This window comes from Rhizobium oryzicola (assembly GCF_030504645.1).
Taxonomy (GTDB): domain Bacteria; phylum Pseudomonadota; class Alphaproteobacteria; order Rhizobiales; family Rhizobiaceae; genus Neorhizobium; species Neorhizobium oryzicola.
The window spans coordinates 1-54,979 of the sequence record NZ_JAUKWQ010000006.1; the positions used below are offsets into that span (position 1 = coordinate 1).

The window sequence follows — 54,979 nt, forward strand, 5'->3', positions numbered from 1 at the left end:
CCTTTCAAGCCGGTTTTGCGCAGATCCTGTCCATGGCATCTCGGGCAATCCATCCGCGACCCTCCTCTCCAAATCACCTGCCGGAACCAAATAGAATCCCGAAAGCTGATTCTGTAAACACTGCCCCTTGTGGGGGAGATGGCGGCAGCCAGAGGGGGAGTTAACTCTTCTTCGCAGGGCTCCAAACCCTTGCCCTTCACCTGCAAAACAGCCTAAACCTCGCATCCTACAGCGAGGTTTCCCATGACATTCTCCATCAGCACCTGGAACATCAATTCCGTGCGGCTCAGGCTGCCGATCGTCCAGCAGTTCCTGGTCCGTGAGCAGCCGGATATTCTGTGCCTGCAGGAGATCAAGTGCCGGGCGGAGGAGTTTCCGCTCGAGCCGCTGAAGGCCATGGGTTACGAACACATCATCCTGCACGGCCAGAAGGGTTATCACGGCGTTGCCATCGTCTCGAAGCTGCCGCTGACGGAAGAGCATCGTCAAAACTACTGCGGCATGGGCGACGCCCGCCACATCTCCGCACTCTTCGAGCGCGGACCGCACCGTATCCGCCTGCATAATTTCTATGTCCCCGCCGGCGGCGACGAGCCGGACCGCAGCATCAATCCCAAGTTCGGACACAAGCTCGATTTCGTGGAAGAGATGAAGGCGCTGAAAGCCTCTTCCCCCGGAATATCATCCATCCTCGTCGGCGATCTCAACATCGCGCCACTGGAGCATGATGTCTGGTCGCACAAGCAGCTGTTGAAGATCGTCAGCCATACGCCTGTTGAAACCGAGCGACTGACCGAGGTGATGCAGAAGGGCGGCTGGCTGGACCTGATGCGCCAGCATATCCCCGCGTCCGAAAAGCTCTATACTTGGTGGAGCTACCGCGCCAAGGACTGGGAGGCCGCCGATCGTGGCCGCCGTCTCGACCATATCTGGTCCTCGCCGGATCTTGGCCCCTTCCTGGATAAGATCGAGGTGCTCAAGGAAGCGCGCGGCTGGAATCAGCCATCGGACCATGTGCCCGTCACGGCGACGTTCAAATTTTAAACTCGTGCCGCATTCGTGCGCATAATCTGCATTCTATCGGCAACAGAGCCAAGCGAGGTTCGACATGACTGATGCTGAACAGGGGCTCAGACGGGCGGTGTTGCTTGTGGCGCTTGCCAACCTCGCCTATTTCGTCGTTGAGTTCATCGTTTCGCTCAGAATCGGCTCGGCGTCTCTGCTGGCAGACAGCGCGGACTTTTTGGAAGATGCGTCGGTCAATCTGCTGATCTTTTTCGCGCTCGGCTGGACGCCGAAGCTTCGCGCAAGGGCAGGCATGCTGATGGCGCTGATCCTGCTCGCGCCGGCGCTCGCCTTTCTCTGGACGGCCTGGCAGAAGATCATCGCACCCGTGCCGCCGGACGCGGTTGCACTCACGTTGACGGGTCTTGGCGCGCTCCTTGTCAATGTCAGCTGTGCGTTTCTGCTGGCGAAATATCGCCATCACAGCGGCTCGTTGACCCGCGCAGCGTTTCTCTCCGCGCGCAACGATGCCTTTGCCAATATAGCCATCATCCTTGCCGGATGCGTCACGGCCTATCTCTGGTCGTCTGCCTGGCCTGATCTCATCGTCGGCCTCGGCATTGCCTATATGAACCTGGATGCCGCGAAGGAAGTCTGGGAAGCGGCGCGTGAAGAGCATGAGGCTGCGGCGTAGCGCCTCACTCTCACCCGAACCGGCCCGCCATAGCCGCCGCCGCATTTGCGAGATCGACCAGGTTCTGGCGGATGCGGTCTTCGAGGATGCGGGCAACAGCCGGATATTCTTCCAGCAGGCGATGGAAGAGCGAGCGGGGGATGCGCACCACCTCGCCATCTTCTGCCGCGACAGCGGTGAACTTGCGCTCCACCATCGTCACCAGCGCGAGTTCCGAGAGCAGCGTTCCCGGCGTGGCCGTGCCCTGTCGCTCCGCCATGCCGTCGCGGCTCTCGGTGTAGAGATCGAAGCGCCCGCGCGCGACGACGAAGGCGCATTCCGCGGGAGAGTGCTCGCGAAAAAGTGCCTGCCCCTTTTGAATGCTGCGCCTCTCCGCCCCGAAGGCGATCAGCCGCAACTGGTCGCCATCGAGACCCTGAAACAGGGGCACCTGTGAGAGAAGCTGGATGTCGTCGCTGAGCGCCATCTGGTCTTCCGCTTACGGAACGATCTTGTAGCCACCGTTTTCGGTGACGAGGATTTCCGCGTTGGAGGGATCGCGCTCGATCTTCTGGCGCAGGCGGTAGACATGGGTTTCCAGCGTATGGGTGGTGACGCCGGAATTGTAGCCCCAGACCTCTTCCAGCAGGACGTCGCGCGTCACGACCTTCTGGCCGGCACGGTAGAGATACCGGATGATGGCTGCTTCCTTTTCCGTCAGGCGAATCTTCTTGCCGTCATCTGTGGTCAGCAGCTTCTGGCTCGGTTTGAACAGGTAGGGACCAACGGTGAAGGTTGCGTCTTCGCTCTGCTCATACTGGCGCAGCTGTGCACGGATGCGGGCAAGCAGCACAGCGAAACGGAAAGGCTTCGTCACGTAATCATTGGCGCCCGCTTCGAGACCGAGGATGGTATCGGAATCGGTATCGTGGCCGGTCAGCATGATGATGGGCGCCTTGAAGCCGCCCTTGCGCAGCAGCTTCACCGCCTCGCGCCCGTCCATGTCGGGCAGGCCCACATCCATGATCAGCAGGTCGATCTGGCGGGATTTGGCGGTTGCCATGGCCTTTGTGGCGTTCGCCTCCTGCAGCAGGCTGAATTCCTCATAGAGAGACAGCTGCTCGATCAGCGTCTCGCGCAGGTCTTCATCGTCATCCACCAGCAATACGGTGCGAGCTGCCATGCAGTGTTTGCCTTTCCTTTTTCCGTCAGCCCTCTGCTCACCATGAGCAGGAGACTGCGGTCGGGTCTGTAGGATCTCGAAATCATCGTGCTATGAAAGCATACCAAATCATATTCAAAGCAAAATCATGTGAGAAAAATGGCAGGTTCCCACAGGCAAATAGGGCGTGTGCCGTCCATTGTCACCGTTCGGCCCGCACCGGGGGCAAAAAGTCGTGCCCTGGTTCAGTGTGGCGGCATCACGGTGCCGGCTGCCATTGGCCGTTCAGGACGCACCGCATTGAAGCGGGAAGGGGATGGCGGAACGCCGATTGCGCCGATGAAACTGCTTTACGGCTTCATTCGCGGAGAGCGGCCGCAGGGCATCCGCACGCCGCTTGTTCTGAAGCGCATCCGCGCTGATATGCTGTGGTGTGACGAACCGAAGCATCCCACCTATAACCGACTGGTGCGCCAGCCCCTGAAGGCAAGCCATGAAGAGATGCGCCGCAAGGACGGTCTTTACGACATCTGCCTCGTGCTCGACTGGAACATCTGCTCGCGCAAGCGCTACGGAGGCTCAGCCATCTTCTTCCACCTGATCAAGCCGGGTTATGAACCGACGGCTGGATGCATCGCCGTCAGCCGCAGGGATATGCTGAGGCTGCTTCCCTATCTTCGCCGAGGGACGGTGGTCAGGGTTGCCTGAACTATCGGCCGATCGTGATCGCACCAGCCGCCACGATCAGGCAGGCGATGACGCGGCGTGGGGTTAGCCTTTCCCCAAGAAAAATCCAGCCAATCACGGCAGCGAACACCACGCTTGTTTCTCGGATGGCCGAAACAGGCCCCGCTGGCCCGAGCGAATAGGCGCCAATAATGGCGGCATAGGAGAGAAGGGCGAGAATACCGCCCGCAACAGCCTTCCAGCTTTCGGCAGATCGGACTTCAAAGCGCAGCCGCCCTCGCATGACCGTGTAGACGCAAAGCTGCAGAACGCCGTAGAGAAAGATGACCCAGGCCGCATAGACACCCGGCGTCTCAACATGCTTGACCCCGATGGAATCGATCGTCGCATAGGTCGCGATCAGTGTTCCGCTGAACAGGGCGAGCAAGATCGACGAGGTCGGTGCGCGGCTCTTTCCCAAAGCCAGGCTCATGATGCCGGCTGCGATCAGCACCACGCCGGCCATTTGCGTCCAAGCCAGATGGATGCCTGAAAAAAGATAGCCACCGAGGCTAACCATCAGGGGCACCGTGCCGCGGATGACGGGATAGATCTGCCCTAAGTCCCCGTAACGATAGGCGGCAATGAGAAAGACGGTGTAGATGATCTGCAGTGCGCAGGAGATCAGAATATAGGCAAAGCCCGTTGCCGAGGGCAGCGGGAAGATGAAGAGAAAGGGTATCGCCACAACGGTGCCGGCGATGCTCATGATCGTGACCGACCAAAGGCGGTCCGCCCCGGAACGGAGAAAAGCGTTCCAGCTGGCATGCAGCGCGGCTGCAAACAGAGCAAGACCAATGAGGGCAGGATTCACGCGACGCTCCCGGTTGCGGCCAGGAGGTGACGAAGGGCGGTAGGATCAGGGAACATCAGACAGACCATTTGTTGACGTGACCGTATCCGAGTTGCACTGGCCGTCAAATTGAAATTTGTCATCCTGCTGTCCCATAAATTCAAAGAAAAACCGCCGGACCTTTCGATCCGGCGGCCAATCATTGAGTCTGAAGCGAAAAGCTTACTTCCACTCGCGGATGTCGACGAAGTGGCCAGCAACCGCAGCAGCGGCAGCCATGGCGGGCGATACGAGGTGCGTGCGGCCCTTGTAGCCCTGACGTCCTTCGAAGTTCCGGTTGGAGGTGGATGCGCAACGCTCACCTGGCTTCAGGCGGTCGTCGTTCATGGCCAGGCACATGGAGCAACCCGGCTCGCGCCATTCAAAACCGGCTTCCTTGAAAATCTTGTCGAGGCCTTCGGCTTCCGCCTGTTCCTTCACGATGCCGGAGCCCGGAACGATCATGGCGGAAACGGTGGATGCAACCTTCTTGCCTTCGACAACCTTGGCAGCGGCGCGCAGGTCTTCGATGCGGCCGTTGGTGCAGGAGCCGATGAAGACGCGGTCAACCGCGATATCGGTGATCTTGGTGCCCGGCTTCAGGCCCATATAATCCAGCGCGCGCCACTTGGAGGTGCGCTTGGTCTCGTCCTGAATATCATCCGGGTTCGGCACAATGCCCTGAACCGAAATCACGTCTTCCGGCGAAGAGCCCCAGGAGACGATCGGCGGCAAGTTGGCGGCATCGAGAACGACGACGCGGTCGTAATGCGCGCCTTCGTCGGAATGCAGCGTCTTCCAGTAGTCAAGCGCCATGTCCCAGGCCTTGCCCTTTGGAGCGCGCGGCTTGTCCTTGATGTATTCGAAGGTGGTTTCATCCGGCGCGATGAGACCGGCGCGGGCACCGCCTTCGATCGTCATGTTGCAGACGGTCATGCGACCTTCCATCGAGAGCGAGCGAATGGCTTCGCCCGCGAACTCGATGACGTGGCCGGTGCCGCCTGCGGTGCCGATTTCACCGATGATGGCGAGGATGATATCCTTGGCGGTGACGCCCGGAGGCAATTGACCATCCACACGCACCAGCATGTTCTTGGCCTTCTTCTGCACCAGCGTCTGGGTGGCGAGAACATGCTCGACCTCGGACGTGCCGATACCATGCGCGAGAGCGCCGAAAGCGCCATGCGTGGAGGTGTGGCTGTCGCCGCAGACGATGGTCATGCCCGGCAGGGTGAAGCCCTGTTCCGGACCGACGATGTGCACGATGCCCTGACGCTTGTCCTTTTCCGAGTAGTACTCGACGCCGAAGTCATGCGCATTCTGGGCCAGCGCTTCCACCTGGATGCGGCTTTCCTCGTTCTTGATGCCGGTGTGGCGGTCCGGAGTCGTCGGCACGTTGTGGTCCACGACGGCCAGCGTCTTTTCCGGGGCGCGAACCTTGCGGCCTGCCAGACGCAGGCCTTCGAAGGCCTGCGGGCTCGTCACCTCATGCACGAGGTGACGGTCGATGTAGAGAAGACAGGTGCCGGTTTCGTCGGTCGAGACGACGTGGTCATCCCAGATCTTGTCATAGAGAGTACGCGGTGCGCTCATGGCTGCCATCCATTTGATATCGGAAAACAAGGGATTTGAATTCGGCAGCATCGGCTGCCGCACGTCATGCAATCAGGCGTGACGAAGTCGGCTGTTCAGAGCACCGGAAATGCGCGCGAAAAACCGTGCCGGCAGACGCTTGTGGTCCTGCAGCACAATGTAGTGGTTCGCGAGGCATCCGAATTTTGATCCCATGCCGTTGGACTTAGCAGTTTTTTGCGTGGGCGGCAATCGCTGTGGGCTCGGTCTGATGGTCTGAAGTTGTCGTGAGATTGTCACACAGCTTTCGCCATTTCATGCTTCATCTTCTTCCCAATAGAGGAGATGTTCCATGACCCCACCGATGCACGATGACGTCAACCGTTTGAAAGAAGAGATCATCGACAGCTTCGATGAAGAACTGGAGCTACAGCTCGAGGAAGAGCGCATCGAAGATCTGGTGCGGGAAGGGCTTTCTGAGCCGACGCTGGATCGCAAGATCTATTTCCGCGAACTCTTCCGTCTTCAGCATGAACTGGTGCGTCTGCAGGATTGGGTGCAGTATAAGAAGCTGAAGGTCGTGATTCTGTTCGAAGGCCGCGACTCCGCCGGCAAGGGCGGTGCCATCAAGCGCGTCACGCAGCGGCTCAACCCGCGTGTTGCCCGCGTCGTGGCTCTGCCAGCACCGACCGAGCGCGAGCGCAGCCAGTGGTATTTCCAGCGTTATGTTCCGCATCTGCCGTCAGCCGGCGAAATGGTGCTGTTCGACCGTTCCTGGTACAACCGTGCCGGCGTCGAACGCGTGATGGGTTTCTGCACGCCTGACCAGGTGGAGGAATTCTTCCGCGACGTGCCGGAATTCGAGCGCATGCTGGTTCGCTCCGGGATCATTCTTCTGAAGTACTGGTTCTCGATCACGGATGAGGAGCAGGAATTCCGCTTCCGCATGCGCATCAACGATCCGTTGAAGCAGTGGAAGTTGTCACCCATGGACCTGCAGAGCCGTGTTCACTGGGAAGACTATACGCGCGCCAAGGAAGAGATGCTGGAACGCACGCATATTCCAGAAGCTCCGTGGTGGGTCGTGCAGGCGGTCGACAAGAAGAAGGCGCGCCTCAACATGATCGCACATCTTCTGGCGCAGATCCCCTATGAGCATGTGCCGAAGGAACATGTGGAGCTTCCAGCTCGCGTTCGTCATGCGGATTACATTCGCCATCCGGTACCGCCGGAAATGTATGTACCGGAACTTTACTGATCCTATCATATTCGTACCGGTCGGTGACTCGCACACTGGCCGGCCACTTGCCACCAAAGTCTTTTTCTCTAAATCAATCTCCTTCGAGTTGCGCTTCAGGCGTGGCGTAAAGCGTTAAGGAGAATACCCCGTGGTTTCAGAAAAAGACTTGATCACGAAGATCACCTGGCGGCTCATGCCGTTTCTCGGGCTTCTCTACCTGATCGCCTATATCGACCGTCAGAATGTCAGTTTTGCAAAGCTACAGATGGTGGGCGATCTCGGCATGAGCGAGTATGCCTATGGTCTTGGCGCTTCGCTCTTCTTCATCGGTTATTTTCTGTTCGAAGTTCCGAGCAACCTGTTTTTGAACAGGTTCGGAGCCAGCGTATGGTTTGCCCGCATCATGATCAGCTGGGGTGCGGTCACCATCGCGTTGGCCTATACGCAGAACGCGACGATGTTCTACATCCTGCGTTTCTTGCTGGGCGTGGCCGAAGCCGGCTTCTTCCCCGGTGTGCTGTTTCTTCTGACGCTCTGGTTCCCCAAGGATTACCGCGGCCGGATGGTTGGCCTCTTCATGATCTTCAGCGCCATTGCCAATGCGGTCGGCGCGCCGCTGGGCGGCATGCTGCTCGATCTCGATGGCCTCTGGGGTTATGCAGGCTGGGAGTGGGTCTTCCTCGCCACGGGTGTTCCGGCTGTTCTCGCGGGTATCGTAACCCTGTTCTATCTGGATGATACGCCTGACAAAGCCAAGTTCCTGGATGAGGACGAGAAGCGCTGGCTGCAGGATCGTCTCGCGCAGGAAAATGCCGGCATGGACCAGCATTCCGAAAATGGATTCAAGGCACTGACCAATCCGCGCGTGCTGTTGATGGCGCTCTGCTATGTCGGCTTTCCGCTGGCGGCCTACGGCCTGAGCTACTGGCTGCCGACGATCGTCAAGGGATTTGGCGTGTCGAACACCATGAATGGTGTCATCAATATCATTCCCTGGGTGGTGGTCGCGATTGCGCTTTGGGCTGTACCGGCGGCTGCGGATAAGACGGAAAACAAGACGCCCTATATTGTGGGGCCCGCCTTCGTCGGGGCTCTCTGCCTTGCGCTATCCGTGGTCGTGACCTCTCCCATCCTGCAGTTTGCCTTCCTCTGCATCGCGGCAGCGGGCATTTTTGCCGGTCAGCCGGTGTTCTGGAGCCTGCCGGGACGCTTCCTGAAAGGTGCAGGCGCCGCAGCTGGCATTGCCGCCATCAATTCGGTCGGCAATCTCGGCGGCTTCGTTGCGCAGAACGTCGTGCCCTGGATCAAAGATGCGTACGGCAGCACGATCCTGCCTATGTTCTTCCTGGCTGCATGTCTTGCGATTGCGGGTCTCCTGGTGATTATGGTGGGACGCATGGCAGCCCGGCGCGCGACTGGGGCGCATTGAGCCTCGGCACGAGCGAGTATGGGAGGTTACGTTTTCCTGCCTAGAGGCAGAAAAACTGCCTCCTTTCGTTCGGCGGTCTCTTGGTTATGGTCTACTCGCCTGATGCGTTTGTGGCGATGGCATAATGGAGACCAAAGATGCAATCACCAAAGACGAAAGCCGCGCTTTGCGCGCTCGGAATCCTCATGGCTGGTTCCTCGACCAGCTTCGCCCAGGAGGCCGTTGTCGCTGCAAGCGACAAGGAAGCCCTGTTCACCAGCCCCGACCCGAAACTCAATGCTAACAAGCAGGTGGCATACAAGATCTTCCGTGATCTGCTGGAGGCGAACCACTGGGACAAGGCCAGTGACTATCTGACGGAGCGCTATCTTCAGCATAACCCAAACGCTGCGTCTGGCCGTGACGGCGTCGTGGCTTTCTTCACCAAGGTTTTGAAGCGCGAGAAGACGCCGATCCCGGACAAGATCAAGTCACCTGTCGTGTTTGTTACGGCGGAAGGCGACTTCGTAACTGTGGCAACGGTGCGGACGGAAAAGGATCCGAAAGATCCGTCCAAGACCTATACGACGACATGGTACGACACATGGCGCTTCGTGGACGGCAAGGCCGACGAGCACTGGGATTCATCGCCGAAGTTCTGACTTAGGCTTCATTCCTACGGCGCATGGATTTCTCGATGCGCCGCAGGATCAGCGACAGGCCAAGTGTCAGCATCAGGTAGATATAGGCGACGATGGAATAGGTCTCGAAAAAGCGGAAGGAGCCTGCCGCATAGACCTTTCCCAATTGCGTAATATCCGCCACGCCCAGCACCGAAACCAGCGAACTGTCCTTGGTCATGGCAACGAAATCGTTCGAGAGCGGCGGAAAGACGGTGCGAAGCGCCTGCGGCAGGACGACCAGCCGGAACCGCTGAAACGAACTGAGGCCAAGAGCCTTGGCCGCTTCGATCTGCCCCTTGTCGACCGCTTCGATGCCCGCTCGAAAGATCTCTGCGATAAAGGCGCCGTAGCACAATGTCAGCGCCATGATGGCTCGCCAGGTAAGCGAGAAGTCGCGAACCAGAATTGCGTCCATCCACCCATTGCGGATGAGCGGTACACGGAGCCAGTTGAATGCATCAACAATGGCAGGCGCGCCCACGAAAGCGATGTAGAACAGCACGACGAGAACTGGAATGCCGCGCATCAACTCGATGTAGAAGCGGCACAGATTGCGCAGAACGATATTATCCGCCATGCCGGCCACCGCAATGAGAAGGCCCCAGAGGCAAGCCAGCGCGAAGGCCGTGATAGTGACTGAGACAGTGACCCAGAGCCCGTTGATGACCGTCAGGAAGACTTGGGCGAAGATGCCGCTGAGCGCAATCACTGCCGCCAGAATGAGGCCCAGCAGCAAAAAGCCCATCAACCACCAGGGAAAATCCTGGGCGGTTCTCCAGCGTTGCAATCTGCGTGAGGGCTGCTGGCCTTCAGAAGGAGATACGGGCAAGGGTCATTCGCCCAGCTTGTAATCCAGGAACCACTTCTTATCGAGCGCGGCCAACGTTCCATCCGCCTTCAAGGCGGCGATCGCTGCATTGATGGGGGCAACCAGATCGGAGCCCTTCTTGAAAATGAAGCCGAAATCATCGCCGCCCAGTGGGCCGCCGATAAGTTTCAGGGTGCCGTTGGAGGCTTCCACATACCCCTTGCCGGCAACACCGTCCGTCAGGACCAGATCCACGTCACCGGCCTTCAGCGTCTGCACGGTAGCACCGAAGGTTTCAAGCAGTTTCACACGCGGGTTCTGCTCGTTGCCATCCAGAATGTCGTAGATCGCGGTGTAGAAGGATGTGGTCCCCGCCTGGGCCCCAACCAGTGTCTTCGGGTTGGCGGCAAAGCTCTTTGCATCTGTGAAGCGCTTCTCGTCGGCGCGCACCAGCATGAACATTTCGGAACGCATATAGGGGTCGGAGAAATCCACCTTCTCCTTACGCTCCGGCTTGATGCTGATGCCGGTCATGCCGATGTCATACTGGCCTTGAGATACCGCGGGTATCATGGCGTCCCAGGAGGTGTTGCGATATTCCACCTTCGCGTTCAGCCGCTTGGCGATCTCGTTCATCGCATCATATTCCCAGCCGATGGCCTTGCCGGACTTGGGGTCGACGAACTGCAGCGGCGGGTATGCGTTTTCCGTGACCACCACGATGCTGCGCGCTTTGAGGTCCGGCAGACCATCAGCAATCGCAAGGGCTGGCGACAGAAGGGCAAGCGCGAAACCTGCAAGCAGCGAGCGTCTGGACGGCATGGCAATCTCCTCAAATGATGAAGGAAAATGCCCCGTCAGGCGTCCTGAGGCAAGCGAAACGCATCAAAGCAAAAAGGCGATCCGAAGACCGCCTTTTCGTGAAAACCGGATTTCCGGAATTCTTATTCTGCAGCGGCTTCTGCAGCCTTTGCAGCTTCAGCGGCTTCTGCTGCTGCCTTTTCGGCGGCGAGAGCCTGTGCTGCTGCAACCTTTTCAGCTTCCAGACGTGCCTTTTCGTCGGCAGCGGCGGAACGCTCGGCGTCGTTGAGCTTGCGAGCGCGGATGTTGGTTGCTTCGACGATACGGGCAGACTTACCGCGACGGTCGCGCAGGTAGTAGAGCTTCGCACGACGGACCTTACCGCGGCGAACGACTTCAACGCTGTCGATCATCGGGGAGTAGATCGGGAATACGCGCTCGACGCCTTCGCCGTAGGAGATCTTGCGAACGGTGAAGCTTTCGTTGATGCCGCCGCCGGAGCGGGCAATGCAAACGCCTTCATAGGCCTGAACGCGGGTACGGTTACCTTCCGTAACCTTTACGTTCACGCGCAGCGTATCACCGGGGGAGAATTCTGGGAGCTTGCGGATGGCTTCGATCTTGGCAGCCTGTTCGGCTTCCAGCTGAGCGATAATGTTGGTCATGTTAACCTCTAGGTTCTTCTGAAACGACCAGAGCGTTCTCAGCGCATTCCTCGGATCTTCCTTGGAAGCGTGTCAAAAGGCCAATGCCTTCAAACAGGAGCGGGTTCGTCATTCTTTGTTGCGGTCAACGGGAGCTACTCCCATTTCCGCGTGGGCCATTACACCAAACTGTCATGCTTGTCACCCCTGTCTCTGGTGGAATGCTGCGGGCGGGGCCGAAAAGTTCGTCCTTCAGTGCCCTTGTCGTCCGTCTGGTCCCTTTGTATTCCAGATGCCTGAAATGGGAGGACATCATGACCGTGGTCACAATTGCGCTGCTACTTGCGGCGGGCTTTCTGTCGGGCGCGGTCAATGCGATTGCGGGCGGCGGCACCTTTCTTACATTCGGTGCGCTGACGCTGGCCGGCATTGCGCCGATTTCCGCCAACGCCACATCCTCCATCGTGCAGTTTCCGGGCTATGTGACCTCGACGCTCGCCTATGTACAGGAGCTGAAACGCAGCGGGAAGACGGTGATCATCCTCTCCATTGTGTCCATTGCGGGCGGTATTGCGGGCGCGTTGATCCTGCTGTCGCTCAGCAACCCGTCCTTCCGGGCGCTCGTACCCTGGCTTCTGGCAGGGGCCACGGCCATCTTTGCGGCAGGTCCCTGGTTGAAGCCATCGGCCTCCACCGAACATCCCTCGACGACACCTTCCAGCCTGATCGCCCAGTTCCTGACGGCAATTTATGGCGGCTTCTTCGGCGCAGGAATGGGCATCATGATGCTGGCCATGCTGGGGCTGACGGCCGGCGGCAGCTATCATCATCTCAATGCGCTGAAGAACCTGCTCGCCATGATGATTGCCGGCGTCGCCATCATTATCTTCGTGGGCGGCGGTGTCGTTGCCTGGATGCAGGCCTTGGTGATGCTGCCGGCATCCGCAGCCGGAGGCTATGCTGGCGTGTGGCTGGCAAAGCGCGTGCCGCAGAATGTCATGCGCATGATTGTCGTGGCGGTTGGGATCGCCCTGACGATCTATTACTTCGTCACGGGTTGAGGTTTTGCAGGCAACAGGTCCGGACGCCGTTCCCTGGTCAGCGCCAGCGCCTGCTCATGCCGCCATTTGTCGATCGCCGCATGATTGCCCGAGGTGAGAACAGCCGGGATCTCGCGGCCTTCAAAGACCTGCGGGCGGGTGTAATGCGGATGCTCCAGAAGGCCGGTCTCGAAACTTTCATGCGTGCCGGAATGCACATTGCCCATGACACCCGGCAGGATACGCACCACGGCATCGAGTAGCGTCAGTGCTGCTGGCTCGCCGCCGGAGAGGATGTAATCGCCGATCGAGACTTCCTCGAGCTGGCGCGCATCAATCACGCGCTGGTCGACGCCTTCGAACCGGCCGCAGACGATCACGACACCTTCGGCTTCTGCCAGTTCCCGCACCCGTTCCTGCGTTAGCGGCTTGCCGCGCGGGCTCATCAATAGGCGGGGGCGCGTATCCGATGCGACCGAGTCGATTGCTTTGGCCAGAATGTCCGGCTTCAGCACCATGCCGGCGCCGCCGCCTGCGGGAGTATCGTCCACAGTGCGGTGCTTGTCCTCGGCAAAGTCGCGGGTCTGCACAGTTTCCAGCGACCACTGGCCGCGTTCCATGGCTTTGCCTGCCAGGGAGTGGCCGAGATGACCCGGAAACATTTCAGGATAAAGGGTGAGGATCGTTGCGCGAAACGGCATCGGGAAACTATTCGTCATCCTCGTGCTCGCCGGGCTTCGGTTCGTCATCGTCAGGGTTGTCGATGAGACCGGCGGCGAGTGGGTCGATCAGAAGGCGCCCGGCTTCCAGATCGATTTCCAGAACGGCAGCTTCCGAAAACGGAATGAGCGTCGGGCGGCGGCCCGGACCCTTCAGCTCCAAGAGATCGCCGGCGCCGAAATCATAGACGGCACTCACGCGTCCATAGCTTTTGCCATCCGCATCCAGCGCTTCCAGCCCTTCGAGGTCCGCGTAGAAGAACTCGTCTTCCTCCAGTTCCTCATCCGGCAAATTGTCCCGCTCGATGAAAAGCTCCAGCCCGTTCAGGGCTTCGGCGGCGTTGCGATCATTGATGCCGCGAAAGCGAACGATCACCACATTCTTGGCTTCACGGATTTCCAGGATCTCGAAGGTGCGGCCGTCTTCGCTGTGCAGATTGCCGTAATCGCCGAGCGCCAGCGGATCTTCGGTAAAGGCGCGCACGCGCACATCACCGCGCAAGCCCTGGGCTGCGCCGATTGTCGCCATCAGAATCGGGTTTCGAAGCTTTGCCATGCCACCTTCGTTTCCTGTTTGGCGAGCGTATTAAAGTTTTTTTGCCCGTTTGAAAACAGAAGACGGGCGGCATGTTGCCATGCCACCCGTCTAAAAACACTTGGAAGCCCGAAATTATTCGGCAGCAGCGGCGGCGTCAGCAGCCTTCTGTGCCTTTTCGGCAGCGCGCTCCTGAGCCTTCTTGCCCGGCTTTGCCTTTTCCGGGTTGCTGCGAGCGGCGCGCTCGACAATGCCGGCTTCAGCGAGGAAACGCAGAACGCGGTCGGTCGGCTGGGCGCCCTTGGCAACCCATTCCTTGACGCGCTCGACGTTCAGCGTCACGCGGTTTTCGGAATCCTTGCCGAGCATCGGGTTCCAGGCGCCAACCGTTTCGATGAAACGGCCATCGCGCGGCGAACGGGCGTCAGCGATAACGATGTGGTAGTACGGGCGCTTCTTGGAACCACCACGGGCGAGACGGATCTTCAGGGACATTTCAAACTCCTTCAGGTTCGGTTTGGGCCGCCATCCACGGCGGGCCTTAGTTTCTTGAGGCTGCCCTCAGGCAGTCTTTTCGGTGACACCGCCATGTTCGGCGGCAATGGCTTCATGATGCCGGATGACTTCCTTGATGATGAAGTTCAGGAACTTCTCGGCGAAATCCGGATCCAGCTGCGCATCCTTGGCAAGCCGCCGCAGACGTTCAATCTGGTATTCTTCGCGCGCCGGGTCTGCCGGCGGCAAATCGTGCAGGGCCTTCAGGATGCCCACTTCCTTGGTGCAGCGAAAACGCTCCGCCAGCATATGAACGAGGGCCGCATCGATATTGTCGATGGACTGGCGATACTTGCCCAGCTGTTCCTTGATTTTGGGATCGACCATGGCGCGCACCACTCACTTCTTCTTCGGGAAACCGGGAAGGCCCGGCATGCCGCCGAGACCTGGAAGCTTCGCGCCGCCCAGACCCGGCATACCGGGAAGGCCACCTGGCAGACCGCCCGGAAGGCCGGGCATGGAGCCCGGCTTGATGCCTGCTGCTTCCGCCTGCTTGGCCAGCGCCTCCAGCTGCTTCGGGTCCATGCTGGACAGATCCGGCATGCCCATGCCGCCGCCGAGGCCCATCTTGCCGGCAAGACCGCCCATCAGCTGCTTCATCATGCCGCCGCCCTTCTTGCCGCCCATCATTTTCATCATGTCGGCCATCTGGCGATGCATTTTCAGAAGCTTGTTGATTTCGGCGGCATCCGTGCCGGAGCCCGCGGCAATGCGCTTCTTGCGGCTGTGCTTCAGAATATCGGGGTTGGCGCGCTCGGCCTTGGTCATGGAGGAGATGATCGCCAGCTGGCGATCGAACATCTTGTCGTTCATGCCGGATGCGGCGAGCTTGTCCTTCATGCCGGCCATGCCGGGCATCATGCCCATGATGCCGCCCATGCCGCCAAGCGACTTCATCTGCTTCAGCTGTTCGGCCAGATCGTTCAGGTCGAACTTGCCCTTGGCCATCTTTTCGGCCATGGCGCGCGCCTTTTCGGCGTCGATATTTTCCGCGGCCTTTTCGACCAGCGAAACGATATCGCCCATGCCGAGAATGCGGTCGGCGATGCGGCGCGGGTGGAACTCATCGAGCTCCGACATCTTTTCGCCGACACCGATCAGCTTGATCGGCTTGCCGGTCACGGCGCGCATGGAAAGAGCAGCACCACCACGGCCATCGCCGTCCATGCGGGTCAGCACGAGACCGGTGATGCCGACGCGCTCATCGAAATTGCGGGCGAGGTTGACGGCGTCCTGACCGGTCAGCGAATCCGCGACCAGCAGAATTTCATGCGGCTTGGAGCGGGCCTTGATCTCGGCCATCTCCGCCATCAGCGGCTCGTCGATATGCGTGCGGCCGGCGGTGTCGAGGATGACGACGTCATGACCACCAAGCTTGGCCGCCTGCACGGCGCGGGACGCGATATCGGTCGGCGACTGGCCGGCGATGATCGGAAGCGTGTCGACACCCGTCTGGATGCCGAGCTGGCGGAGCTGCTCCTGCGCGGCCGGACGGCGCGTATCGAGCGAGGCCATCAGGACCTTCTTGCGGTCGCGATCCGTCAGGCGCTTGGCAATCTTGCCGGTCGTGGTGGTCTTACCCGAACCCTGAAGACCGACCATCATGATGACGACGGGGGCCGGGGCGTTGAGGTCAATGGACACACCTTCGGTGCCCAGCATCTCGATCAGTTCGTCATGAACGATCTTGACCACCATCTGGCCAGGCTTGATCGACTTCAGAACGGCGGCGCCGACGGCCTTCTCACGGACGCGATCGGTGAAGGAGCGAACGACTTCCAGTGCCACGTCCGCTTCCAAAAGCGCACGGCGAACCTCGCGCATGGCTGCCGAGACATCCGCCTCGGAGAGCGCGCCACGGCCGGTCAGTCCACTCAAGATGGAACCAAGACGGTCCTGGAGGTTATCGAACATCGTTTCATCCTTCTTGACGTTACCAGGCAAACCGGAACGTCGGTTCTTCACCACCGAAAAACAAGACGCATAGCCAAAAAGCACCCGAGGGCGCATCGCGCTGTCGGGTGTTGACCTCCGGGATCTCTTTATACCTTTACGGGTCCCGGTCGGCGGCTAAAGTCTCATCAACTTCGGCAGATTGCGGTGCTTAAACAGGAAGAGGTCGGGAAAGTCAAGGCTTGGCGCTGATGGTACCTGCCGCTGAGCCGTTTGCATCCATGTTGGACACACCCTATTTCGACTATATCATGTCTCGGGGATCGTCAGGGAGCATTCATGGCCGGCAGAGCATCTGGAAATCGCTACTACACCGGCCCCATCTCCGACCACTTCGACGGCATCCGTTTTTTCAATCCTGGCGGGGAAGAGCCGAAGGGCCTGGGCGGCTTGTTGAAGTGGCGCTTCAACGGCAAAAGCGTCGCCTGGCCGAAATCCTATCCGAGCCCTTTCGAACCGGCTGTGCCGGAAAGGCGGATATCCGGTCCGCAACTGGTGGTGACGGCGGTCGGCCATGCCTCGTTCCTCATCCAGGCGGCGGGCCTGAATATTCTGACCGATCCCGTCTGGTCCGAGCGGACGAGCCCGTTTTCCTCCGTGGGTCCGAAGCGGGTCAATGCGCCCGGCATCAGGTTCCAGGATCTGCCTGTCATCGACATCGTGATCGTGACCCACAATCACTACGATCACATGGACCTCGCCACGCTGAAGCGCCTGCAGGAGGCGCATCGGCCGCACTTCGCGACGCCGCTCGGCAATGACGCCATCCTGCGGCCGGCTCTGGGCGATGCCAATATCACTGTGGTGGATTGGGGTGATGCCGTCTATGCGGGAAAGGGCGTCACGCTTCATTGCGAACCTTGCCATCACTGGTCGGCACGTGGAATGCGTGATCGACGCATGGCGCTCTGGGCCGCGTTCGTCATCGAAACGCCTGTAGGCAAGATCTACCACATCGGCGACACGGGCTTTCATGGCGGCATCAATTATGCGGCAGCGGCCGAAAAGCACGGGTCTTTCCGGCTCGCGATCCTGCCGATCGGCGCCTATGAGCCGCAATGGTTCATGAAGGCGCAGCACCAAAACCCGGCGGAAGCGGTGCAAGGCATGCAGCTTTGCCGCGCCGCCACGGCGATTGCCCATCACTGGGGCACGTTCAAGCTGACGGATGAGGGGATCGAGGAGCCTCTAGCGGCATTGAGTGTTGCGCTGACGGAAGCCGGTATCCGGCCGGAGCGGTTTCGCCCGCTTCGACCCGGCGAGGTGTTCGAGGTGCCGGACCTGTGATCGTCATCACGTCCAAGACTGTCATGGAACATTGACAAGCCGGATCGATTGCCGGAAGATTTGAACATTCACCAGGGGTGTCCCGCAAGGGGCTGAGATTCCGCTAGGCTTAAAGCAGCGCGGTGACCCGTTGAACCTGATCCAGTTCATACTGGCGTAGGGACGGTGCGAGCGCTGCGTTACCATGCCAGTATTGGGCGGGTAAAATGCGTCTTTCCATCATTCCGGCTGTCATGACTGGGTCTCCAACCTGAACACTTGGAGCCTCAAAAATGAATATCGCCCCGCAATTTCCGACCCCTGAAGTCACCACGGGTCCGCTTCCCGCCTCGACCAAGATCCATATTCCCGGCGAACTGCATCCACAGATCCGCGTGCCCCTGCGCCAGATCGCGCTGCATCCGACCTCCGGCGAACCGCCGGTCAATGTCTATGATTCGTCCGGCCCCTATACCGATCCGGCAGCATCCATCTCCATCGATGCCGGTCTGCCGAAGCTGCGCCGCGACTGGATCATCGCGCGTGGCGATGTGGAAGCCTATGCGGGTCGCGTGGTAAAGCCAGAGGACAATGGCTTCGTCAGCGGGGACAAGCTGACGCCGGAATTTCCAGTGCGCGCCGAGCCCCTGCGCGCCAAACCGGGCAAGGCGGTGACGCAGCTGGCCTATGCGCGCGCCGGGATCATCACGCCTGAGATGGAATTCATCGCCATCCGCGAAAACCTGGGCCGTAAAGCCGCCAAGGAAAAGCTAGAGCGCGATGGCGAAAGCTTCGGCGCGCATATCCCGGACTACGTCACGCCGGAATTCGTGCGACAGGAAGTGGCCGCAGGCCGCGCCATCATTCCCGCCAACATCAATCACCCGGAAAGCGAGCCGATGATCATCGGCCGGAATTTTCTGGTGAAGATCAACGCCAATATTGGCAACTCCGCCGTCACCTCCTCCATGGCGGAAGAGGTGGAGAAGATGGTCTGGGCGATCCGCTGGGGTGCGGATACTGTCATGGACCTCTCCACCGGCCGCAACATTCACAATATCCGTGACTGGATCATCCGCAATTCGCCGGTGCCGATCGGCACGGTGCCGCTCTATCAGGCGCTGGAAAAGGTGGGTGGCATTGCCGAAAACCTGACCTGGGAAGTGTTCCGCGACACGCTGATCGAGCAGGCGGAGCAGGGCGTGGATTACTTCACCATCCATGCCGGCGTGCGGCTTGCCTATATTCCGCTGACCGTCAACCGCGTCACCGGCATCGTCTCGCGCGGCGGCTCGATCATGGCCAAGTGGTGTCTGCATCACCACAAGGAGAGCTTCCTCTACGAGCACTTCGAAGAGATCTGCGATATCTGCCGCGCCTACGACGTCTCCTTCTCGCTGGGTGACGGTCTTCGCCCCGGTTCGATTGCCGATGCCAATGATGCTGCCCAGTTCGCCGAACTGGAAACGCTCGGCGAGCTTACCCAGATTGCCTGGGCGAAGGATTGCCAGGTGATGATCGAAGGTCCCGGCCATGTTCCCATGCACAAGATCAAGGAGAACATGGACAAGCAGTTGAAGACCTGCGGCGAAGCGCCGTTCTATACGCTCGGACCCCTGACGACGGATATCGCGCCGGGCTATGATCACATCACCTCGGGCATCGGTGCGGCCATGATCGGCTGGTTCGGCACGGCCATGCTCTGCTATGTCACGCCGAAGGAACATCTCGGTCTGCCGGATCGCAACGACGTGAAGGTCGGTGTCATCACCTACAAGATCGCCGCCCACGCCGCCGATCTCGCCAAAGGCCATCCGGCAGCACAGGTGCGCGATGATGCGCTGTCGCGTGCCCGCTTCGAGTTCCGTTGGGAAGATCAGTTCAACCTGTCGCTCGACCCGGATACGGCGCGCTCCTTCCACGATGAAACCCTGCCGAAGGAAGCGCACAAGGTCGCGCATTTCTGCTCCATGTGCGGTCCGAAATTCTGCTCCATGCGCATTTCCCACGACATCCGTGCCGAGGCGCAGAAGGAAGGGCTGGAGGCCATGGCGGCGAAGTATCGCGAGGGCGGCGATCTCTACATGCCGGTGGAGTCTGTAAAGTGATCATTCCGAGGCTAGACCCCTCCCCAACCCCTCCCCACAAGGGGGAGGGGCTTAATCAGTCGAGCCGTCTCAAACTCTTTTGGGGCAAGGCGGTGCCTCGGGTGTTCTCCCCCCTCGTGGGGGAGATGGCGGCAGCCAGAGGGGGAATTTCTTTCCTATGTCACGCCAGCACGGCAAATGGATTGGAGAAGCTTCCACCATGTCCATTCTGATCAAGGGGGCCGGCGTTGCCGGCCTCACCGCCGCCTTTGAGCTCGCATCCCGCGGCTTTGAGGTGGAGGTTTATGAACGATCAACCGAGACGGGGCACGGTGCCTCCCATTATGCGGGAGGCATGCTGGCGCCCTGGTGCGAGCGGGAGGCGGCGGAAGAGGTCGTGTTGACGCTGGGCCTCGCTGCCGCAGACTGGTGGGAAAAGGCGCTTCCCGGTCAGGTGACGCGCAAGGGAACGCTGGTGCTGTCCACCGAGCGCGACCAGAGCGATCTCAAGCGCTTTGCCAGTCGCACCAGCGGATATGAGTGGCTTGATGGGGATGGAATTGCCGCGCTTGAACCGGCTCTCTCGGGACGATTCCGTCCCGGTCTGTTCTTTGCCGGTGAGGCGCATCTGGACCCGCGCAAGGCCTTGCAGGGGCTGCATCAGGCTCTTGTGGCGAAGGGCGTACGCTTCCATTTTGGAGCCGAACCGGAGGGCCACTATGCCCAGGTGATCGATTGCACCGGCTCTGCTGCTATCGAAACCCTGTCCGGTCTTCGCGGCGTCCGTGGCGAAATGATCTACCTGGAAACGCCCGAGGTGACGCTGTCGCGACCTATCCGCCTGCTGCATCCGCGCCATCCGATCTATATCGTTCCGCGGGACGGCCATCGCTTCATGGTAGGCGCGACGATGATCGAGGCTGACGATGATGGCCCGATCAGTGCGCGTTCGCTGATGGAATTTCTCAATGCCGCCTATGCCCTGCATCCCACTTTCGGGGAGGCGCGGCTTATCGAAACCGGCGTCGGCATCCGTCCCGCCTTTGCCGACAACCTGCCGCGTGTGGTGGAAACGGCAGACGGCTTTGCCATTGCGGGCATGCATCGCCACGGTTTTCTGCTGGCGCCCGCCATGGCGCGGCAGTTGACCGAAAAGCTTAACGTCAACGACCGGAGGAAAAGCGCATGATCCGCGTGATCGTCAATGGTGAGGCGCAGGAATGCGCCGCCCGAACTCTCTCCGATCTGCTGACCGCGCTGGACTACGAGGGCGATTGGCTTGCCACTGCCGTCAACGGCAATCTCGTACAACGCGAGGAGCGGGCCGAGTGGCCGCTGAAGGAGGGAGACCGGGTGGAAATCCTCGCTCCCATGCAGGGAGGCTGACATGCTCACACTTTATGATCGCACCGTTTCATCCCGCCTGCTGCTCGGCACGGCGCGTTATCCGTCCCCCGCCAAGCTCGCCGATGCCGTTCGGCGCTCGGGCACCGAGATCGTCACGGTGTCGCTCAGGCGGGAAACCGCAGGTGGCAAGGCGGGCGGGGCCTTCTTCGAGCTGATCCGCGACCTCGGCGTTCATGTCCTGCCCAATACCGCCGGATGCCACAGCGTGTCCGAAGCCGTGTTGACGGCGAAAATGGCGCGTGAGGTTTTCCGCACCAACTGGATCAAGCTGGAACTGATCGGCCATCACGACACACTGCAGCCGGATGTGTTCCAGCTGGTCGAGGCAGCAAAAATTCTCAGCGATGACGGGTTTGAGGTGTTTCCCTATACCACCGACGATCTTGTCGTGGGCGAGCGACTGTTGCAGGCCGGTTGCAAGCTGTTGATGCCCTGGTGCGCGCCGATCGGCTCAGCCATGGGACCGCAAAATGTTTCGGCGCTCAAATCCATGCGGGCCGAATTTCCCGATATTCCGCTAATCGTCGATGCCGGGATCGGCAGACCTTCGCATGCGGCGCAAGTGATGGAACTTGGTTACGATGCCGTGCTGCTCAACACCGCCGTGGCCGGTGCCGGCAATCCCGCGCTGATGGCGGAAGCCTTCGCCAAAGCCATCGATGCCGGTCATCTCGCTTATCAGGCCGGTCCGCTGGAGCCGCGCGACATGGCCGTTCCCTCCACCCCCGTTATCGGCAAGGGCGTATTTGCATGAAGCTTGATCCCTTTTATCTCATCGTCGACAGCGCCGACTGGATCGAGCGTCTGGTGCCGCTCGGCGTCAAACTCGTGCAACTGCGCATGAAGGATGTGTCGGACGAGGTTCTGCGCGCCCATGTCAGGCGTTCCAAAGCCGCCTGCGCCGCCCATGGCTGTCAGTTGATCATCAATGACTTCTGGCAGGTGGCCATCGAAGAGGGTTGCGATTTCATCCATCTGGGGCAGGAGGATCTGGGCTTGGCCGATCTTGCGGCCATCCGCGCTGCCGGATTGAAGCTCGGCCTCTCCACCCATGACGAGGCGGAACTTGAAACGGCGCTGGCGGCGAAGCCGGATTACGTCGCGCTCGGTCCCGTCTGGCCGACGATCCTCAAGCAGATGAAGTGGGCGCCGCAGGGTCTGCCGCGGCTCAAGGACTGGAAGCACAAGGTGGGTCACCTGCCGCTCGTCGCCATTGGCGGTGTCACGGTGGAGCGGCTGGCGGATGTCTTCGCGCATGGTGCGGACAGTGCCGCTGTCGTGACTGACATTACCCGGAATGCCGACCCGGAGGGCCGCACGCGCGCATGGATCGAGGCCACCCGGCGCTTCTCTTGAGCATGCTTTCTTGTCATACTGGTAATCGGCAGGCTTTTCGGCCATATACGCTGCAAAAGAAGCAATTGAGGCCAAGATGACGGACGCAACGGTCGAATTCGCGAAGATGAACGGGCTTGGCAACAAGATCCTTGTTGTCGACATGCGCGGCCGTTCTGACCGTGTCACACCGGAAGCGGCCATTGCGCTGGCCGCTGATCCGCTGACCAACTTCGACCAGATCATGGCGATCCATGATCCGAAGCTGTCGGGCACGGACGCCTACATCGATATCGTCAACTGCGATGGCACGCGCGCACAAGCCTGCGGCAATGGTACGCGCTGCGTGGTGCAGGCGCTTTCAGCGGAAACCGGTCGCAAGGCCTTCACCTTCCAGACGCTGGCCGGTGTCCTCAATGCAGAAGAGCATCAGGACGGCACGATCTCCGTCGACATGGGCAAGCCGGTTTTCCAGTGGGACAAGATTCCGCTCTCGGAAGAATTCTACGATACCAGCCGCATCGAGCTGCAGATCGGCCCGATCGATAATCCCGTTCTGCATTCGCCCTCCGTCATGTCCATGGGCAATCCGCACGCCATCTTCTGGGTGGACCGTGACCCCATGTCCTTTGAGCTGGAGCGTTTCGGACCGCTGCTCGAAAACCATCCGATGTTTCCGGAGCGGGCAAATATCACGCTTGCGCAGGTGATCTCACCAACGGAAATGGTGACGCGCACCTGGGAGCGTGGTGCTGGCCTGACGCTCGCCTGTGGTTCCGCTGCCTGTTCCGCCGGCGTGTCGGGCGCGCGCACGGGCCGCACGGAACGCAAGGTGGATATCATCGTCTCCTCCAGCCCGGGCCGGGGCAAGCTCTCCATCGAATGGCGCGATGATGATCATGTCATCATGACAGGCCCTGCGGAATGGGAATGGTCCGGCCGCCTCGATCCCACTTCCGGCAACTTCGAGCGTGATCAAGAGCCTGAGGTGCAGGCGAAGTGAGTGGCGTCGAGGTCATTACCTTCGGCTGCCGTCTCAATACCTACGAATCCGAAGTCATGCGTTCTGAGGCGGAAAAGGCTGGCTTGAACAATGCCATCCTCGTCAACACCTGCGCCGTGACGGGCGAGGCGGTGCGGCAGGCGCGCCAGGCCATCCGCCGCGCCCGCCGGGAAAATCCGCATGCCCGCATCATCGTCACCGGCTGCGCGGCGCAGACGGAGGCAGCGACCTTTGGTGACATGCCGGAAGTTGACGCCGTGCTCGGCAATGAGGAAAAGCTGAAAAGCGCTTCCTATCGGGCGCTGCCGGATTTCGGCGTGTCGGCGGAAGAGAAGCTGCGCGTCAACGACATCATGAGCGTGAAGGCGACCGCGCCGCAAATGGTCAAGCACATCAACGGACATGTGCGCGCCTTCATTCAGGTGCAGAACGGCTGCGATCACCGCTGCACCTTCTGCATCATTCCTTATGGTCGCGGCAATTCGCGTTCGGTGCCGATGGGCGCTGTCGTCGATCAGGCGCGCAAGCTGGTGGCGGAAGGTTATCGCGAAGTGGTGCTGACGGGGGTCGATGCCACGAGCTATGGCGCCGACCTCCCAGGCACGCCGACGCTCGGTCTTTTGGCGAAGATGCTGCTGAAACAGGTGCCTGATATCGAGCGGCTGCGGCTGTCTTCCATCGACAGTATCGAGGCGGACAGTCATCTGTTCGACCTTTTGGCCGACGAGCCGCGCTTTATGCCGCATCTGCATCTGTCGCTTCAGCATGGGGACGACATGATCCTGAAGCGGATGAAGCGACGGCATTCCAGCGCGGATGCCCTTGCCTTTGTCGAGCAGGTGCGCAGCCTTCGGCCCGACGTCAGTTTCGGCGCGGACATGATCGCGGGCTTTCCCACCGAAACGGAAGACATGTTCGCCAATGCGGTTGGGCACGCCGAGGAATGCGGCATTTCCTTCCTGCATGTCTTCCCCTATAGCCCGCGACCGGGCACACCTGCGGCGCGCATGCCGCAGTTCGACCGGGCGCTGGTGAAGGAACGGGCGGCAAGGCTTCGCGTTACGGGTGAGGCGCTGTTGGCTGCACATCTCGATCGCATGGTCGGCACGCGCCAGACCATTCTCGTGGAAATGACCGGCTTTGGGCATACGGAAAACTTTTCGCTTGTTGCGGCTCCCGGTTTGGTGCCGCGCGATATGGTTTCGGTCACCATCACCGGCCATAACGGCAAACATCTGACAATGCAGGTCGACGCTGCTCAAGCCGCGTGACGGAACGGATCATTTCATGGCGCTGGGGTTCATCAAAAAGGTCTTCTCTTTCGGCAAGGACAAGCCGGCGGAGGAGCAGCAGGCACCGGAAGGCCTGACGGCCGACGACAAGGCCTCGATCTCCACCGAGCTCGAGCCGCGCTCGCGTGAAGAAGATCTTCCCGTTTCGCCGGTCGATCCGGTCTCGGATGTCGAGATGGAAACGGCCGGCGGCCCTGCGGATGATCCGGTGGATGCTGAGGAGCCCGTGCTGCTTGCGCCGGCGGACATGCCGGGCGAGTTGGGGCTGGTTCCCTTGTCTCTGTTGCAGGCTGAGGCTGAGGAAGAGGAGGCTGTTGAAGCTTCCTCTGAGGTTTCCGATATACCCCCCTCTGTCCTGCCGGACATCTCCCCCACACGGGGGGAGATTGATTCGCCGAGGTCGAGCCATTCCACAACTTCCGCCGCAACCGTGGAAAACGTCTCTTTAGGCTCCTTGGGTTCTGATAGTTTGAGCGAGCAAGCCCAGCTGATCTCCCCCCTTGTGGGGGAGATGTCCGGCAGGATAGAGGGGGGTGATGCCACCATACCCTCCAACGTCTCGGAACCCGCTCTCCCCAAGGGCTTTGCCACCCGCAAGGCCGAAACCCCGGTGGTCGAAGCTGTTCCAGCGGTAAAGCTCTCCTGGTTCCAGCGGCTGCGGCAGGGCCTGTCGCGCACATCCGCGCAACTGACTGGCCAGATCACGGCGCTATTTACCAAGCGTAAGCTGGACGAAGACACGCTGGAGGAACTGGAGGACCTGCTGATCCAGGCGGATTTGGGCGTCGAAACCGCCATGCGCATTACCGATACGCTGTCATCGGAGCGTTACGGCAAGGATGTGACGGGTGAGGATGTCACGCGCATCATGGCTTCGGAAATCACCAAGGTGCTGAAGCCGGTCGCGAAGCCGTTGGAGCTCGACCTTTCCCACAAGCCGCACGTCATTCTCGTTGTTGGCGTCAACGGCACAGGCAAGACGACCACCATCGGCAAGCTGGCAGCCAAGCTGTCCGGCTCAGGTCTCAAGGTCATGCTGGCGGCAGGCGACACCTTCCGTGCCGCGGCCATCGAGCAGCTGAAGATCTGGGCGGACAGGACCAATTCGGAATTCATCGGCACCAAGCTCGGTGCCGATGCTGCCGGTCTTGCCTATGACGCCTTTGAACAGGCAAAGGCGAAGAGGTGCGACGTACTGATCATCGACACCGCCGGTCGCTTGCAGAACAAGGCGGAGCTGATGGCGGAACTGGAAAAGATCGTGCGCGTGCTTGGCAAGCTCGATCCGGATGCGCCGCACACGGTGCTCCAGACGCTAGATGCGACGACCGGCCAGAACGCCATGAACCAGGTGGAAATCTTCCGCAATGTCGCCGGCGTCGGCGGGCTCATCATGACCAAGCTGGATGGAACGGCGCGCGGCGGCATTCTGGTGGCCATTGCCGCCAAGCACAAGCTGCCGGTCTATTTCATCGGGGTCGGCGAGGGCATTGACGACCTCGAACCCTTTGAAGCGGATGATTTTGCCCGTGCCATTGCGGGCGTGACGCATTGATGCCACAGAAGGCGGGTTTGCAGATGCAAGCCCCTTAACAAAGATAAGACGAGCACATGCAGAGCTTTGAAAGCGATACGACGCCGACCCAGCAGGAGAAGGCAAATCCTGGGCTGAAGCTTGCGTTGGAGCTGGGCCCGCTGCTGGTCTTCTTCTTCGCCAATCTGCGCGGCGAATGGCTGGTGGAGAAACTTCCGGTCTTGTCTGCGCTCGGTGGACCGCTGCTGGTCGCCACTGGCCTCTTCATGGCGGCAACTGTGCTCTCGCTGATCGTTTCGAAGGTCGTCTTCAAGCATCTGCCGGTGATGCCCTTCGTGTCCGGCGTTGTCGTTCTTATCTTCGGCGGCCTGTCGATCTGGCTTCAGGACGAAACCTTCATCAAGATGAAGCCGACAATCGTGAACACGCTGTTCGGCGTTACACTGCTGGTTGGCTTGCTGTTTGGCAAATCCTTGCTGGGCTATGTCTTCAATGCGGCCTTCCAGTTGACTGACGAGGGCTGGAAGAAGCTGACGCTGCGCTGGGGCATTTTCTTCCTGTTCCTGGCAATCCTGAACGAAGTCGTCTGGCGCAATTTTTCCGACGCCGTGTGGATCAATTTCAAGGTATGGGGCACCATGCCCATCACCATCCTGTTCACGCTGGCACAGATGCCGCTCATCATGAAGCACACGATCGAGAGCAAGCCGGGAGACGGCTATTGAGCCCAGCGGCGATGGCTGAAACGCGCTCTACCGGTCATTACTGGTTTGCTGTTGCTCTGATCATTCTGCTGGTGCAGATCATCGCCGAGCATGTCATGGGGCGGGTGTGGATCTGCACCTGCGGCACCGTGAAGCTGTTTGAGCCTGGGGTGAACACGCCAGGCAATTCCCAGCATCTGGCGGATTGGTATACGCCGTCCCACATCATCCACGGCTTTCTGTTCTATGGGCTCGGCTGGCTGGTGCTGCGCAAGGCGCCGCTCGCCAAGCGGCTGACGCTCGCAACTCTCATCGAAGCCGCCTGGGAACTGCTGGAAAACTCGCCGATCATCATTGACCGCTATCGTTCCGCGACGATGGCCATCGGCTACGAGGGTGATAGCATTCTGAACTCCGCCATGGACACGGTCTTCATGGCACTTGGCTTTTTGTTTGCCGCCCGGATGCCGCTTTGGGTGACTCTTGTCGTGGCGATCTTTTTCGAGATCTTCACGGGTTGGCTGATCCGCGACAACCTGACCCTCAACGTGCTGATGCTTGTTTATCCGGTCGATGCCATCAAGGCATGGCAGGCAGCGCTATAGGAGCGTTTCAAGCCTTGGGCTTCAGCGCCTTTTCAATCGCCGGCAACAGGTCCTGGGTCACGCTTCGCTCGTCGAACGGGCCAACCCGTTTGTAGAGAATGGTGCCGTCCAGGGCGACGAGGTAGCTTTCCGGAATGCCGTAAACGCCCCAGTCAATCGCGGCCTTGCCGTTCGGGTCAACGCCGATCGCTTTGTAAGGGTTGCCGAGCTCGCCAAGGAAGCGCAGCGCGTTGTCGTTGCGGTCCTTGTAGTTGATGCCGACCATGGTGATCCGGCTATCCTTCGCCAGTTCCTTCAGTATCGGGTGTTCTTGTCGGCAGGGCACGCACCAGGAGGCAAACACGTTGACGAGGGTCAGCTTGCCTTTGATGGCGGTGTCGTTCAGCGCAGGCGTCTGCGAGCCTTCCAAGGGGGGCAGCGAAAGCGACGGTGCCTTCTTGCCCAGAAGTGCCGAGGGAATGGCGGAAACGTCGCGCCCGTTCACATCCTGATCATAGAGCATCTTGCCCGCGATCGCCGCGAACAGACCGAACATGACAAGCGGGATGAGCGCCAGCGCATAGCGCGAGCGGCTGCGCGGGGAACCGGCTTCCTGGGTGTTTTCACTCACTGGCGGCTTCCTTGGGGTTCTCGACGGGCGAGGTCCGCGGAGCGGCGGAACGACGGCGGACGCCCGCTGCTTCCAGTTCCGCCAATTCCCTTTGGCGCGCGCGGCCATCGGCCCAGGTCCACAGAATGGCGATGGCGGTGATCGCAAGCGCCACGAGATAGGAGGAGTAGACGTAGAAGGCGTGGCTCATCAGGCTCATCTCAGCTTTCGCGGCTTGCCATGCGGGCGGCCACGCGGCGCTGCGTCGCGATGCGGCGACGCCAGATCTCACTGCGGATGGCCATGACATGCAGGGTGAAGAACAGCAGCGTATAGGCAATTGCCATCACCAGCAGCGGGCGTAGGAATTCGCCGTCGATGGTGGGGCCGCCCATGCGGATGACACTGGCCGGCTGGTGCAGCGTATTCCACCAGTCGACCGAGAACTTGATAATTGGGATGTTGACGAAGCCGATCAGGATCAGCACCGCGGAGACCCGCGCTGCCTTGGATGGATCATCCATGGCGCGGTTGAGCGCGATGATGCCGAGATACATCAGGAACAGGATGAACACCGAGGTCAGCCGCGCGTCCCACACCCACCACGTGCCCCACATCGGCTTGCCCCAGAGAGAGCCGGTGATCAGTGCGATCAGCGTGAAGGCAGCGCCCAGCGGGGCGGCAGCCTTGTGGGAAACGTCCGCCAGCGGATGGCGCCAGACCAGCGTGCCGATCGCCGAAAGCGCCATGACGGAATAACACATCATGGACAGCCAGGCGGCAGGCACGTGGATGTACATGATCCGCACCGTCTCACCCTGCTGGTAATCGCCCTCGGATGCAAAGGCGAGATAAAGCCCCACGACGAAGAATATTGCCGTCGCACCGCCCATCCACGGCAGAAGCCGGGAGGCGAGCGACAGGAATCGCGTCGGATTGGCCAGATCGCTGAATTTCGTGATGGCAAGGCTTTCGGTCATGCGGTCCTTCTAGAGCGATATGCCCTTCTCCGACTTGATTCTAGTCAATCCCCGCCGTTGCGCAACGCCAGCGCAGCGCCCAGAGGACCGATGACGGCAAAAAACATCGTGATGGCGGTGAGGATTAGGAAAGGCGGCAGGAAGGGTGCCGGTTCCTGCACGGCGGCGTAGGATGCGCTGACGCCGAAGATCAGCACGGGGATGGTGAGCGGCAGCACGAGAATGGAGACGAGCAGCCCGCCGCGCGGCAGGCTGACGGCGACGGCAGCACCAACGGCGCCGATGAAGGCAAGTGCCGGCGAGCCGACCAACAGGGTGAGCATCACGGCGCCGATCGACACCTCATTCATGTTCATGAACAGGCCGAGCAGTGGCGAGGCGATGACAAGCGGCAGCACGTTCGCCAGCCAGTGTGCCAAGCATTTGATCAGCACCGTTAGCACCAGCGGATGCTCCTGCATGAGCAGAAGATCGAGCGAACCGTCGTCGCGATCCGCCTGGAACAGCCGGTCGAGGCCGAGCAGTGCTGCCAGCAATGCGCCAATCCAGATGATCGCCGGACCGATGCGCGACAGCAGATTGAGATCCGGCCCGACGCCGAAGGGAATGACGGCGACAACCGTGAGGAAAAACAGGATGCCGATCAGCGCCCCACCGCCGGCACGCACGGACAGTTTCAGATCGCGAAGCAGGAGGGCGGTCATGGGTGCTCCCCTTCCAAAACAATAGGCATGTTTTCTTGATAGAAAGCCCCCCTCTGGCCTGCTGGCCATCTCCCCCACAAGGGGGGAGAGGACTCGCTGCACCCTCTCGTTGAAATTGAGGTGCTGAGGATGTGGCACGCTAAGCCCCTCCCTCTTGTTGGGAGAGAGTTGGGAGTGGCAACCCAGTCCCTCCTGCCGGCGGTGTCCTGGCGGGAGAGTGCGGCAAGTTTTCTCCCCCCTTGTGGGGGAGATGGCCGGCAGGCCAGAGGGGGCGTTTTGTCCAATGATCCTGACTTCAAATACCGTGAATCCCCGGCAGGACAAAGCCGGGGGCTTGGAACAAGCGACATTTTCAATGTCATTCCCACTCCTCCGCCGTAAACTCGAAACCCTTCATTTCCAGCGGTTTCACATTAAGGAGTTCCAGAGGCTGGTGTGTGGCGGCGAGCAGCATTCCGCCCTGACTCTGATGATCCCGCATCAGCGAGGCAAGCAGCGCCTCTGCCTTCACATCCAAGGCCGCCGTTGGTTCGTCGAGGATCCAGACGGGTCGATAGGCGACCAGCAGCTTGGCAAAAGCCATGCGGCGCTGCTGACCGGCGGAGAGATAGGCGAAGGGAAGATGAAGAACCTGCTCAAGCTCCACCATGGCGGCGGCATCACCAATACTGAAACCCGCTCCGCCCTCCCGGTCTCCGAAAAAGCTTTTCCAGAAGGCGAGATTTTCGCGCACCGTCAGTTCCGGCTTCATTGCGTTGCGGTGTCCCAGATAATGCGCCTCTTCCGCGAGATTGGGCGCCTGGCGACCGTCCTTGTACGAAAGGTGAACTGATCCGGAAGGCGGTTTCAGAAGCCCCGCCAGAACCCGCAGCAGGGTGGATTTGCCCGAACCGTTGCGACCCGTCAGAACGAGGGCCTCGCCACCCTGCAAGTCGAAGGAAATGTTAGAGAATATCAAATCTTCGCCGCGATGGGCTGAGAGGTTTTCGGCAGTCAGCCGCATGCGGTTAGCCTTTGGTTTGCCATTTGCGTGATCGGGCGAAAAAATTCTGCCGAACCCCCCTGTCACGGTCTGGAACAGTTCTTAGAAATTATCTATAAGCTTCGCAACCACGCCAGCGGCCGGCGTGATTTTCACTTTGCGCCGGACCTGAAGATTTCTCTTCTCGTGCGGACAGCGGAAATGGTCGTACCCGCATCCTGATGTGCATAAGTGCATAGGCGTCCGCACGCGCGTGTTGGCTCTTGATATCAGCGGGGTTGTTTTCCGTGACCAAATCTCTCGATAGCTTCAATTGCCGGTCTGTTCTGACCGTCAACGGCAAGGACTACGTTTATTACAGCCTGCCGAAGGCGGAGGCCAATGGCCTTCCCGGCGTGTCCAAGCTTCCCTTCTCCATGAAGGTTCTTCTGGAAAACCTGCTGCGCTTCGAAGACGGCAAGTCCGTCACCAAGGAGCAGATCCTCCAGGTTGCCGAATGGCTGAACAACAAGGGCAAGGTCGAGAACGAAATCGCCTATCGCCCGGCCCGCGTCCTGATGCAGGACTTCACCGGCGTTCCGGCTGTCGTTGACCTGGCTGCCATGCGTGATGGCATCAAGTCGCTCGGTGGCGATCCGGAAAAGATCAACCCGCTCGTTCCTGTCGACCTCGTCATCGACCACTCGGTCATCGTCGACGAATTTGGCAACCCGAACGCCTTTGCCCGCAACGTCGAACTCGAATACCAGCGCAATGGCGAGCGTTACCGCTTCCTGAAGTGGGGCCAGCAGGCGTTTAAGAACTTCCGCGTCGTTCCTCCGGGTACGGGCATCTGTCACCAGGTGAACTTCGAATATCTCGGCCAGACTGTCTGGACGAAGGACGAAGACGGCGAAACGATCGCCTATCCCGACACCTGCGTCGGCACCGACTCCCACACGACGATGATCAACGGTCTCGGCGTTCTGGGCTGGGGCGTTGGCGGTATCGAAGCTGAAGCGGCCATGCTCGGCCAGCCGGTTTCCATGCTTCTGCCTGAGGTCGTCGGCTTCAAGCTGACCGGCACGCTGAAGGAAGGCGTCACCGCAACCGACCTCGTTCTGACTGTCGTGCAGATGCTGCGCAAGAAGGGCGTTGTCTCCAAGTTCGTCGAATTCTACGGCACGGGTCTCGACACGCTGCCGGTTGCCGACCGCGCAACGATCGGTAACATGGGTCCGGAATACGGCGCAACCTGTGGTTTCTTCCCGGTCGATTCGGCCACCGTCGGCTATCTCGACATGTCCGGCCGCACCAAAGATCGTATTGCCCTCGTTGAAGCCTATTCCAAGGCTCAGGGCATGTGGCGCGAAGGCGACGGTTCCGACCTCGTCTTCACCGATACGCTGGAACTTGATCTCGGCGACGTCGTGCCGTCCATGGCTGGCCCGAAGCGTCCGGAAGGCCGTCTGCCGCTCGAAACCATTGCCCCGAACTTCGCGACCGCCCTCGAAGGCGATTACAAGAAGCCGGGCCAGCTGTCTCAGCGCTGGGCTGTCGAAGGCACGGATTTCGACCTCGGCCATGGCGACGTGGCGATTGCTGCCATCACCTCCTGCACCAACACGTCGAACCCGAGCGTTCTGATTGCTGCCGGTCTTCTCGCCCGCAACGCCGTTGCCAAGGGTCTGAAGTCCAAGCCGTGGGTCAAGACCTCGCTGGCACCCGGATCCCAGGTCGTCGGCGAATATTTGGAAAAGTCCGGTCTCCAGAAGGAGCTCGATGCCCTCGGCTTCAACCTTGTCGGTTTCGGCTGCACCACCTGCATCGGCAACTCCGGTCCGCTGCCCGCGCCGATCTCCAAGACGATCAATGACAAGGGCATCATTGCTGCCGGCGTTCTCTCCGGTAACCGCAACTTCGAAGGCCGTATCTCGCCGGACGTTCAGGCGAACTACCTGGCTTCTCCGCCGCTGGTTGTGGCCTACGCTCTCGCCGGCACGGTTCAGAAGGACCTGACGAGCGAGCCGCTGGGCGAAGACCGTGACGGTAACCCTGTTTACCTGAAGGACATCTGGCCGACTTCCGCAGAAGTGCAGGAGTTCATCCAGAAGTATGTGACCCGCGAACTTTTCGAAACCAAGTATGCCGACGTCTTCAAGGGCGATGCAAACTGGCAGGCCGTGCAGGTTCCGGAAGGGCAGACCTATGCCTGGGACGACAAGTCGACCTATGTGCAGAACCCGCCTTACTTCGTCGGCATGCCGAAGAAGGCTGGCGTCGGTACCGAGAACATCGTCAATGCCCGCGTTCTCGGCCTGTTCGGCGACAAGATCACCACCGACCATATTTCTCCGGCCGGTTCGATCAAGGCGCAGTCTCCGGCGGGTGCTTACCTGATCGATAACGGAGTGTCCGTTGCTGACTTCAATCAGTACGGCACGCGTCGCGGTAACCATGAAGTCATGATGCGCGGCACTTTCGCCAACATCCGCATTCGCAACTTCATGCTTGGCCCGAACGGCAAGGAAGGCGGCTACACCGTCCACTATCCGTCCAAGGAAGAGATGTCGATCTACGACGCGGCCATGAAGTACAAGGCTGAAGGTACGCCGCTGGTCATCTTCGCAGGCGTTGAATACGGCAACGGTTCCTCGCGTGACTGGGCTGCCAAGGGCACCAACCTGCTCGGCGTTCGCGCCGTGATCGCCCAGTCCTTCGAGCGTATTCACCGCTCGAACCTGGTCGGCATGGGCGTCATCCCCTTCGTCTTCGAAGAAGGTACGAACTGGCAGAGCCTGGATCTCAAGGGCGATGAGACCGTCACCATCGAGGGCCTCAACGGCGAGATCAAGCCGCGCGAGTGGAAGACTGCGAAGATCACCTATGCCGACGGTACGGTGAAGGAAATCAAGATCCTCTGCCGCATCGATACGCTGGACGAAGTCACTTACGTCAACAATGGCGGCATCCTGCAGACGGTTCTGCGCGATCTCGCTGCGTAAATTTTAATGCTTCGAAAGGCCGCCGGACGCATGTTCGGCGGCTTTTTTGCGCGCCACGGTTTTGAAGAGTGAAATGTCACCCCCTTGTGACTTCCGCTTGATGGCGCTCATCTATAGTTTCCGCTCAGCACTTGATGCTTTTGCCGAAAGATTTGAGACGATCCTGAAGGGGCCCCCGTTCATGCTGGTTGATCTGCGTACCGTTGCCCTGATGGCCGCCTGCCTGTTCAGCGCAACCGCGTCTGCAGGAGAGGACGGCAGTGTGGCGCCAAAGGGTGTCGTTGAACTCTTTACGTCTCAGGGCTGCGCATCCTGCCCGCCCGCCGATGCCAATCTGAAGAAGTTGGTCGAACAGGGCGATGTCATCGCTCTCTCCTACCACGTGGATTACTGGAACTATGTCGGTTGGACCGACACGATGAGTTCCAAGGAAAATACCGAACGCCAGTATGGCTATGCTCATTCTTTTGGCCGCAGCAGCGTCTATACGCCTCAAGCCGTAATCAACGGCCGCGACCATGTGAAGGGGACCGATCTGGGGGCGATCAATACCAAGATCGACACGCTGCGAGACAAGGGGCAGGGGCTGACCGTTCCCGTGCAGGCCCAGATGAAGGGCGACGAAATGGAGATCGAGATCGGGCAAGGCCAGGGACGCGCCGATGTCGTGGTCGCCTATTTCACCCGCAAGGATCAGGTCAATGTTCTGCGCGGCGAAAATGGTGGCCGGCAGATGGAATACTGGCACAGCGTGTATGACGTGCAGACTGTGGGCATGTGGGATGGTCAGGCCATGAAGGTGACCTTGCCCGCCAAGACCATGGGCAAATCCAAGAAGGACGGTTGCGCTATCCTGCTTCAGTCGTCCAGCGCCAACGGTGAGCCGGCCGCTATCCTCGGTGCTGCCATGGTCATGGCTGGGCGCAAGCGCGCGCCTTGAGGATTTCTTTTCTGGATGTACCGGCGGTCCGGCCTGAAGCGCTGGGGGCTGGGGGTAAGGTCAACGCTGGAGGCCGGACCTATCTGGCGCAAGGGCGCCAACCGGTGATGCTTTATGCATCCCGAATCCGGCAGTCTTTTGTTCGAAATTAGGCATGAACGAAAAGAGCGGTACATCGTTTGGCTCTTGTTCAACCCGCGTCGACTTAAGTGAACTGTGACGACCCGGTTGCTTTTTGTGCCATCTGAGGCACATTGTCATGAATCTGATAAATGGCTTTAGGAGATGGCATGACCGATCAGCCTGATTTTCAGGGCCGTCAAGCTTCGCAGGATGCAGACGTCGTTGTCGATCTCAGTCAGTATCGGCAAAACAAGGACCCGCTTCCGGTCACCTTTCATCGCCGCGAGTTGGACCAGATCCTCTGGATCTATGGTCGCATGGTGGGCGAAGGCGAATGGAAGGACTACGCCATCGATCATCTCAAGGACAAGGCGGTGTTTTCCGTCTTCAAACGATCGGGTGAGATGCCGCTCTACCGGATCGAGAAAAATCCGAAACTTGCTTCTAAGCAGGGCGCCTACAGCGTTGTGAATACGCATGGCATGGTGCTGAAGCGCGGCCACGAGCTGAAGCAGGTGCTGAAGGTGTTTGACAAGGTGCTAAAGCTGGTTGAATAGGCAGTCGTTACCAGTGAGGATCCACGCTTGCGGAACTGATTCCGGTGAACTGGATGCCCTCCGTCGTCAGTGTTTGTACAGCAATCTTGATTTCCATTTCGGTAGGTACGTGGGTCGCATCCACCTTGTTGAGGAAGTTGGCTCCGTATCTGGTTGCCCAGGATCCGGAGTAGCCTAAGATCTCTGGCGGGGTGTCCAATTCCGCTGTGAACTTCTGTGCGGTTGAAGACTTAGCATCCAGCGATAACTTGTCCTGGTCTGATGCAGATGCTGCCATTGCCAGAGCAACTTGCGAAACGGTTGCCCCCGAAGCCAGTTTTTGAACCCAGTAAGATTGGCCGCTTTCATCAGGATTTCGGTTGAATAGGCTCTGGTAAAGAGTCTTCACGATGTCGGTGTTCGACAGGCCGGCATATCGCGCCTTGAACTCATAGGTTTGCGAGAGATCGGGAAGACCAGAAAGATCCGTGCCATCTTTGGTCAAGGTGCGAAACCATTGCGATCCGGTGGGGTCGGCAGGTCTGCCTAGTAATGCGACAAACAGCGTCGATATGTTCACGGCGAGTGTTCTCCCCAGCAAGGAGTACAATACTATCCGACCTCTCTCCTGATTGAAGAGAATTCGCCTCCGTATCCCCAGATTGAATTCAGTGTGAAAATCTTACGCGGGAAGCAGGGAACCCGGATAGGTCCCAGTATCCGGGTCCGTGTTGTTACCCTCGCCCAGTTCCCGCTGCATGAAGATGGTGTCCAGCCATTGCCCATGCTTGAAGCCGGTGCCGGTCATGGTGCCAACCATGCGGAAACCGAGGGCCGAGTGGAGACCTGCCGATGCGGGGCTTGCGCCACCGATGACAGCCACCATCTGACGAAAACCAAGAGCCGTGCAGCGCTCCACCAGTTCCCTCAGAAGCAGCTTGCCGATACCGCGGCCTTGTGCTGAGGGCGCCAGATAGATCGAGTCCTCCACCAGCCAGCGATAGGCCGGGCGCGTCCTGAAGGCGGAGGCATAGGCATAGCCCAACATCTGCCCGTTCTCGCTTTCCGCCACGATATAGGGGTAGCCCTTGTTGATGATACCTGTGAAACGATCAGTCATTTCCGCTTCGTCCGGTGGCGTCAGCTCATAGCTCGCGGTGCCGTTCAGCACGCTATCCCTGTAAATGGTTGTAATGTTGGGAATGTCTGAGAGGGAAGCGTTGCGAAGGTGAATGGTCATGAAGGCTGGCCCGCAAATTCTATGTCTCACGCATAGGCCTAGGGCTCTCACCCTACAAGCAGGACCTGCAACGAGGCACGGAAAAAAGCAACACCATGAAGGTTCAACGAGCGCTGTGAGAGCTCTCCCAGACTGGCGTTCAGTATGATGATGACTTTGCGGATAACGGCAATGATGACGATGGTTTGCGCGGCCCAAGTCCCGCCACTTCACGCATCGTTTCGACGGTGGTGCAACCACCATGAAGATAACCAAGGCCGGAACATATATCCGATGTTCCGGCCCTAATGCATAAGGAAGCCGCGGATTTCTCACTAGCGGCTTCGGTATTGCAGACGATTACGGCTTACTTGCCGAGATTGCGCTTGGCGAGCGTGCGCAAGCGCAGCGCGTTGAGCTTGATGAAGCCGGCAGCATCCTTCTGGTCATAGGCGCCCTGGTCGTCTTCGAAGGTCACCAGCTTGTCGGAGTAAAGCGACTTCTCAGATTCGCGACCGGTAACCATGACATTGCCCTTGTAGAGCTTCAGCGTCACTTCGCCTTCCACATGCTCCTGGCTCTTGTCGATCAGGGCCTGCAGCATTTCGCGCTCCGGCGAGAACCAGAAGCCGTAATAAATCAGTTCGGCGTAGCGCGGCATGATCTCATCCTTGAGGTGAGCTGCACCACGGTCGAGTGTGATCGATTCGATCGCACGGTGTGCGGCCAGTAGGATCGTGCCACCGGGGGTTTCGTAAACGCCGCGGCTCTTCATGCCGACGAAACGGTTTTCCACGAGATCAAGGCGACCGATACCATTGTCGCGGCCGTAATCGTTCAGCTTGGCCAAGAGCGTTGCCGGCGACAGGCGTTCGCCATTGATGGAAACGGCATCACCCTTTTCAAAGCCGATCTTGATGACCGTTGCCTTGTCGGGGGCAGCCTCCGGAGAGATCGTGCGCATATGCACATATTCCGGAGCTTCCTGGCTCGGATCTTCCAGAACCTTGCCCTCGGAAGAGGAGTGCAGGAGGTTCGCATCGACGGAGAACGGCGCTTCGCCCTTCTTGTCCTTGGCAACAGGGATCTGGTGCTGTTCCGCGAAGTTCAGGAGGTCCGTGCGGCTCTTGAACGACCAGTCGCGCCAGGGGGCGATGATCTTGATATCCGGGTTCAGCGCGTAAGCGGAAAGCTCGAAGCGAACCTGGTCGTTGCCCTTGCCGGTCGCGCCGTGGGCAATCGCGTCAGCGCCGGTCTTCTTGGCAATCTCGATGAGGTGCTTGGAAATCAGCGGGCGAGCAATGGAGGTGCCGAGCAGGTAGACGCCTTCATAGACGGCGTTGGCGCGGAACATCGGGAAGACGAAATCGCGGACGAACTCTTCTCGGACATCCTCAATGAAGATCTCCTTGATACCCAGCATCTCGGCCTTCTTGCGGGCCGGCTCGAGTTCTTCACCCTGGCCGAGGTCGGCGGTGAAGGTCACGACTTCGGCGCCGAGTTCGGTCTGGAGCCATTTCAGGATGATGGAGGTGTCGAGACCACCTGAATAGGCAAGCACGACCTTCTTTACGTCTTTCGGAAGAGCCATTTCTAAACGTTCCGTCTGGAGAATACGGGTTCCCCTGAACCCGCTGCAAGTCTTGGATCGCGGCACTTTTAGCGAGTTTGTCGAAAGGCGCAAGGGTAGCAACGACGCGGTTCGGCAGTTGAAAGTGGGGGGCGTCTGCCCATATCCTCCGCGACCTCGAAACCAGAGACTGGAGGAGTTCAGCTCATGACTGTTCAACACCCCGCCCTTGTCAAAGGCCATGTGGCCGTGATCACCGGTGCCGCCTCCGGCATTGGATTGGCCGCCGCCAAGGCCTTCGCACAGCTGGGATTGTGCGTTGTCCTTGCCGATCTGGATGGCGAGAAGCTTTCCGCAGCGGCGCAGGACGTCGCTGCCCTTGCCGAAGGTGGTGAGGCTGACGTCGTGGCAATTAGCACCGATGTCTCGCGCCTTGACGAATTGGAGGCTTTGGAACGCGCGGTTCTGCAGCGATTCGGCCGCGTTCACGTGCTGATGAACAATGCCGGCATCCAGCCTGGCAGCAGCCTGTTCGGGCCGCAGATCAATTGGGATAATGTGCTGGCCGTCAACCTGATGGGCGTGATCCATGGCACGCGCGTCTTTGCGCCCAACATGATAGCCCATAAGGATGCGGCGCTCATCATCAACACCGGCTCCAAACAGGGCATCACAACGCCCCCGGGTGACCCCGCCTACAATGTCTCCAAGGCAGGCGTGAAGGCGTTCACCGAAGCGCTGGAGCACGAGCTTCGCAATACGGAAGGCTGTCAGGTGACATCGCACCTGCTGATCCCCGGCTTTGTCTATACCGGCCTGACCGCCAATGGCCGCACGGAAAAGCCGGCTGCCGCCTGGACGCCGGAACAGACGGTCGATTTCATGCTGACGAGCCTGGAGCGGGGCGACTTCTACATTCTCTGCCCAGACAACGATGTCGACCGCAAGACTGACGAGCGCCGCATTCTCTGGGCCGCAAACGACATTATCCAGAACCGCCCGCCGCTGTCGCGCTGGCATGCAGAGCATGCGGATTCAGCCAAGACCTTCATTAGCCAAAGAGACTGATTGGCAAAGGCGAAGCACCAAGATAAGTCTCGGAGATAACTGCATCTCCGAGACGCCGCCATGGATTTTCTGCCGAGCCTTCCGACCTTTCTTGCCTTCAGCGTGGCGATCCTGCTTCTGGCCATCACGCCCGGGCCCGACATGACGCTGTGGATCAGCCGATCTCTTCGTGACGGGCGATCGACTGGCCTCATGGTGCTGGCCGGCACCAGCTTCGGCATCTCGATCCACACGCTTCTGGTGGCCTTTGGCATCTCGGCGCTGATCGTCGCTTCGCCCACGGCCTTCCTGCTGCTGAAGACCGGTGGCGCAGGCTATCTGCTCTGGCTGGCCTTCCAGGCAATCCGGCACGGCTCGAACTTTGTTGTGAAAGCGGATGGCGAGGCCTCAGCATCGCGTGCGGATGCCTTCGTCAACGGCTTGTGGGTCAATCTTCTGAACCCGAAGGTGATCATCTTCTTCATGACTTTTCTGCCGCAATTCGTGACGGCAGACGATCCGCATGTTACCGGCAAGCTGATCTTCCTGGGCCTCTGGTCGATCATCCTGTCACTGCCGATCGGGTTCGGCATCATATATGGCGCGGATTTCCTGTCCGGCTGGCTACAGGCCAACAGAAAGATCCTGCGCGGCATCGACTACACCTTCGCCGGTGTCTTTTCGATTTTTGCCGTCAAGATCCTGATGACCCAGTCGCGCTGACATCACTGTTTTCCGCATAGCTCCGCTGCGTTCGCGGCACTTTAAAAATATATAGTTTCTATTCAAACTATTTTGATGGAAACTAATTCTGACAATCTTCGCTTCTGTTTCGGCGCAGAACTCGTGGTGATCGCACGCCGCTGGCGGCAGTTTGTCGACCAGCATCTGGCCGCCAGCGGGCTGACCGATGCGAGCTGGACGCCGCTGATTTACATTGCCCAAAATGGCGACGGTCTTCTCCAGAAAGATCTGGCGGCCCTCTCCGGCCTTGATGTGTCCAGCATTGTGCGCCTCATCGACATCCTTGCCGCAAGAGGTCTCGTGGAGCGCCGTGCGGACGAGACGGACAGAAGAGCGCGCAGGCTCTACCTCACAGATCTCGGACGCCAGAAGGCCCACGAAATCCAGCAGCAATTGCATCACATCGAAGCAGCCATGCTGCAGGACGTGTCGGATGCCGAGATCAAGTCTGCGCTTTCCTTGATTGCAAGGATCGAAGCCAGGCTTTCCGATCTTAAAAACCCGACAGAGGACGAGCCATGACCTTGAACGTCGAAACCCTTTTGTCCGGGTTTGATAGACAAAGGTTGTTATTCTGTGGCCGCACGGCGATTGCGGGTTGCCTTGCGATGCTGGTGGCGTTCGCGCTCGGCCTGCACCATCCGCAATGGGCGGCCATGACCATTTGGGTCGTCGCTCAGCCCACACGCGGGCTTTGGCTGGAAAAAAGCCTGTCGCGCATTGCCGGCACCCTGATTGGAGCGGGTATCGGGACTTTGATGGTGCTGTTCCTCTCGTCCAGCCCGCCCTTACTGCTGGTGTGTCTTGCCCTGTGGATCGGGCTCTGCGCCACAACCGGCAACCTCCTGCGCGGACCTTTGTCCTATGTGACATTGCTTGCCGGCTATTCCGCGGCCATGATTGCCATGCTGGATCATGACAATCCGGACCTGGTGACAGGACTTGCGCAGGACCGCATTCTGACCATCCTCACCGGCGCTGCGATTTCCACGCTGACCGGTCTGCTCTTCACGCCGAAGAGCGCGGAAAGTACCTTGCATCATCGTATCCGGCTGATGGTTGAAACCGTGACCGCGCATGTCATGGACCCCGCAACATACGCCATGGCTCGGGAGAAACGGGCCGCCATTCTGTCGGAGCTGGCTGCAATCGACGAAAGCCTTGAGGTTCAATTGGCAGGCAAGGTCGGCATGGCAGCCAGAATGCGCGCCGTGCGATCCGTGCTCGCCGCGGCCATGGATCTCCTGCTGTCTGCACCCGAAGACGGACATTTTCATCACCATGGGGTATTGCCTGCTGCTGTCGAGGCTGGCCCGGAACCAGAGGCCGTTGCGCCCTCATCGCAGCCGGACATGGCCCGCCGAATGGCAAACCTGCAGATGGCCTGGCAGGCGCTTGAGCAGGCCGGCGAACTGGAGGCACAGGGCATTCCCTCTCTCCACCTGCACCGCGACTGGATCGGCGCTCGCCAGGCCGGATTGCGCGCAGCATTTTCTGTCCTCGGCGTCGGGGCTGTCTGGCTGTTGACCGATCTCGCCATTGGCCCCTTCATGGTCATGGGCACCGCGATTATGACCAGCCTGTTTTCAACCTTTGACCACCCCGCACGCATCATGCGTTTCGGCATTGCAGGCACGATCGCCGGGGGAACAGTTGCGACACTCGTTCGGCTTTTTGCCATGCCGTTGGCCGAAAGTGAGCTGACGATGGTTCTGATGGTGATGCCGGTCATTTTGATCGGCGCTTTGGTGATGAGCCACCGCAAGTCCATGTTTTCCGGAATGGATTTCAACATGGTCTCGCTGCTTCTGCTTGGCCCGGCCTTTCCGGCGCATATTCAGCCTGCCGATGCTGTGGCACAGGCCATGTCGGTGGTCGTGGGACCGGTTGTGGCGCTCCTGGCATTCACCTATGCTTTCCCCGTGCACCCACAGGGCCGAATGCGACTTATCATTCGCATGATCGTGCACGACCTGCAGCATATGGCCGGCACCGGGACGATTGCTCCCCGGCGCGTCGAGATGTGGCGTGCGCGGCTCTATCACCGCATCCTGCGCCTCATTCGATGGGCCGAGAAAACCGGCGGCATGACAGTCCTTGCGGCGGAAGGTGGGCTTACAGCCCTTCGACTTGGCGAAGCCGTGACCTATACGCGAAGCCTGCTGTCAAACGATGCGGCACCGCCCGCGGTCAAGCGGGCCGGGATGGCATTCCTGAAGAGCGTGGAAAAGCTGCAGGAGCAGCCAGTCCGGACGGCGAACGCGCTCGAAAGGCTGGAAAAGCGCCTTGCGCTCAGCGATCTCGGCGGCAGCGGGTCGTTAATTGCGGGGACGGCTTCCCGTCTGGCATCCAACGAAGCATTTTTCCGTCAGGGATGACGACTGAGGCGTTGAGCCTCAGTCGTCATCCTCACCATGGCCGGCGATCATCATAGCCTCGAAGGCCAGACGCTCGGTCTTGCGCATGCGCTCCGATTCGGATTTCAGCTGCCCGCAGGCGGCCAGGATATCGCGGCCACGCGGCGTGCGGATGGGCGAGGCATAGCCGGCCTGGTTGATGAAATCCGCGAACTTCTCGATCGTCGCCCAGTCGGAGCACTGGTAATTGGTGCCGGGCCAGGGGTTGAACGGGATCAGGTTGATCTTGGCGGGTACACCCTTCAACAGCTTGATGAGTTCCTTGGCATCCTCAAGGCTGTCGTTGACATCCTTCAGCATCACATATTCGAAGGTGATGCGCCGCGCGTTCGACAGCCCCGGATAGTTGCGGCAGGCTTCGATCAATTCCTTCAGCGGGTACTTCTTGTTGATCGGCACCAGCATGTCGCGCAACTCGTCACGCACCGCATGCAGCGAAATCGCCAGCATCACACCGATCTCATCGCCGGTACGATAGATTTCCGGCACCACGCCTGACGTGGAGAGCGTGACGCGCCGCTTGGAGAGCGACAGGCCATCGCCATCGGTCGCAATCAGAAGCGCCGTCTTCACATGGTCGAAATTGTAGAGCGGCTCACCCATGCCCATCATCACGATGTTGGTGACCTTGCGGTCGCCGGTGGGAACGAAGGCACCGGGCGGCGTATCGGTGCCCGGAAAGTCCCCCAGGCGATCGCGTGCCAGAAGCAGCTGCGACAGGATTTCTTCCGCTGTCAGGTTGCGCACCAGGCGCTGTGTGCCGGTGTGGCAGAAGGAACAGGTGAGCGAACAGCCGACCTGGCTGGAAATGCAGAGCGTGCCGCGGCCTTCTTCCGGAATATAGACTGTCTCCACTTCGACGGGGCGACCGGCACCGCGCGGCGGAAAGCGCAGCAGCCACTTGCGCGTGCCATCGTTCGAAACCTGCTCTTCGACAATTTCCGGCCGGGCGATGGTGAAATGCTGTTTCAGCATTTCACGCATGTCCTTCGCCACATTGGTCATGGCATCGAAATCGGAAACGCCGCGGATATAAAGCCAGTGCCAGAGCTGGCTCACACGCATGCGCACCTGCTTTTCGGCTACGCCCTTCGCCCGCAAGGCCTCGCCCATCTCTTCGCGCGTCAGCCCGATCAGCGACGGCTTGCCCGACATCAGGTCAGGGCTTGCCACCAGAGGCTTCTTCACGGTGTCCGCCATCGATGCGGCTTCCAGAACAGACATGTGGAGCGATCCTATTCAAACGGCTGTGCATTGCGGCAAGATGCCGGCAAGTCTTCTCGGTATGGGTGAAATGCGTATCGCAGCAAGCAGGCGCAAGAGCCAGGCTGCGTGTGCCGGGCCATTTAGCACCAAACGGCGGCGCCGTCACCCCCAACGCAAAAAGCCGGCGCAAGGCCGGCTTCAAAGGAAAGAGACGGAAACCGTTACTTGCAGGTTTCGATCTTCTTCAGCGCCTGGGCAAGGCCGGCAAGAGAATAGGAATAGGTCGTGCCTGTACCGCGCAGGGATGTCGCCTTCACCGTCAGGCTGGAGCCCGTCTTCATGGCTGCAACGAGGGCCGGCTCCTGGGCGGCATTCTCGACCCAGGCCGCCTTGTCCTTGACGAACATCACGAAGTTCTTCTTGTCGATGGTAACATTCACCTTCGAATCCGGCTTCAGCTGATAGCCCATCATCGCCTGCGGTTCGTAGGAGATGTTCTGGCCGGGACGCTGCGAGACGATGAAGAAGACATCACCGTGGTCAACGCTTGCCGGTTCCTTGCTGGTGGGAACGGAGAGCACATAGCACACGGTGCTATTGCCGGACTTGTAGGAATAGGCGCCCCAAGCCTTGAACTGCTCGATTCGCGTCGGGGACTGGGCCGAGGCAAGTGCGGCGCTCGCAAGGAGGAACGTCGACGCGATGGCGATCTGTCTTACAAACATGGAGTGTCCTGCCAGTTTATCATTCAACGGCCGACCGAATGGCCCAGACGGGCTTGGTCGCGATCCATTCGATTTTGAAGCATGTTTGGTTACCAAACCATGAACGGCGGCACCAAGACACGGAACACGCGTGGCAAAAAGTAGAGCCCAATCGAAGAGGCGCCTCCTGTATTGCAACGATGATCCGGTAAAACGATCAATGAGCGGAGGATTAGGGCAAGAGTTTGTCCTGAAATGATGCGGCCGTCAGCCCCGCTTCAAACGCTCGACGTCTGGCCGCTTTGCGATCCATCGCCTTCGCCGGAAAGCGCAAGGTCGGCAGCATCATAGTGGCTGTCATCGATATGCGACTGGATCATGCGGAACGCCATGGCCAGGACAGCCACGTCATCGGTGAAGCCGACGAAGGCAAAAACGTCAGGAATCACATCGAGCGGCATGACGAAATAGGCGAGCGCAGCCAGCAGGATGCCCCGCACACGACGCGGTGTCTTGGGGTCCATTGCACAGTAATAGGCAGCAACGAGGTCACGGCTGAACGGGACATAGCCAACGGCGCGGCGGAAAGTCGGCCAGAATTTCGAACGCACCTGGCGTTCCTGACGGCTCTGCTTTTGATCGTCACCGGGGGTCAGAATTTCGCCAATCTTCACATCATCCATGGGATACCTCCATGCGCGGAAAACCGCACAAAGTCCCATATGGTTCCGCCTTTGGCAGGCTTCAACCTCTTGGGGCAGCCGCCGCATCCATTGCGCGGGCAAGCTTGATATCGCGCACTGTCAGCCCGCCCGCATCATGCGTCGTCAACGTCACGTCGACCCGCGAATAGACATTGCTCCATTCGGGATGATGATCCAGCTTTTCAGCATACAGAGCGCATTCGGTCATGAAACCAAAGGCCTGCCGGAAATCGGAAAAGCGGAAGCGCTTGCTGAGCTTCAGGCTGTCTTCCGAAAGGTGCCAGTCATCGAGTTCGGCCAGACCTTCGGCAAGCTCCTCCGGCGAAAGTAAGGGATCACGCATTAGGACCGGCCTTAGAGCAGGGTTTCACCGTGGAGATCTGCGCCCGCATAGCTCCCCACCGGCTCGCTGAGCGGGAACACCTCTTCCGTAAGGTAAGGGCCGCCGCCGACGGATTCCTTGGAAGACAGAAGCACGAAACGGGAAACCGTAAACGGCATCGTGTGGAAATTGCCCCTGCTGGAAAGATACTCCACCACATCATCGAGACGGGAGGATTTAAGCCGCGCCAGGGTCACATGTGGCGTAAAGCGGCGTGGGTCCGGTGGAAGCCCGATTCGCTGACAGATCCGTTCGATCTCCCCCTGCAGCGCGTTCATGGCAGGAGAGGGAGAAACGCCGGCCCAGACCGAATGTGGTTTCTTGGAACCGAAGGAACCGATGCCGGTAAGGCTGATCTGGAATTCCTCGCGATCGATGCGATCCAGCCGATTGACCACCTCATCCGCGGTTCGACCATCGACGTCGCCGATGAAGCGCAAAGTGATGTGATAGTTTTCGACGTCGATCCATCGCGCACCGGGAAGCCCACCCCTCAGCAGGGAAAGGCTCAAGGCTGCATTGCGCGGAATTTCGAGGGCGGTGAAAAGTCTCGGCATGGCGACCTCCTCGAATCTCTTGATCCGTCAACAGCGGACCATGCAATGGAGTTCCGTGCAAGTCTTTATTTTTGCGGAGCAACAATAGTGCGCACGAAATTTTCCACGACAGGCAGAGAATGAGCAACCATGACGGCGACACCCTTCGCATTGGGATGCATGCCATCCTCAAGCTGAAGATCCTTTTGCAGGACAACGCCATCCAGGAAAAACGGATAGAGCGGCACCTGATATTTCTCAGCCAGCCGCTTGTAGAGACCGTTGAACCGCTCCGCATAATCGCCACCCATGTTCGGCGGCGCGAGGATGCCAGCCAACAAAGCCGGGATCTTCCGCTCCTTTAGCCGGCTGAGGATCGCATCGAGATTCTTTTCCGTCTGTTCGGGCGAGATGCCGCGCAGGGCATCGTTGGCGCCCAGTTCGACGATCACGCCTTGCGTGCCATCGGGTATCGACCAATCCACACGCGACAATCCGGCAGACGTGGTGTCACCGGAAACGCCCGCATTGGTGATCGTCACGTTCAGCCCCTTTGCCTTCAGTGCGGCTTCAAGCTGTGCCGTGTAGGATTCGTTCGGGGCGAGCTGGTAGCCCGCCATCAGGCTGTCTCCGAAACCGACGAGCTGTACCGCCGGCGTTTCAGCACGCGCGGCAGAAATGGTAAGCGCAAGCGAAGCAATGACAATCACGTGAGAAATGGCGTCTTTGAATTTCATCAGGGCGTCCCTAGATTGTGGCTGTTCCGCTGAAGCGGCGGACAGAAATGCCGAAGTCATCTCCAGCTATTAGGTCTTCTCCAGCTATATAGGGATCGCGCCGCGTGACGAACACCATCATAGAACTCCGGAAGGCGGATCTCACCTTGGGAAGTGCCGCGGCATCCGTTCATGTTCTGAAAGGTATCGATCTGACGGTCGGCCAGGGCGAGGCCGTGGGCATCGTTGGCCCCTCCGGCTCGGGAAAATCCACGCTTTTGATGGTGCTGGCCGGTCTGGAACGGCTGGATAGCGGCGAGATCTTCATCCGGAACACGCCTCTTCACGATCTCTCCGAAGACAAGCTCGCTGATTTCCGCGGGCGCAATATCGGCATCGTCTTCCAGTCTTTCCACCTGATCGCCAACATGACGGCACTGGAGAACGTGGCGGTGCCACTCGAACTCGCCAACGTCAAAAACCCCTTCGACATTGCCAAACGCGAACTGACGGCAGTGGGCCTCGGGCAGCGTCTCAACCATTATCCGGGCCAGCTCTCGGGTGGCGAACAGCAGCGCGTGGCAATCGCCCGTGCCCTTGCTCCCTCACCCGCCGTTCTGATCGCGGACGAACCGACCGGCAATCTCGACACCGAAACAGGACGGCAGATCGCCGACCTGTTGTTTGCTAAGCAGGCCGAGCGCGGCATGACGCTGCTGCTGGTCACCCACGACAATAGCCTCGCCGCACGCTGCTCCCGCCAGATCCGCGTGCGGTCGGGTGAAATCGCGGGCGATAGCGCTGGCGAAACGAAGCGCGCCGAGCAGGCTTTCGCATGAGGCTCGCTCTTCCTCGCTTTGAACTTGCCCTTCGGCTGGCATTGCGCGAAATGCGCGGCGGCCTTTCCGGCTTCTATATCTTCCTCGCCTGCATTGCGCTGGGCACCGGTGCCATTGCGGCCGTCAATTCCGTTTCCAAGGCCATCACAAGCGCGATCACCACGCAGGGGCAGACGCTTCTGGCGGGCGATGTTCGCTTCGAGCTGAACAACCGCGAAGCCAGCCCTGATGAACTCGCCTATCTCAAATCACTGGGTCAGGTCGCTGTATCCACCGGGGTGCGTTCCATGGCGCGTCTGCCTGATGGCTCGCAGCAGGCATTAGTGGAAGTGAAAGCGGTGGATGGTGCCTATCCGCTCTATGGTACCGTCACCACCGACCCGCAACAGCCGCTCGATACGCTGCTCGCCAAGCAGGATGACCATTATGGCGCGCTCGCAGCGCCCGTTCTCATCGAACGCCTTGGCCTGAAACCCGGCGATGAGATTCTTCTCGGCAATATCAAGCTTCGTTTGCATGCAACGCTGGCGACCGAACCCGACGCCCTCTCGGAAGGCTTCGGCTTCGCACCGCGCATGATGGTCAGCCGCGAGGCGCTGAAGGCCTCCGGTCTCATCCAGACAGGCAGCCTGGTCGAACATTCCTACAAGATCAAGCTCGACAATCCAGTGACACGCGCAGGCGTCATTGCCGCCGCCAACAAGCAGTTCCCCTCTGCGGGCTGGTCGGCGCGCACCAGTGACCGTGCCTCGCCATCGCTGACGGAGAATGTCGAGCGCTTTTCGCAATTCCTCACGCTGGTCGGTCTGACGGCACTGATCGTTGGCGGCGTGGGCGTGGCGAATGCCGTTCGCGCCTTCCTCGACGCGAAGCGCACGACCATCGCCACCTTCAAATGCCTCGGCGCACCGGCCATGGTCGTGACCCTCATCTATCTCATGCAGATCCTGCTGATCGGCAGCGTCGGCATCATCTTCGGCCTGGCTTTGGGCGCCGCCGCCCCCTTCGCCGCAACCGCCTTCCTGAAAGATGTCCTGCCGCTTCCGGCAGAAGCGACCATCTATCCATCGGCACTGGTTCTGGCGGCTCTCTTCGGCCTGATCACCACCTTCGCCTTTGCCATCCTGCCACTCGGCCATGCCCGCGAAGTTCCGGCGACGGCACTTTTCCGTGAACAGAGTTTTGACCAGAGCCGCCTGCCGCCTTGGCCATACCTGCTGGCCGGTGGCGTTGCACTCGCAGCGCTCGCTGCACTCGCAATCTTTTCTGCGGAAGACCATTTCATTGCCAGCATCTTCCTTGCAGCCGTCGCAGGCGCCTTTGTGCTGCTGCGGCTGGTCGCGGCAGGTATCGCGGCACTCGCACGCCGGAGCCCACGCGTGAACTCGCCGGCGCTGAGGCTCGCGATCGGGAACATTCACCGACCCGGTGCGCTCACCCCCTCTGTCGTGCTGTCGCTGGGACTCGGCCTCGCCCTCTTGGTGACGCTCGCCCTGATCGACGGCAATCTGCGCCGCCAGTTGAGCGGAGAGATCGCCAACAAGGCCCCCAATTTCTTCTTCGTCGATATCCAGGGCAGCGAGCGGGAAGGCTTCCTGAAGACGGTTCAGCAGTATTCGCCACAGGGCGTTGTGACGCAGGTGCCCATGCTGCGCGGTCGCATTCTCGCTTTCAACGGCACGGATGTGACCAAGATGAACGTGCCCCAGGGCGGCCGCTGGGTGCTGCGCGGCGACCGTGGCATTACCTATGACGAAAAAGTGCCATCCAATTCCCGCGTCGTCGAAGGTTCCTGGTGGCCGGCGGATTATACCGGCGAGCCGCTGGTATCCTTCTCAGCGCAGGAGGCACGCGAACTCGGCCTGAAGATCGGCGATACGGTGACGGTCAATGTTCTCGGTCGCAACATCACCGCGAAGATCGCCAATTTCCGGCAGATCGAATGGCAGTCGCTCTCGATCAATTTCGTGATGGTCTTCTCGCCTAATACCTTCCGGGGCGCGCCGCATGCCTGGCTTGCAACGCTGAAGGACCCCGGCGCCACCGCCGCGCAGGAGGGAGCGATCCTGAAAGCCGTCACCAACGCTTACCCGACCATCACCTCGGTGCGGGTCAAGGATGCGCTCGATATCGTTGGCCAGCTCGTGGCTCAGCTGGCCACAGCCATTCGCGCCGCTGCGGCCATTGCTCTCGTGGCTTCCGTCCTGGTGCTTGCCGGTGCGCTGGCATCCGGCAATCGGGCGCGCACGCACGATGCCGTGATCCTGAAGACGCTGGGCGGAACGCGCACAATGCTGATGCGCGCCTTTAGCTACGAATACATGATCCTGGGTTTTGCGACGGCCATCTTTGCGCTCGTCGCGGGCGCCGTGTCCGCTTGGTATGTCGTCGCGCGCCTCATGCGCATGCAGGCAACCTTCCTGCCGGATGTGGCCGTCGGCACGGTCGTCGGCGCCCTGATCCTGACGGTCGGCATTGGTCTGGCTGGCACGTGGCGGATTCTCGGCCAGAAGGCAGCTCCGGTTCTGCGGGAATTGTAAGCCGGGGCAGCAGCACAAGAATACCGGCAACCTCAACCAAGAATTTCGGAAATTCTGCAGATACCTGCGGCATTAAATTTTCGTCATTTTGCGGAATCAACCTTCGCATACTTGAACAAAAGCCCAAGTCTTCGCATATTCCATGCATGCTTGCTGAGGCTCCGCAGCGGCGCACGGGCGGAAAACCCCTGACACCGTAGCAACACCGGAGCTTTTTGAGGAACCAATGGCTGATCCCTACAACTTCCAGAACCGCGCTGCACAGGCTCGTGTGCAGTCGGGCGCGATGATCGATGAGGGCCTTCGCGCCTACATGCTCAAGGTCTACAACCTGATGGCACTTGGACTGGCGATCACCGGCGTCGCAGCGTTCGCGACCTGGCAGCTCGCCGTTCAGGGTGGCCATATCACGCCCTTCGGCGCCGCGATCTACCAGAGCCCGCTGCGCTGGGTGGTGATGCTGGCTCCGATTGCCGTGGTGTTCTTCCTGAGCTTCCGCATCAACCGCATGAGCACGGGTGCCGCTCAGGGCGTATTCTGGCTCTATGCCGCGCTGATGGGCGTGTCGCTGTCGTCGATCTTCCTGGTCTATACCGGCCAGAGCATCGTGCAGACCTTCTTCGTGACGGCTGCTTCGTTCGGCGCGCTCTCGCTCTATGGTTACACGACCAAGCGTGACCTCTCCGCGATGGGCTCCTTCCTGATCATGGGTCTGTTCGGCCTGATCATCGCTTCGATCGTCAACATCTTCCTGGCGTCGTCCGCCATGGCGTTTGCGATCTCGGTCATCGGCGTTCTGATCTTCGCAGGCCTGACGGCTTACGACACGCAGAAGATCAAGGAGATGTATTACGAGGCTGACGACGTTGCCATGACGGGCCGCAAGGCAATTATTGGCGCACTGACGCTCTACCTCGACTTCATCAACCTCTTCATGTTCCTGCTACAGTTCCTGGGCAACAAGGACCGCTAAGTAGCAGCGAAACAGGATACTGATTCAAAGGCGGCTTTCGGGCCGCCTTTTTTCATTCCAAATGTTTCCAGGCGGTGCGGAAGCCGAAGAAGCCGAGAACGGCCATCAACTCCATGATTGGGATGATGGTGCCGAAGGCGGTCAGCGGATCGCTGAGCCATGCGGCAGCAACGCCACCCAGAAAACCGCAGCCCATCTGGATGAAACCCATCAGGGCAGATGCAGAACCTGCAAGTCGCGGATATGGGCTGAGCCCTGCCGTCGTAACGTCCGGGATGATGAATGCCATGCCGAAGGAGCAAAAGCCGACGGGTAGCATGATCGACAGGTAGCTGGGCGCAATCAGATGGGTGGACAGGAAAATCATCAATCCACCAATGCCGACCAATGCCATGCCGAAGCGCAGCGCCTGTCCCGGTCGGAGATGTCTTGACAGCTTTCTCAGTGCCACCGATCCGGCGAAGTAGGAGCCCGTCTGCATCAGCATGCCGGCGCCGAATTGGGCCGGTGTCAGGCCGACGATTTTGATCAGAACAAACGGCAACATGGTGGATTGCGCGTAGAGCGCACCCACATTGCCACCGAGAATGATGGCGGAAAACAAGACACGCATATCCGCAAGCAGCGTGCCATAGGATTTTACCAGTCGGTCCGGACGGATGAGGCTCAAGTCAGGCTTTGCCGTTTCTTTCATGAGGGCGGCAACAGCCAAGGCGCTCGCCAAGCCGAACCCGACCATCAGGAAGAAGACGGACTGCCATCCGAAAGCGGCGAGTGCCAGGCCTCCTATAGTGGGAGCCGCCGCGGGGCCGATGGCCAACACGATGCCGACCATGTTGAGGATGCGAGCGGCTTCTGCCCCGGAGAATTGATCACGGACGATGGCGCGAGATACGGTCACCCCGACGGATGCCCCGATACCCTGCACGAGGCGTCCCGCCAACAGCAGGTCGATGGTGGGAGCCACGACACAAATAATGCTGCCGACAAGGTAGATTGCCAGGAAGGCGAGGGTGGCTGCCCGCCGCCCGAAGGCATCCGAACAGGGGCCCGATATCAATTGGGCGCAGGCAAAGCCTGCGAAATAGAGCGAGAGCGTCAGCTTGATGGCGGCATCCGTCGTGCCAAACGCGTGCACCAGTTCCGGCATGGCAGGCGTGTATATCGCCATGGAAAGCGGGCCGATCATCGTCAGCGTGGCCCCGAGCAAGGTGGTGCGCCGCTCGCTCATTGGGTTGAGGACAGAAGGCGCATCCTGCATCAGACGGCAGCCTCGGAGGCAGGGTCGTCAGCTTGAAGATTCCGGATCACATGCGCCAGCAGGCGGCAGAGCGCTTCTGCATCCTCATCCCCCAGACCCTTGGTCGCCTGGGCCAGCAGGGCGCGCAACTCTGTCCGGATGGCCTCGATCATCGGCATGGACGAATTGGTCAGTCGCACGCGTTTGGCACGTCGATCCACGGGGTCGGGATGTCGTTCGATCAGCCCTTGTGCCTGCAGCTTATCGAGGAAGGTGCATACCGTCATGGGCTCGATCCCCATGCGAGCGGCAATATCCAGCTGCCGGCAGTCCTTCAGTGCATGCACGTTCAACAGTGTGCGCGCTTCCGCTGGCGTAATCCCCAATCCGGCTTCCGAAATGCGCCTTTCGAAAGCTGCACGCAAGTGGCGCGCACTGTCGGTCAACAGGAAGCCGAGTATCTCGATGTCGGATGTTTCAGTCATGATGCCTCAAATCTTGATAAGGCACCCTTACTATCTTCCCTCAAGGAGGCAAATCAAAACTCGGAATATCGATGAAAAGGATTTGGCTGACTGAAGTGGTTCAACTCATGCCGCGATGAAGTTCAACGCGGAAGTCAGACCCGCTGCCCTTCCTTCGTCCCCGACAGCCAGCGCCATCTGCAACTGATCATGATAGAAACTTTGAAAGTCGAAGGGGCTGTTTTCTGATACGGAGGAGAGATCGATCACCCGGCCCGTCGCATCGACGGAGTGCATCGGCAGTTCCTGTGCGAGAACCCGGTAGGTATCCAGATCGATCGTGCCGTTGTTGAAGCTTTGAAGCGCAATATCGCGCAGATCGCGTGGCGAAATGGCTCTAAAGTCGACCTGCGCCGATCGCGTTTCGGGCACCTCAAAGGTGGCGCGCACGTCCGAGGGCAACTCGAACCCGGGGCGCTCGATTTTTGGGGTGCGGGTCAGGTCCTGCTGCAGCAGGCTGCCCGCCCAGTTCACGGAAGTGATTTCCATGGCGATATCCTTCCTCACCGGATACGTGGCGAAGGATAGAGTTTGGCAAATCTGCGTCAATTATTAATAATTGATTAAGATTTCTTGTCGGATGGTCTCGTTCATCTACATCGTATGCTCGCCGTTTTCTGGGCGCATGCTTGCGCTCGATTCTTATCGCCAAAAGGAAAGCTCATGACACAGTCTGCCGCCATCAATTCCGCCCTTGTCGACTGGAGCGGCCTGAACGGCCTTCCGCATTTCGATCGTGTGAAGGATGAGGATTTCCGCAGCGCCTTCGACGCGGCACTGGCGCGCCACGATACGGAGATCGATGAGATCGCCAACAGTGCCGAGGCTCCGACCTTCGCCAATACGATCACGGCGCTCGAAGTGGCGGGCGATGAGCTGTCGCGTGTATCGGCTCTCTTCTGGAACCGGGCTGGCGCTCATACCAACGAGACCATTCAGGCCCTGGAGCGTGAAATCGCGCCGAAGATGTCCCGCCACTATTCCCGCATCGCCATGAACGAAGCGCTGTTCCGGCGCGTGGATACGCTGTGGGACAAGCGAGCGGACCTCGGCCTGACCGGCGAAGAGCTGCGAGTGTTGGAGCGTCACTGGAAGGGATTTGTGCGCTCCGGCGCCAAGCTCTCCAAGGAACAGCAGGAGCGTCTGGCCGTCATCAACGAAACGCTTGCGGGTCTTGGCGCCAAGTTCGGCCAGAACGTGCTGGCGGACGAAAAGAGCTGGTCTCTGATTTTGACCTCTGAAGACGAGTTGGAAGGCGTTCCGCCTTTCTTGCGAGATGCCATGGCGGGTGCGGCACGTGAGCGGGGCGAAAAGGATGGCGTCTATGCCGTCACATTGTCTCGCTCTATCATCGAACCTTTCCTGACGTTCTCCAAGCGTCGGGACCTGCGCGAAAAGGCATTCCAGGCCTGGGTCAGCCGTGGCCACAACGGCGGCGAGACAGACAATATCGCGACCGTGCGCGAAGTGCTTTCGCTGCGCGCCGAAAAGGCCGGTTTGCTGGGCTATGAGAACTTTGCGGCCTATAAGCTGGATGACACCATGGCCAAGAACCCCGCCAATGTGAACGACCTTCTCATGAAGGTCTGGCGCAAGGCGCGCGCCAAGGCGCTGGAAGAAGAGGCGGCACTGTCCGGCCTGATGGCGGAGGAAGGCATTAACGGGTCCGTTCAGCCCTGGGACTGGCGCTACTATGCGGAGAAGCTGCGCGAGCGGATGTTCGACTTCTCCGAATCGGAGCTGAAGCCTTATCTGCAGCTCGAAAAGATCATCGAAGCCTGCTTCGATGTGGCGACGCGTCTGTTCGGCGTTACCATCACCGAAGTCAGGGGTGTCACCGCCTACCATCCCGATGTCCGGGTGTTCGAAGTGCGTGATGCGGACGGTACGCTGAAGGCGATGTTCCTCGGCGATTACTTCGCTCGCCCCTCCAAGCGCTCCGGTGCCTGGATGAGTTCCTTCCAGAGCCAGCACAAGCTGCCGCTGAAGAATGGCGCGACCGGAGAATTGCCGATCATCTACAATGTCTGCAATTTCGCAAAGCCTTCGAAAGGCAAGCCGGCGCTTCTGTCGCTGGATGATGCCCGCACCCTGTTCCATGAATTCGGTCATGGCCTGCATGGCATGTTGTCGGATGTGACCTATCCCTCCGTGTCAGGCACTGGCGTCTCACGCGATTTCGTGGAACTGC

The 54,979-nt window shown here is 59.7% G+C and carries 58 protein-coding genes and 1 riboswitch (1 of these 59 cut by a window edge); of the genes, 29 read left to right on the forward strand and 29 right to left on the reverse strand.

Annotated features, from left to right (window positions below; translation table 11 throughout):
• The first annotated feature begins 243 nt into the window (after positions 1-243).
• Positions 244-1,044 (forward strand): exodeoxyribonuclease III, encoded by an 801-nt coding sequence (locus tag Q2T52_RS17810; RefSeq protein WP_302078169.1) that lies wholly within the window; start codon positions 244-246, stop codon positions 1,042-1,044.
• A gap of 64 nt (positions 1,045-1,108) precedes the next feature.
• On the forward strand, positions 1,109-1,699 hold the full coding sequence (locus Q2T52_RS17815; protein WP_302078170.1) for a cation efflux transmembrane domain-containing protein: 591 nt from the start codon (positions 1,109-1,111) through the stop codon (positions 1,697-1,699).
• 10 nt (positions 1,700-1,709) lie between these two features.
• Here the strand turns inward: Q2T52_RS17815 and Q2T52_RS17820 are convergent, their stop codons facing one another.
• Together Q2T52_RS17820 and Q2T52_RS17825 are read right to left on the reverse strand one after the other, a co-directional pair.
• On the reverse strand, positions 1,710-2,165 hold the full coding sequence (locus tag Q2T52_RS17820) for a cyclic nucleotide-binding domain-containing protein (RefSeq protein WP_302078171.1): 456 nt from the start codon (positions 2,163-2,165) through the stop codon (positions 1,710-1,712).
• A gap of 12 nt (positions 2,166-2,177) precedes the next feature.
• Positions 2,178-2,861: a response regulator transcription factor gene (locus Q2T52_RS17825; protein ID WP_302078172.1), complete on the reverse strand. Its 684-nt coding sequence runs from the start codon at positions 2,859-2,861 to the stop codon at positions 2,178-2,180.
• Between the two features lie 138 nt (positions 2,862-2,999).
• Between Q2T52_RS17825 and Q2T52_RS17830 the strand changes: the two genes are divergently transcribed.
• Positions 3,000-3,548 (forward strand): L,D-transpeptidase family protein, encoded by a 549-nt coding sequence (locus Q2T52_RS17830; protein ID WP_302078173.1) that lies wholly within the window; start codon positions 3,000-3,002, stop codon positions 3,546-3,548.
• A 1-nt stretch (position 3,549) separates the two neighbouring features.
• Here the strand turns inward: Q2T52_RS17830 and Q2T52_RS17835 are convergent, their stop codons facing one another.
• Positions 3,550-4,380: an EamA family transporter gene (locus Q2T52_RS17835; protein ID WP_302078174.1), complete on the reverse strand. Its 831-nt coding sequence runs from the start codon at positions 4,378-4,380 to the stop codon at positions 3,550-3,552.
• A gap of 201 nt (positions 4,381-4,581) precedes the next feature.
• Positions 4,582-5,991: a 3-isopropylmalate dehydratase large subunit gene (leuC, locus tag Q2T52_RS17840; RefSeq protein WP_302078175.1), complete on the reverse strand. Its 1,410-nt coding sequence runs from the start codon at positions 5,989-5,991 to the stop codon at positions 4,582-4,584.
• Positions 5,992-6,322: 331 nt separating this feature from the next.
• On the opposite strand from leuC, the gene ppk2 reads away from it, so the two are divergent.
• From ppk2 to Q2T52_RS17855, 3 genes are all read left to right on the forward strand, one after another.
• Positions 6,323-7,228 (forward strand): polyphosphate kinase 2, encoded by a 906-nt coding sequence (gene ppk2 / locus Q2T52_RS17845; RefSeq protein ID WP_302078176.1) that lies wholly within the window; start codon positions 6,323-6,325, stop codon positions 7,226-7,228.
• A gap of 130 nt (positions 7,229-7,358) precedes the next feature.
• Positions 7,359-8,639 (forward strand): MFS transporter, encoded by a 1,281-nt coding sequence (locus tag Q2T52_RS17850; protein ID WP_302078177.1) that lies wholly within the window; start codon positions 7,359-7,361, stop codon positions 8,637-8,639.
• A gap of 137 nt (positions 8,640-8,776) precedes the next feature.
• Positions 8,777-9,280 (forward strand): nuclear transport factor 2 family protein, encoded by a 504-nt coding sequence (locus Q2T52_RS17855; RefSeq protein WP_302078179.1) that lies wholly within the window; start codon positions 8,777-8,779, stop codon positions 9,278-9,280.
• A 1-nt stretch (position 9,281) separates the two neighbouring features.
• Here the strand turns inward: Q2T52_RS17855 and Q2T52_RS17860 are convergent, their stop codons facing one another.
• The 3 genes from Q2T52_RS17860 to rplS form a co-directional block, all read right to left on the reverse strand.
• On the reverse strand, positions 9,282-10,046 hold the full coding sequence (locus tag Q2T52_RS17860; protein ID WP_302078180.1) for an amino acid ABC transporter permease: 765 nt from the start codon (positions 10,044-10,046) through the stop codon (positions 9,282-9,284).
• Between the two features lie 87 nt (positions 10,047-10,133).
• On the reverse strand, positions 10,134-10,931 hold the full coding sequence (locus tag Q2T52_RS17865) for a transporter substrate-binding domain-containing protein (protein WP_302078181.1): 798 nt from the start codon (positions 10,929-10,931) through the stop codon (positions 10,134-10,136).
• A 122-nt stretch (positions 10,932-11,053) separates the two neighbouring features.
• Entirely contained in the window at positions 11,054-11,575 is a 522-nt protein-coding gene (gene rplS, locus Q2T52_RS17870; RefSeq protein ID WP_302078182.1) for a 50S ribosomal protein L19, read from the reverse strand.
• A 293-nt stretch (positions 11,576-11,868) separates the two neighbouring features.
• Here rplS and Q2T52_RS17875 point away from each other — a divergent pair, with 293 nt between their 5' ends.
• Positions 11,869-12,615, forward strand: coding sequence for a sulfite exporter TauE/SafE family protein (locus tag Q2T52_RS17875; RefSeq protein WP_302078183.1), 747 nt, complete (start codon positions 11,869-11,871; stop codon positions 12,613-12,615).
• Here Q2T52_RS17875 and trmD read toward each other — a convergent pair.
• The 5 genes from trmD to ffh all read right to left on the reverse strand — a co-directional run bounded on the left by trmD (position 12,597) and on the right by ffh (position 16,317).
• Positions 12,597-13,295: a tRNA (guanosine(37)-N1)-methyltransferase TrmD gene (gene trmD, locus Q2T52_RS17880; RefSeq protein ID WP_302078367.1), complete on the reverse strand. Its 699-nt coding sequence runs from the start codon at positions 13,293-13,295 to the stop codon at positions 12,597-12,599. The two genes, Q2T52_RS17875 and trmD, sit on opposite strands and share 19 nt — an antisense overlap.
• Positions 13,296-13,302: 7 nt before the next feature.
• Positions 13,303-13,869 (reverse strand): ribosome maturation factor RimM, encoded by a 567-nt coding sequence (gene rimM / locus Q2T52_RS17885; RefSeq protein ID WP_302078184.1) that lies wholly within the window; start codon positions 13,867-13,869, stop codon positions 13,303-13,305.
• A gap of 114 nt (positions 13,870-13,983) precedes the next feature.
• Positions 13,984-14,343 carry a 30S ribosomal protein S16 gene (rpsP, locus tag Q2T52_RS17890; protein WP_302078185.1) on the reverse strand — a complete coding sequence of 120 codons (360 nt, stop codon included), beginning with the start codon at positions 14,341-14,343 and terminating at the stop codon, positions 13,984-13,986.
• A gap of 66 nt (positions 14,344-14,409) precedes the next feature.
• Complete coding sequence (locus Q2T52_RS17895) at positions 14,410-14,730, reverse strand: chorismate mutase (RefSeq protein ID WP_302078186.1); 321 nt, start codon at positions 14,728-14,730, stop codon at positions 14,410-14,412.
• Positions 14,731-14,742: 12 nt separating this feature from the next.
• Positions 14,743-16,317: a signal recognition particle protein gene (ffh, locus tag Q2T52_RS17900; RefSeq protein ID WP_302078187.1), complete on the reverse strand. Its 1,575-nt coding sequence runs from the start codon at positions 16,315-16,317 to the stop codon at positions 14,743-14,745.
• Positions 16,318-16,635: 318 nt separating this feature from the next.
• On the opposite strand from ffh, the gene Q2T52_RS17905 reads away from it, so the two are divergent.
• The 11 genes from Q2T52_RS17905 (at position 16,636) to Q2T52_RS17955 (ending at position 27,589) form a co-directional block, all read left to right on the forward strand.
• Complete coding sequence (locus Q2T52_RS17905; protein WP_302078188.1) at positions 16,636-17,643, forward strand: MBL fold metallo-hydrolase; 1,008 nt, start codon at positions 16,636-16,638, stop codon at positions 17,641-17,643.
• Between the two features lie 63 nt (positions 17,644-17,706).
• A riboswitch (TPP riboswitch) is annotated at positions 17,707-17,824 on the forward strand.
• A gap of 91 nt (positions 17,825-17,915) precedes the next feature.
• Entirely contained in the window at positions 17,916-19,730 is a 1,815-nt protein-coding gene (gene thiC, locus Q2T52_RS17910) for a phosphomethylpyrimidine synthase ThiC (protein WP_302078189.1), read from the forward strand.
• A 199-nt stretch (positions 19,731-19,929) separates the two neighbouring features.
• Positions 19,930-20,898, forward strand: a complete 969-nt coding sequence (gene thiO, locus Q2T52_RS17915; protein ID WP_302078190.1) for a glycine oxidase ThiO — start codon at positions 19,930-19,932, stop codon at positions 20,896-20,898.
• Positions 20,898-21,095, forward strand: a complete 198-nt coding sequence (gene thiS / locus Q2T52_RS17920) for a sulfur carrier protein ThiS (RefSeq protein ID WP_302078368.1) — start codon at positions 20,898-20,900, stop codon at positions 21,093-21,095. The genes thiO and thiS overlap by 1 nt, the downstream gene beginning before the upstream one ends.
• A 1-nt stretch (position 21,096) precedes the next feature.
• Entirely contained in the window at positions 21,097-21,870 is a 774-nt protein-coding gene (locus Q2T52_RS17925; RefSeq protein WP_302078191.1) for a thiazole synthase, read from the forward strand.
• Positions 21,867-22,472, forward strand: coding sequence for a thiamine phosphate synthase (locus Q2T52_RS17930; protein WP_302078192.1), 606 nt, complete (start codon positions 21,867-21,869; stop codon positions 22,470-22,472). Before Q2T52_RS17925 ends, Q2T52_RS17930 begins: the two co-directional genes overlap by 4 nt.
• 76 nt (positions 22,473-22,548) lie before the next feature.
• Positions 22,549-23,454 (forward strand): diaminopimelate epimerase, encoded by a 906-nt coding sequence (gene dapF, locus Q2T52_RS17935; protein WP_302078193.1) that lies wholly within the window; start codon positions 22,549-22,551, stop codon positions 23,452-23,454.
• Positions 23,451-24,725, forward strand: a complete 1,275-nt coding sequence (gene mtaB / locus Q2T52_RS17940) for a tRNA (N(6)-L-threonylcarbamoyladenosine(37)-C(2))-methylthiotransferase MtaB (RefSeq protein ID WP_302078194.1) — start codon at positions 23,451-23,453, stop codon at positions 24,723-24,725. Before dapF ends, mtaB begins: the two co-directional genes overlap by 4 nt.
• A 16-nt stretch (positions 24,726-24,741) precedes the next feature.
• Positions 24,742-26,301 (forward strand): signal recognition particle-docking protein FtsY, encoded by a 1,560-nt coding sequence (ftsY, locus tag Q2T52_RS17945; RefSeq protein ID WP_302078195.1) that lies wholly within the window; start codon positions 24,742-24,744, stop codon positions 26,299-26,301.
• Between the two features lie 56 nt (positions 26,302-26,357).
• Positions 26,358-27,005: a septation protein A gene (locus Q2T52_RS17950; protein WP_302078196.1), complete on the forward strand. Its 648-nt coding sequence runs from the start codon at positions 26,358-26,360 to the stop codon at positions 27,003-27,005.
• 11 nt (positions 27,006-27,016) lie between these two features.
• Positions 27,017-27,589 carry a DUF2585 domain-containing protein gene (locus Q2T52_RS17955; protein WP_302078369.1) on the forward strand — a complete coding sequence of 191 codons (573 nt, stop codon included), beginning with the start codon at positions 27,017-27,019 and terminating at the stop codon, positions 27,587-27,589.
• Between the two features lie 7 nt (positions 27,590-27,596).
• On the opposite strand, the gene Q2T52_RS17960 is transcribed toward Q2T52_RS17955, so the two are convergent.
• The 5 genes from Q2T52_RS17960 to ccmA all read right to left on the reverse strand — a co-directional run bounded on the left by Q2T52_RS17960 (position 27,597) and on the right by ccmA (position 30,865).
• Positions 27,597-28,199, reverse strand: coding sequence for a DsbE family thiol:disulfide interchange protein (locus Q2T52_RS17960; RefSeq protein WP_302078197.1), 603 nt, complete (start codon positions 28,197-28,199; stop codon positions 27,597-27,599).
• Positions 28,192-28,389 carry a heme exporter protein CcmD gene (gene ccmD, locus Q2T52_RS17965; protein ID WP_302078370.1) on the reverse strand — a complete coding sequence of 66 codons (198 nt, stop codon included), beginning with the start codon at positions 28,387-28,389 and terminating at the stop codon, positions 28,192-28,194. Before ccmD ends, Q2T52_RS17960 begins: the two co-directional genes overlap by 8 nt.
• A gap of 10 nt (positions 28,390-28,399) precedes the next feature.
• Positions 28,400-29,158: a heme ABC transporter permease gene (locus tag Q2T52_RS17970; RefSeq protein ID WP_302078198.1), complete on the reverse strand. Its 759-nt coding sequence runs from the start codon at positions 29,156-29,158 to the stop codon at positions 28,400-28,402.
• Between the two features lie 44 nt (positions 29,159-29,202).
• A complete protein-coding gene (gene ccmB, locus Q2T52_RS17975; RefSeq protein ID WP_302078199.1) occupies positions 29,203-29,862 on the reverse strand; it encodes a heme exporter protein CcmB in 660 nt (219 codons plus the stop codon).
• Between the two features lie 358 nt (positions 29,863-30,220).
• Positions 30,221-30,865 carry a heme ABC exporter ATP-binding protein CcmA gene (gene ccmA / locus Q2T52_RS17980; RefSeq protein ID WP_302078200.1) on the reverse strand — a complete coding sequence of 215 codons (645 nt, stop codon included), beginning with the start codon at positions 30,863-30,865 and terminating at the stop codon, positions 30,221-30,223.
• 266 nt (positions 30,866-31,131) lie between these two features.
• Between ccmA and acnA the strand changes: the two genes are divergently transcribed.
• The 3 genes from acnA to Q2T52_RS17995 all read left to right on the forward strand — a co-directional run bounded on the left by acnA (position 31,132) and on the right by Q2T52_RS17995 (position 35,448).
• Positions 31,132-33,828, forward strand: a complete 2,697-nt coding sequence (gene acnA, locus Q2T52_RS17985) for an aconitate hydratase AcnA (protein ID WP_302078201.1) — start codon at positions 31,132-31,134, stop codon at positions 33,826-33,828.
• A 181-nt stretch (positions 33,829-34,009) separates the two neighbouring features.
• Positions 34,010-34,768 (forward strand): DUF1223 domain-containing protein, encoded by a 759-nt coding sequence (locus tag Q2T52_RS17990; RefSeq protein WP_436799552.1) that lies wholly within the window; start codon positions 34,010-34,012, stop codon positions 34,766-34,768.
• Between the two features lie 290 nt (positions 34,769-35,058).
• Positions 35,059-35,448, forward strand: a complete 390-nt coding sequence (locus Q2T52_RS17995; protein ID WP_302078202.1) for a DUF2794 domain-containing protein — start codon at positions 35,059-35,061, stop codon at positions 35,446-35,448.
• 7 nt (positions 35,449-35,455) lie between these two features.
• Here Q2T52_RS17995 and Q2T52_RS18000 read toward each other — a convergent pair whose 3' ends face one another.
• The 3 genes from Q2T52_RS18000 to Q2T52_RS18010 form a co-directional block, all read right to left on the reverse strand.
• The gene (locus Q2T52_RS18000; RefSeq protein ID WP_302078203.1) at positions 35,456-36,007 is read right to left on the reverse strand and encodes a DUF4214 domain-containing protein; all 552 of its coding nucleotides are present in this window, start codon (positions 36,005-36,007) and stop codon (positions 35,456-35,458) included.
• A gap of 102 nt (positions 36,008-36,109) precedes the next feature.
• The gene (locus Q2T52_RS18005; RefSeq protein WP_302078204.1) at positions 36,110-36,667 is read right to left on the reverse strand and encodes a GNAT family N-acetyltransferase; all 558 of its coding nucleotides are present in this window, start codon (positions 36,665-36,667) and stop codon (positions 36,110-36,112) included.
• Positions 36,668-37,013: 346 nt separating this feature from the next.
• On the reverse strand, positions 37,014-38,237 hold the full coding sequence (locus Q2T52_RS18010) for an argininosuccinate synthase (RefSeq protein WP_302078205.1): 1,224 nt from the start codon (positions 38,235-38,237) through the stop codon (positions 37,014-37,016).
• A 186-nt stretch (positions 38,238-38,423) separates the two neighbouring features.
• Here Q2T52_RS18010 and Q2T52_RS18015 point away from each other — a divergent pair, with 186 nt between their 5' ends.
• The 4 genes from Q2T52_RS18015 (at position 38,424) to Q2T52_RS18030 (ending at position 42,385) form a co-directional block, all read left to right on the forward strand.
• On the forward strand, positions 38,424-39,284 hold the full coding sequence (locus Q2T52_RS18015) for an SDR family NAD(P)-dependent oxidoreductase (RefSeq protein ID WP_302078206.1): 861 nt from the start codon (positions 38,424-38,426) through the stop codon (positions 39,282-39,284).
• Positions 39,285-39,344: 60 nt separating this feature from the next.
• Positions 39,345-39,986: a LysE family translocator gene (locus tag Q2T52_RS18020; protein WP_302078207.1), complete on the forward strand. Its 642-nt coding sequence runs from the start codon at positions 39,345-39,347 to the stop codon at positions 39,984-39,986.
• 75 nt (positions 39,987-40,061) lie between these two features.
• A complete protein-coding gene (locus tag Q2T52_RS18025) occupies positions 40,062-40,529 on the forward strand; it encodes a MarR family winged helix-turn-helix transcriptional regulator (RefSeq protein ID WP_302078208.1) in 468 nt (155 codons plus the stop codon).
• Positions 40,526-42,385, forward strand: a complete 1,860-nt coding sequence (locus Q2T52_RS18030) for an FUSC family protein (RefSeq protein WP_302078209.1) — start codon at positions 40,526-40,528, stop codon at positions 42,383-42,385. Before Q2T52_RS18025 ends, Q2T52_RS18030 begins: the two co-directional genes overlap by 4 nt.
• Positions 42,386-42,403: 18 nt before the next feature.
• On the opposite strand, the gene rlmN is transcribed toward Q2T52_RS18030, so the two are convergent.
• The 6 genes from rlmN to Q2T52_RS18060 form a co-directional block, all read right to left on the reverse strand.
• Positions 42,404-43,624 (reverse strand): dual-specificity RNA methyltransferase RlmN, encoded by a 1,221-nt coding sequence (gene rlmN, locus Q2T52_RS18035; RefSeq protein ID WP_495677195.1) that lies wholly within the window; start codon positions 43,622-43,624, stop codon positions 42,404-42,406.
• Positions 43,625-43,851: 227 nt separating this feature from the next.
• Positions 43,852-44,355: an invasion associated locus B family protein gene (locus Q2T52_RS18040; protein ID WP_302078211.1), complete on the reverse strand. Its 504-nt coding sequence runs from the start codon at positions 44,353-44,355 to the stop codon at positions 43,852-43,854.
• Positions 44,356-44,612: 257 nt separating this feature from the next.
• Positions 44,613-45,017 (reverse strand): YkvA family protein, encoded by a 405-nt coding sequence (locus Q2T52_RS18045; RefSeq protein WP_302078212.1) that lies wholly within the window; start codon positions 45,015-45,017, stop codon positions 44,613-44,615.
• A 61-nt stretch (positions 45,018-45,078) separates the two neighbouring features.
• On the reverse strand, positions 45,079-45,381 hold the full coding sequence (locus Q2T52_RS18050; RefSeq protein WP_302078213.1) for a 4a-hydroxytetrahydrobiopterin dehydratase: 303 nt from the start codon (positions 45,379-45,381) through the stop codon (positions 45,079-45,081).
• 11 nt (positions 45,382-45,392) lie between these two features.
• Positions 45,393-45,977, reverse strand: coding sequence for an RNA 2',3'-cyclic phosphodiesterase (gene thpR / locus Q2T52_RS18055; RefSeq protein ID WP_302078214.1), 585 nt, complete (start codon positions 45,975-45,977; stop codon positions 45,393-45,395).
• A 65-nt stretch (positions 45,978-46,042) separates the two neighbouring features.
• Positions 46,043-46,693 carry an arylesterase gene (locus Q2T52_RS18060; RefSeq protein ID WP_302078215.1) on the reverse strand — a complete coding sequence of 217 codons (651 nt, stop codon included), beginning with the start codon at positions 46,691-46,693 and terminating at the stop codon, positions 46,043-46,045.
• Positions 46,694-46,797: 104 nt separating this feature from the next.
• Here Q2T52_RS18060 and Q2T52_RS18065 point away from each other — a divergent pair, with 104 nt between their 5' ends.
• The 3 genes from Q2T52_RS18065 to Q2T52_RS18075 all read left to right on the forward strand — a co-directional run bounded on the left by Q2T52_RS18065 (position 46,798) and on the right by Q2T52_RS18075 (position 51,024).
• Complete coding sequence (locus Q2T52_RS18065) at positions 46,798-47,511, forward strand: ABC transporter ATP-binding protein (protein ID WP_302078216.1); 714 nt, start codon at positions 46,798-46,800, stop codon at positions 47,509-47,511.
• A complete protein-coding gene (locus Q2T52_RS18070) occupies positions 47,508-50,051 on the forward strand; it encodes an ABC transporter permease (protein ID WP_302078217.1) in 2,544 nt (847 codons plus the stop codon). Before Q2T52_RS18065 ends, Q2T52_RS18070 begins: the two co-directional genes overlap by 4 nt.
• A gap of 226 nt (positions 50,052-50,277) precedes the next feature.
• Positions 50,278-51,024 (forward strand): Bax inhibitor-1/YccA family protein, encoded by a 747-nt coding sequence (locus Q2T52_RS18075; protein ID WP_302078218.1) that lies wholly within the window; start codon positions 50,278-50,280, stop codon positions 51,022-51,024.
• 52 nt (positions 51,025-51,076) lie between these two features.
• On the opposite strand, the gene Q2T52_RS18080 is transcribed toward Q2T52_RS18075, so the two are convergent.
• The 3 genes from Q2T52_RS18080 to Q2T52_RS18090 form a co-directional block, all read right to left on the reverse strand.
• Entirely contained in the window at positions 51,077-52,285 is a 1,209-nt protein-coding gene (locus Q2T52_RS18080) for a multidrug effflux MFS transporter (RefSeq protein WP_302078219.1), read from the reverse strand.
• Positions 52,285-52,749 carry a MarR family winged helix-turn-helix transcriptional regulator gene (locus tag Q2T52_RS18085; protein ID WP_302078220.1) on the reverse strand — a complete coding sequence of 155 codons (465 nt, stop codon included), beginning with the start codon at positions 52,747-52,749 and terminating at the stop codon, positions 52,285-52,287. The genes Q2T52_RS18080 and Q2T52_RS18085 overlap by 1 nt, the downstream gene beginning before the upstream one ends.
• Positions 52,750-52,854: 105 nt before the next feature.
• Positions 52,855-53,277 carry a hypothetical protein gene (locus Q2T52_RS18090; RefSeq protein WP_302078221.1) on the reverse strand — a complete coding sequence of 141 codons (423 nt, stop codon included), beginning with the start codon at positions 53,275-53,277 and terminating at the stop codon, positions 52,855-52,857.
• Between the two features lie 174 nt (positions 53,278-53,451).
• Between Q2T52_RS18090 and Q2T52_RS18095 the strand changes: the two genes are divergently transcribed.
• Positions 53,452-54,979, forward strand: the 5' portion of a protein-coding gene (locus Q2T52_RS18095) for a M3 family metallopeptidase (protein WP_302078222.1). 566 nt of this gene lie beyond the right edge of the window; only the first 1,528 of its 2,094 coding nucleotides appear in the window; the start codon lies at positions 53,452-53,454; its stop codon lies beyond the right edge, outside the window.

Coding starts and splice junctions, on each gene's coding strand:
- Q2T52_RS17810 (WP_302078169.1), top strand. CDS start 244: ATGACATTCTCCATCAGCACCTGGAACATCAATTCCGTGCGGCTCAGG.
- Q2T52_RS17815 (WP_302078170.1), top strand. CDS start 1,109: ATGACTGATGCTGAACAGGGGCTCAGACGGGCGGTGTTGCTTGTGGCG.
- Q2T52_RS17820 (WP_302078171.1), bottom strand. CDS start 2,165: ATGGCGCTCAGCGACGACATCCAGCTTCTCTCACAGGTGCCCCTGTTT.
- Q2T52_RS17825 (WP_302078172.1), bottom strand. CDS start 2,861: ATGGCAGCTCGCACCGTATTGCTGGTGGATGACGATGAAGACCTGCGC.
- Q2T52_RS17830 (WP_302078173.1), top strand. CDS start 3,000: ATGGCAGGTTCCCACAGGCAAATAGGGCGTGTGCCGTCCATTGTCACC.
- leuC (WP_302078175.1), bottom strand. CDS start 5,991: ATGAGCGCACCGCGTACTCTCTATGACAAGATCTGGGATGACCACGTC.
- ppk2 (WP_302078176.1), top strand. CDS start 6,323: ATGACCCCACCGATGCACGATGACGTCAACCGTTTGAAAGAAGAGATC.
- Q2T52_RS17855 (WP_302078179.1), top strand. CDS start 8,777: ATGCAATCACCAAAGACGAAAGCCGCGCTTTGCGCGCTCGGAATCCTC.
- Q2T52_RS17860 (WP_302078180.1), bottom strand. CDS start 10,046: ATGGGCTTTTTGCTGCTGGGCCTCATTCTGGCGGCAGTGATTGCGCTC.
- Q2T52_RS17865 (WP_302078181.1), bottom strand. CDS start 10,931: ATGCCGTCCAGACGCTCGCTGCTTGCAGGTTTCGCGCTTGCCCTTCTG.
- rplS (WP_302078182.1), bottom strand. CDS start 11,575: ATGACCAACATTATCGCTCAGCTGGAAGCCGAACAGGCTGCCAAGATC.
- Q2T52_RS17875 (WP_302078183.1), top strand. CDS start 11,869: ATGACCGTGGTCACAATTGCGCTGCTACTTGCGGCGGGCTTTCTGTCG.
- trmD (WP_302078367.1), bottom strand. CDS start 13,295: ATGCCGTTTCGCGCAACGATCCTCACCCTTTATCCTGAAATGTTTCCG.
- rimM (WP_302078184.1), bottom strand. CDS start 13,869: ATGGCAAAGCTTCGAAACCCGATTCTGATGGCGACAATCGGCGCAGCC.
- rpsP (WP_302078185.1), bottom strand. CDS start 14,343: ATGTCCCTGAAGATCCGTCTCGCCCGTGGTGGTTCCAAGAAGCGCCCG.
- Q2T52_RS17895 (WP_302078186.1), bottom strand. CDS start 14,730: ATGGTCGATCCCAAAATCAAGGAACAGCTGGGCAAGTATCGCCAGTCC.
- ffh (WP_302078187.1), bottom strand. CDS start 16,317: ATGTTCGATAACCTCCAGGACCGTCTTGGTTCCATCTTGAGTGGACTG.
- Q2T52_RS17905 (WP_302078188.1), top strand. CDS start 16,636: ATGGCCGGCAGAGCATCTGGAAATCGCTACTACACCGGCCCCATCTCC.
- thiC (WP_302078189.1), top strand. CDS start 17,916: ATGAATATCGCCCCGCAATTTCCGACCCCTGAAGTCACCACGGGTCCG.
- thiO (WP_302078190.1), top strand. CDS start 19,930: ATGTCCATTCTGATCAAGGGGGCCGGCGTTGCCGGCCTCACCGCCGCC.
- Q2T52_RS17925 (WP_302078191.1), top strand. CDS start 21,097: ATGCTCACACTTTATGATCGCACCGTTTCATCCCGCCTGCTGCTCGGC.
- Q2T52_RS17930 (WP_302078192.1), top strand. CDS start 21,867: ATGAAGCTTGATCCCTTTTATCTCATCGTCGACAGCGCCGACTGGATC.
- dapF (WP_302078193.1), top strand. CDS start 22,549: ATGACGGACGCAACGGTCGAATTCGCGAAGATGAACGGGCTTGGCAAC.
- ftsY (WP_302078195.1), top strand. CDS start 24,742: ATGGCGCTGGGGTTCATCAAAAAGGTCTTCTCTTTCGGCAAGGACAAG.
- Q2T52_RS17950 (WP_302078196.1), top strand. CDS start 26,358: ATGCAGAGCTTTGAAAGCGATACGACGCCGACCCAGCAGGAGAAGGCA.
- Q2T52_RS17955 (WP_302078369.1), top strand. CDS start 27,017: ATGGCTGAAACGCGCTCTACCGGTCATTACTGGTTTGCTGTTGCTCTG.
- ccmD (WP_302078370.1), bottom strand. CDS start 28,389: ATGAGCCACGCCTTCTACGTCTACTCCTCCTATCTCGTGGCGCTTGCG.
- Q2T52_RS17970 (WP_302078198.1), bottom strand. CDS start 29,158: ATGACCGAAAGCCTTGCCATCACGAAATTCAGCGATCTGGCCAATCCG.
- ccmB (WP_302078199.1), bottom strand. CDS start 29,862: ATGACCGCCCTCCTGCTTCGCGATCTGAAACTGTCCGTGCGTGCCGGC.
- ccmA (WP_302078200.1), bottom strand. CDS start 30,865: ATGCGGCTGACTGCCGAAAACCTCTCAGCCCATCGCGGCGAAGATTTG.
- Q2T52_RS17990 (WP_436799552.1), top strand. CDS start 34,010: ATGCTGGTTGATCTGCGTACCGTTGCCCTGATGGCCGCCTGCCTGTTC.
- Q2T52_RS17995 (WP_302078202.1), top strand. CDS start 35,059: ATGACCGATCAGCCTGATTTTCAGGGCCGTCAAGCTTCGCAGGATGCA.
- Q2T52_RS18005 (WP_302078204.1), bottom strand. CDS start 36,667: ATGACCATTCACCTTCGCAACGCTTCCCTCTCAGACATTCCCAACATT.
- Q2T52_RS18010 (WP_302078205.1), bottom strand. CDS start 38,237: ATGGCTCTTCCGAAAGACGTAAAGAAGGTCGTGCTTGCCTATTCAGGT.
- Q2T52_RS18015 (WP_302078206.1), top strand. CDS start 38,424: ATGACTGTTCAACACCCCGCCCTTGTCAAAGGCCATGTGGCCGTGATC.
- Q2T52_RS18020 (WP_302078207.1), top strand. CDS start 39,345: ATGGATTTTCTGCCGAGCCTTCCGACCTTTCTTGCCTTCAGCGTGGCG.
- Q2T52_RS18025 (WP_302078208.1), top strand. CDS start 40,062: ATGGAAACTAATTCTGACAATCTTCGCTTCTGTTTCGGCGCAGAACTC.
- Q2T52_RS18030 (WP_302078209.1), top strand. CDS start 40,526: ATGACCTTGAACGTCGAAACCCTTTTGTCCGGGTTTGATAGACAAAGG.
- rlmN (WP_495677195.1), bottom strand. CDS start 43,624: ATGGCGGACACCGTGAAGAAGCCTCTGGTGGCAAGCCCTGACCTGATG.
- Q2T52_RS18040 (WP_302078211.1), bottom strand. CDS start 44,355: ATGTTTGTAAGACAGATCGCCATCGCGTCGACGTTCCTCCTTGCGAGC.
- Q2T52_RS18045 (WP_302078212.1), bottom strand. CDS start 45,017: ATGGATGATGTGAAGATTGGCGAAATTCTGACCCCCGGTGACGATCAA.
- Q2T52_RS18050 (WP_302078213.1), bottom strand. CDS start 45,381: ATGCGTGATCCCTTACTTTCGCCGGAGGAGCTTGCCGAAGGTCTGGCC.
- thpR (WP_302078214.1), bottom strand. CDS start 45,977: ATGCCGAGACTTTTCACCGCCCTCGAAATTCCGCGCAATGCAGCCTTG.
- Q2T52_RS18060 (WP_302078215.1), bottom strand. CDS start 46,693: ATGAAATTCAAAGACGCCATTTCTCACGTGATTGTCATTGCTTCGCTT.
- Q2T52_RS18070 (WP_302078217.1), top strand. CDS start 47,508: ATGAGGCTCGCTCTTCCTCGCTTTGAACTTGCCCTTCGGCTGGCATTG.
- Q2T52_RS18075 (WP_302078218.1), top strand. CDS start 50,278: ATGGCTGATCCCTACAACTTCCAGAACCGCGCTGCACAGGCTCGTGTG.
- Q2T52_RS18080 (WP_302078219.1), bottom strand. CDS start 52,285: ATGCAGGATGCGCCTTCTGTCCTCAACCCAATGAGCGAGCGGCGCACC.
- Q2T52_RS18085 (WP_302078220.1), bottom strand. CDS start 52,749: ATGACTGAAACATCCGACATCGAGATACTCGGCTTCCTGTTGACCGAC.
- Q2T52_RS18090 (WP_302078221.1), bottom strand. CDS start 53,277: ATGGAAATCACTTCCGTGAACTGGGCGGGCAGCCTGCTGCAGCAGGAC.